Annotated in this window: 61 protein-coding genes (2 of these 61 cut by a window edge); all 61 read left to right on the top strand. The window is 37.4% G+C overall.

Annotated elements, in window-relative coordinates:
• Positions 1–1,640: the 3' portion of a type I DNA topoisomerase gene (topA, locus tag BMZ04_RS00595; protein ID WP_093263277.1), read on the top strand. 436 nt of this gene lie to the left of the window's left edge; only the last 1,640 of its 2,076 coding nucleotides appear in the window; its start codon lies beyond the left edge, outside the window; the stop codon is at positions 1,638–1,640.
• A 19-nt stretch (positions 1,641–1,659) separates the two neighbouring features.
• Positions 1,660–2,970 (top strand): FADH(2)-oxidizing methylenetetrahydrofolate--tRNA-(uracil(54)-C(5))-methyltransferase TrmFO, encoded by a 1,311-nt coding sequence (gene trmFO, locus BMZ04_RS00590; protein ID WP_093263272.1) that lies wholly within the window; start codon positions 1,660–1,662, stop codon positions 2,968–2,970.
• 72 nt (positions 2,971–3,042) lie between these two features.
• Entirely contained in the window at positions 3,043–3,936 is an 894-nt protein-coding gene (gene xerC / locus BMZ04_RS00585) for a tyrosine recombinase XerC (RefSeq protein ID WP_093263266.1), read from the top strand.
• Positions 3,937–3,984: 48 nt separating this feature from the next.
• Positions 3,985–4,533: an ATP-dependent protease subunit HslV gene (gene hslV, locus BMZ04_RS00580; RefSeq protein ID WP_093263261.1), complete on the top strand. Its 549-nt coding sequence runs from the start codon at positions 3,985–3,987 to the stop codon at positions 4,531–4,533.
• Complete coding sequence (gene hslU / locus BMZ04_RS00575; RefSeq protein WP_093263256.1) at positions 4,530–5,924, top strand: ATP-dependent protease ATPase subunit HslU; 1,395 nt, start codon at positions 4,530–4,532, stop codon at positions 5,922–5,924. Before hslV ends, hslU begins: the two co-directional genes overlap by 4 nt.
• A gap of 87 nt (positions 5,925–6,011) precedes the next feature.
• Positions 6,012–6,791 (top strand): GTP-sensing pleiotropic transcriptional regulator CodY, encoded by a 780-nt coding sequence (gene codY / locus BMZ04_RS00570; protein ID WP_093263252.1) that lies wholly within the window; start codon positions 6,012–6,014, stop codon positions 6,789–6,791.
• A gap of 936 nt (positions 6,792–7,727) precedes the next feature.
• Positions 7,728–8,123 carry a flagellar basal body rod protein FlgB gene (gene flgB / locus BMZ04_RS00565; protein WP_093263248.1) on the top strand — a complete coding sequence of 132 codons (396 nt, stop codon included), beginning with the start codon at positions 7,728–7,730 and terminating at the stop codon, positions 8,121–8,123.
• Positions 8,123–8,584, top strand: a complete 462-nt coding sequence (gene flgC, locus BMZ04_RS00560) for a flagellar basal body rod protein FlgC (protein ID WP_093263243.1) — start codon at positions 8,123–8,125, stop codon at positions 8,582–8,584. Before flgB ends, flgC begins: the two co-directional genes overlap by 1 nt.
• A 23-nt stretch (positions 8,585–8,607) precedes the next feature.
• Entirely contained in the window at positions 8,608–8,913 is a 306-nt protein-coding gene (fliE, locus tag BMZ04_RS00555; RefSeq protein WP_093263240.1) for a flagellar hook-basal body complex protein FliE, read from the top strand.
• Between the two features lie 56 nt (positions 8,914–8,969).
• Complete coding sequence (gene fliF / locus BMZ04_RS00550; protein ID WP_093263237.1) at positions 8,970–10,559, top strand: flagellar basal-body MS-ring/collar protein FliF; 1,590 nt, start codon at positions 8,970–8,972, stop codon at positions 10,557–10,559.
• A 188-nt stretch (positions 10,560–10,747) separates the two neighbouring features.
• The gene (gene fliG, locus BMZ04_RS00545) at positions 10,748–11,761 is read left to right on the top strand and encodes a flagellar motor switch protein FliG (RefSeq protein WP_093263233.1); all 1,014 of its coding nucleotides are present in this window, start codon (positions 10,748–10,750) and stop codon (positions 11,759–11,761) included.
• Positions 11,745–12,524, top strand: a complete 780-nt coding sequence (gene fliH, locus BMZ04_RS00540; protein WP_255367741.1) for a flagellar assembly protein FliH — start codon at positions 11,745–11,747, stop codon at positions 12,522–12,524. Before fliG ends, fliH begins: the two co-directional genes overlap by 17 nt.
• A 5-nt stretch (positions 12,525–12,529) precedes the next feature.
• Positions 12,530–13,852 carry a flagellar protein export ATPase FliI gene (gene fliI, locus BMZ04_RS00535; protein WP_093263225.1) on the top strand — a complete coding sequence of 441 codons (1,323 nt, stop codon included), beginning with the start codon at positions 12,530–12,532 and terminating at the stop codon, positions 13,850–13,852.
• Position 13,853: 1 nt separating this feature from the next.
• On the top strand, positions 13,854–14,303 hold the full coding sequence (fliJ, locus tag BMZ04_RS00530; protein WP_093263220.1) for a flagellar export protein FliJ: 450 nt from the start codon (positions 13,854–13,856) through the stop codon (positions 14,301–14,303).
• 8 nt (positions 14,304–14,311) lie between these two features.
• Positions 14,312–14,911 carry a MotE family protein gene (locus BMZ04_RS00525; protein ID WP_093263215.1) on the top strand — a complete coding sequence of 200 codons (600 nt, stop codon included), beginning with the start codon at positions 14,312–14,314 and terminating at the stop codon, positions 14,909–14,911.
• A 29-nt stretch (positions 14,912–14,940) separates the two neighbouring features.
• On the top strand, positions 14,941–16,146 hold the full coding sequence (locus BMZ04_RS00520; protein ID WP_177184265.1) for a flagellar hook-length control protein FliK: 1,206 nt from the start codon (positions 14,941–14,943) through the stop codon (positions 16,144–16,146).
• A 2-nt stretch (positions 16,147–16,148) separates the two neighbouring features.
• Positions 16,149–16,790 carry a flagellar hook assembly protein FlgD gene (gene flgD / locus BMZ04_RS00515; RefSeq protein ID WP_093263207.1) on the top strand — a complete coding sequence of 214 codons (642 nt, stop codon included), beginning with the start codon at positions 16,149–16,151 and terminating at the stop codon, positions 16,788–16,790.
• Between the two features lie 17 nt (positions 16,791–16,807).
• A complete protein-coding gene (locus BMZ04_RS00510) occupies positions 16,808–17,188 on the top strand; it encodes a TIGR02530 family flagellar biosynthesis protein (protein WP_093263202.1) in 381 nt (126 codons plus the stop codon).
• Positions 17,189–17,270: 82 nt separating this feature from the next.
• Complete coding sequence (locus BMZ04_RS00505; protein ID WP_093263199.1) at positions 17,271–18,260, top strand: flagellar hook-basal body complex protein; 990 nt, start codon at positions 17,271–17,273, stop codon at positions 18,258–18,260.
• A gap of 65 nt (positions 18,261–18,325) precedes the next feature.
• Positions 18,326–18,547 carry a flagellar FlbD family protein gene (locus BMZ04_RS00500; RefSeq protein ID WP_093265401.1) on the top strand — a complete coding sequence of 74 codons (222 nt, stop codon included), beginning with the start codon at positions 18,326–18,328 and terminating at the stop codon, positions 18,545–18,547.
• On the top strand, positions 18,537–18,968 hold the full coding sequence (gene fliL / locus BMZ04_RS00495; protein WP_093263194.1) for a flagellar basal body-associated protein FliL: 432 nt from the start codon (positions 18,537–18,539) through the stop codon (positions 18,966–18,968). The genes BMZ04_RS00500 and fliL overlap by 11 nt, the downstream gene beginning before the upstream one ends.
• Positions 18,969–18,998: 30 nt before the next feature.
• Positions 18,999–19,997, top strand: coding sequence for a flagellar motor switch protein FliM (fliM, locus tag BMZ04_RS00490; protein ID WP_093263190.1), 999 nt, complete (start codon positions 18,999–19,001; stop codon positions 19,995–19,997).
• Positions 19,990–21,153 (top strand): flagellar motor switch phosphatase FliY, encoded by a 1,164-nt coding sequence (fliY, locus tag BMZ04_RS00485; protein ID WP_093265399.1) that lies wholly within the window; start codon positions 19,990–19,992, stop codon positions 21,151–21,153. The genes fliM and fliY overlap by 8 nt, the downstream gene beginning before the upstream one ends.
• A 19-nt stretch (positions 21,154–21,172) precedes the next feature.
• Positions 21,173–21,535, top strand: coding sequence for a response regulator (locus tag BMZ04_RS00480; protein WP_093263185.1), 363 nt, complete (start codon positions 21,173–21,175; stop codon positions 21,533–21,535).
• A gap of 7 nt (positions 21,536–21,542) precedes the next feature.
• The gene (locus tag BMZ04_RS00475; protein WP_177184264.1) at positions 21,543–22,223 is read left to right on the top strand and encodes a flagellar biosynthetic protein FliO; all 681 of its coding nucleotides are present in this window, start codon (positions 21,543–21,545) and stop codon (positions 22,221–22,223) included.
• The gene (gene fliP / locus BMZ04_RS00470) at positions 22,216–22,881 is read left to right on the top strand and encodes a flagellar type III secretion system pore protein FliP (protein WP_093263177.1); all 666 of its coding nucleotides are present in this window, start codon (positions 22,216–22,218) and stop codon (positions 22,879–22,881) included. The genes BMZ04_RS00475 and fliP overlap by 8 nt, the downstream gene beginning before the upstream one ends.
• A gap of 12 nt (positions 22,882–22,893) precedes the next feature.
• Complete coding sequence (fliQ, locus tag BMZ04_RS00465) at positions 22,894–23,163, top strand: flagellar biosynthesis protein FliQ (protein WP_093263173.1); 270 nt, start codon at positions 22,894–22,896, stop codon at positions 23,161–23,163.
• A gap of 4 nt (positions 23,164–23,167) precedes the next feature.
• Positions 23,168–23,944, top strand: a complete 777-nt coding sequence (gene fliR, locus BMZ04_RS00460; RefSeq protein WP_093263170.1) for a flagellar biosynthetic protein FliR — start codon at positions 23,168–23,170, stop codon at positions 23,942–23,944.
• A gap of 1 nt (position 23,945) precedes the next feature.
• Positions 23,946–25,031: a flagellar biosynthesis protein FlhB gene (flhB, locus tag BMZ04_RS00455; RefSeq protein ID WP_093263165.1), complete on the top strand. Its 1,086-nt coding sequence runs from the start codon at positions 23,946–23,948 to the stop codon at positions 25,029–25,031.
• A 24-nt stretch (positions 25,032–25,055) separates the two neighbouring features.
• The gene (gene flhA / locus BMZ04_RS00450) at positions 25,056–27,089 is read left to right on the top strand and encodes a flagellar biosynthesis protein FlhA (protein ID WP_093263161.1); all 2,034 of its coding nucleotides are present in this window, start codon (positions 25,056–25,058) and stop codon (positions 27,087–27,089) included.
• On the top strand, positions 27,086–28,189 hold the full coding sequence (gene flhF / locus BMZ04_RS00445) for a flagellar biosynthesis protein FlhF (RefSeq protein WP_093263155.1): 1,104 nt from the start codon (positions 27,086–27,088) through the stop codon (positions 28,187–28,189). The genes flhA and flhF overlap by 4 nt, the downstream gene beginning before the upstream one ends.
• Positions 28,186–29,052 (top strand): MinD/ParA family protein, encoded by an 867-nt coding sequence (locus BMZ04_RS00440; RefSeq protein WP_093263151.1) that lies wholly within the window; start codon positions 28,186–28,188, stop codon positions 29,050–29,052. Before flhF ends, BMZ04_RS00440 begins: the two co-directional genes overlap by 4 nt.
• A 4-nt stretch (positions 29,053–29,056) precedes the next feature.
• The gene (locus BMZ04_RS00435) at positions 29,057–30,163 is read left to right on the top strand and encodes a protein-glutamate methylesterase/protein-glutamine glutaminase (protein WP_093263147.1); all 1,107 of its coding nucleotides are present in this window, start codon (positions 29,057–29,059) and stop codon (positions 30,161–30,163) included.
• A gap of 14 nt (positions 30,164–30,177) precedes the next feature.
• Positions 30,178–32,241, top strand: coding sequence for a chemotaxis protein CheA (locus BMZ04_RS00430; RefSeq protein WP_093263142.1), 2,064 nt, complete (start codon positions 30,178–30,180; stop codon positions 32,239–32,241).
• Positions 32,242–32,407: 166 nt separating this feature from the next.
• On the top strand, positions 32,408–32,863 hold the full coding sequence (locus BMZ04_RS00425; protein ID WP_093263137.1) for a chemotaxis protein CheW: 456 nt from the start codon (positions 32,408–32,410) through the stop codon (positions 32,861–32,863).
• A 3-nt stretch (positions 32,864–32,866) separates the two neighbouring features.
• Positions 32,867–33,496, top strand: coding sequence for a chemotaxis protein CheC (locus BMZ04_RS00420; RefSeq protein WP_093263133.1), 630 nt, complete (start codon positions 32,867–32,869; stop codon positions 33,494–33,496).
• A 1-nt stretch (position 33,497) separates the two neighbouring features.
• Positions 33,498–33,995 carry a chemotaxis protein CheD gene (locus BMZ04_RS00415; protein WP_093263129.1) on the top strand — a complete coding sequence of 166 codons (498 nt, stop codon included), beginning with the start codon at positions 33,498–33,500 and terminating at the stop codon, positions 33,993–33,995.
• Positions 33,995–34,288, top strand: a complete 294-nt coding sequence (locus BMZ04_RS00410) for a hypothetical protein (RefSeq protein ID WP_093263126.1) — start codon at positions 33,995–33,997, stop codon at positions 34,286–34,288. Before BMZ04_RS00415 ends, BMZ04_RS00410 begins: the two co-directional genes overlap by 1 nt.
• 94 nt (positions 34,289–34,382) lie before the next feature.
• Positions 34,383–35,156, top strand: a complete 774-nt coding sequence (locus BMZ04_RS00405) for a FliA/WhiG family RNA polymerase sigma factor (RefSeq protein ID WP_369802608.1) — start codon at positions 34,383–34,385, stop codon at positions 35,154–35,156.
• A 278-nt stretch (positions 35,157–35,434) separates the two neighbouring features.
• Positions 35,435–35,737 carry a hypothetical protein gene (locus BMZ04_RS00400; RefSeq protein WP_093263120.1) on the top strand — a complete coding sequence of 101 codons (303 nt, stop codon included), beginning with the start codon at positions 35,435–35,437 and terminating at the stop codon, positions 35,735–35,737.
• Positions 35,738–35,746: 9 nt separating this feature from the next.
• Complete coding sequence (locus tag BMZ04_RS00395; RefSeq protein WP_093263116.1) at positions 35,747–36,229, top strand: DUF6115 domain-containing protein; 483 nt, start codon at positions 35,747–35,749, stop codon at positions 36,227–36,229.
• A gap of 151 nt (positions 36,230–36,380) precedes the next feature.
• The gene (gene rpsB, locus BMZ04_RS00390) at positions 36,381–37,103 is read left to right on the top strand and encodes a 30S ribosomal protein S2 (RefSeq protein WP_093263113.1); all 723 of its coding nucleotides are present in this window, start codon (positions 36,381–36,383) and stop codon (positions 37,101–37,103) included.
• Positions 37,104–37,193: 90 nt separating this feature from the next.
• A complete protein-coding gene (tsf, locus tag BMZ04_RS00385; protein ID WP_093263109.1) occupies positions 37,194–38,078 on the top strand; it encodes a translation elongation factor Ts in 885 nt (294 codons plus the stop codon).
• Between the two features lie 105 nt (positions 38,079–38,183).
• Entirely contained in the window at positions 38,184–38,909 is a 726-nt protein-coding gene (gene pyrH, locus BMZ04_RS00380; RefSeq protein WP_093263105.1) for a UMP kinase, read from the top strand.
• Positions 38,909–39,466: a ribosome recycling factor gene (frr, locus tag BMZ04_RS00375; RefSeq protein WP_093263103.1), complete on the top strand. Its 558-nt coding sequence runs from the start codon at positions 38,909–38,911 to the stop codon at positions 39,464–39,466. The genes pyrH and frr overlap by 1 nt, the downstream gene beginning before the upstream one ends.
• A 144-nt stretch (positions 39,467–39,610) precedes the next feature.
• The gene (locus BMZ04_RS00370) at positions 39,611–40,405 is read left to right on the top strand and encodes an isoprenyl transferase (RefSeq protein ID WP_093263100.1); all 795 of its coding nucleotides are present in this window, start codon (positions 39,611–39,613) and stop codon (positions 40,403–40,405) included.
• On the top strand, positions 40,402–41,193 hold the full coding sequence (locus BMZ04_RS00365) for a phosphatidate cytidylyltransferase (RefSeq protein ID WP_093263097.1): 792 nt from the start codon (positions 40,402–40,404) through the stop codon (positions 41,191–41,193). The genes BMZ04_RS00370 and BMZ04_RS00365 overlap by 4 nt, the downstream gene beginning before the upstream one ends.
• 14 nt (positions 41,194–41,207) lie before the next feature.
• Entirely contained in the window at positions 41,208–42,356 is a 1,149-nt protein-coding gene (gene dxr, locus BMZ04_RS00360) for a 1-deoxy-D-xylulose-5-phosphate reductoisomerase (RefSeq protein WP_093263094.1), read from the top strand.
• A 37-nt stretch (positions 42,357–42,393) separates the two neighbouring features.
• A complete protein-coding gene (gene rseP / locus BMZ04_RS00355; protein ID WP_093263091.1) occupies positions 42,394–43,653 on the top strand; it encodes an RIP metalloprotease RseP in 1,260 nt (419 codons plus the stop codon).
• Positions 43,654–43,987: 334 nt separating this feature from the next.
• A complete protein-coding gene (locus BMZ04_RS00350) occupies positions 43,988–48,298 on the top strand; it encodes a PolC-type DNA polymerase III (RefSeq protein ID WP_369802607.1) in 4,311 nt (1,436 codons plus the stop codon).
• Positions 48,299–48,955: 657 nt separating this feature from the next.
• On the top strand, positions 48,956–49,435 hold the full coding sequence (gene rimP, locus BMZ04_RS00345) for a ribosome maturation factor RimP (protein WP_093263085.1): 480 nt from the start codon (positions 48,956–48,958) through the stop codon (positions 49,433–49,435).
• A gap of 22 nt (positions 49,436–49,457) precedes the next feature.
• Positions 49,458–50,588 carry a transcription termination factor NusA gene (gene nusA / locus BMZ04_RS00340; RefSeq protein ID WP_093263082.1) on the top strand — a complete coding sequence of 377 codons (1,131 nt, stop codon included), beginning with the start codon at positions 49,458–49,460 and terminating at the stop codon, positions 50,586–50,588.
• Between the two features lie 25 nt (positions 50,589–50,613).
• Positions 50,614–50,892, top strand: coding sequence for an RNase P modulator RnpM (gene rnpM / locus BMZ04_RS00335; RefSeq protein ID WP_093263079.1), 279 nt, complete (start codon positions 50,614–50,616; stop codon positions 50,890–50,892).
• Positions 50,889–51,209, top strand: coding sequence for a YlxQ family RNA-binding protein (locus tag BMZ04_RS00330; RefSeq protein ID WP_093263075.1), 321 nt, complete (start codon positions 50,889–50,891; stop codon positions 51,207–51,209). The genes rnpM and BMZ04_RS00330 overlap by 4 nt, the downstream gene beginning before the upstream one ends.
• Before the next feature lie 4 nt (positions 51,210–51,213).
• A complete protein-coding gene (gene infB / locus BMZ04_RS00325; protein ID WP_093263072.1) occupies positions 51,214–53,574 on the top strand; it encodes a translation initiation factor IF-2 in 2,361 nt (786 codons plus the stop codon).
• Entirely contained in the window at positions 53,571–53,849 is a 279-nt protein-coding gene (locus BMZ04_RS00320) for a DUF503 domain-containing protein (RefSeq protein ID WP_093263069.1), read from the top strand. The genes infB and BMZ04_RS00320 overlap by 4 nt, the downstream gene beginning before the upstream one ends.
• 22 nt (positions 53,850–53,871) lie before the next feature.
• Complete coding sequence (gene rbfA / locus BMZ04_RS00315) at positions 53,872–54,216, top strand: 30S ribosome-binding factor RbfA (RefSeq protein WP_093263066.1); 345 nt, start codon at positions 53,872–53,874, stop codon at positions 54,214–54,216.
• A 584-nt stretch (positions 54,217–54,800) separates the two neighbouring features.
• On the top strand, positions 54,801–55,721 hold the full coding sequence (gene truB, locus BMZ04_RS00310; RefSeq protein ID WP_093265396.1) for a tRNA pseudouridine(55) synthase TruB: 921 nt from the start codon (positions 54,801–54,803) through the stop codon (positions 55,719–55,721).
• A 1-nt stretch (position 55,722) separates the two neighbouring features.
• A complete protein-coding gene (gene ribF / locus BMZ04_RS00305; protein ID WP_093263062.1) occupies positions 55,723–56,670 on the top strand; it encodes a riboflavin biosynthesis protein RibF in 948 nt (315 codons plus the stop codon).
• A 133-nt stretch (positions 56,671–56,803) separates the two neighbouring features.
• On the top strand, positions 56,804–57,073 hold the full coding sequence (rpsO, locus tag BMZ04_RS00300; protein WP_093263058.1) for a 30S ribosomal protein S15: 270 nt from the start codon (positions 56,804–56,806) through the stop codon (positions 57,071–57,073).
• A gap of 285 nt (positions 57,074–57,358) precedes the next feature.
• On the top strand, positions 57,359–57,671 hold the 5' portion of the coding sequence (gene pnp, locus BMZ04_RS00295) for a polyribonucleotide nucleotidyltransferase (RefSeq protein WP_093263054.1). Its footprint extends 1,808 nt past the window's final position; 313 of the gene's 2,121 nt are visible here — the first part of the coding sequence; the start codon lies at positions 57,359–57,361; the stop codon falls past the right edge of the window.

The following is a 57,671-nucleotide window of genomic DNA, read 5'->3' as shown; positions in this document are numbered from 1 at the left end:
TAGGTTACAATATTAGTCCTATACTATGGAAGAAAGTGAAAAAAGGTCTTTCGGCTGGTCGAGTTCAATCTGTTGCACTTCGTTTGATTATTGACCGCGAAAACGAAATTAATAGCTTTGTCCCTGAAGAGTACTGGACGATCGAAGGGCAGTTTGAAAAAGATAAAAAGGCGTTTGATGCACTTTACTTTGGAAACGAAAAAGAAAAATTAAAACTATCAAATGAAAATGAAGTTAAAGCAGTATTAAATGTGATGAAAGGCACTAATTTCGAAGTAACGAACGTAGTGAAAAAAGAGCGCAAAAGAAATCCTGCACCTTCATTTACGACTTCATCTCTTCAACAAGAAGCAGCTCGTAAGCTCAACTTTAGAGCTAGAAAAACGATGATGCTTGCGCAACAATTATACGAAGGAATTGACCTTGGTAAAAAAGAAGGTACTGTCGGCCTCATTACTTACATGAGAACTGACTCTACTAGAATTTCGGATACTGCGAAAGCGGATGCACAAGAATTCATTACACAGGAATATGGTTCAGAGTTCATTGCAACGAAAAAAGCAGAAAAACAATCGAAAAAATCTCAAGATGCCCATGAAGCAGTACGTCCTACAAGTGTTTTAAGAACGCCAAATGAGTTAAAGGCAATTTTGTCTCGTGACCTATTTCGTTTGTACAAACTAATATGGGAACGGTTTATCGCTAGTCAAATGGCACCTGCTATTTTAGATACAGTTGCGGTAGATTTGAAAAATGAGGAAGCCGTTTTTCGTGCAAATGGTTCTCAAATAAAATTCCCTGGTTTCATGAAAGTGTATGTAGAAGGTTCGGACGATCAAACAGATGATAAAGACAAACTGTTACCAGTTTTAGCTGTCGGGGATAAAGTAAGTGCCTTATCCATTGAACCCAAACAGCATTTTACTCAACCGCCTCCAAGATATTCGGAAGCAAGACTCGTAAAAACATTAGAAGAGTTAGGTATAGGTAGACCATCCACTTATGCACCAACGCTTGATACGATTCAAAAAAGAGGATATGTTGCATTAGAAACAAAACGTTTCGTGCCTACCGAGCTTGGAACAATTGTTCATCAACTGGTATTAGAATTCTTCCCAAACATACTAAATATTGAATTTACTGTTCAAATGGAACAAGATTTAGATAGTATAGAAGACGGGCAAGTAAAATGGGTGGAAGTAATTGATGGTTTCTATCAGGACTTTGCTAAACATGTAGAGCATGCAGATGCTGAAATGGAGAAAATCGTCATTAAAGATGAACCTACCGGAGAAGACTGCGAAAATTGTGGCTCCCCAATGGTTTATAAATTAGGACGTTATGGTAAGTTTATGGCTTGTAGTAATTTTCCAGAATGTAGAAATACAAAAGCGATTATTAAGGAAATTGGCGTACCTTGTCCATCTTGTGAGAAGGGGCAAATCGTCGAACGAAAAAGCAAAACAAAACGATTGTTTTACGGCTGCGACCAATATCCAACATGTGAGTTTGTTTCTTGGGACAAGCCAATCAATCGACCATGTCCTAAATGTAATGCTATGCTAGTAGAGAAGAAATTGAAAAAAGGTATACAAATACAATGTGTTTCTTGTGATTATAAAGAAGATCCACAGAGTTAACGGAAAGAAGGATTGCTACATGACTGAAATTGTAAACGTTATTGGTGGTGGACTAGCTGGAAGTGAGGCAGCTTGGCAAATTGCAAAAAGAGGTGTGAAAGTACGTCTTTATGAAATGCGCCCTGTCAAACAAACGCCAGCCCATCATACAGATAAATTTGCGGAGTTAGTATGCTCCAATTCCCTTCGAGCAAATAATTTAACAAACGCAGTAGGTGTTATTAAAGAAGAAATGCGTATGCTAGATTCGCTTATAATTGATTCTGCTGATAATAGTAGCGTACCGGCTGGTGGTGCACTTGCAGTTGATCGACATGACTTTGCTGGAAGAGTGACAGAGGCAATTCGAAATCATCCATTGATTGAAGTTGTCAATGAAGAAGTGACAGAAATCCCAGAAGGTATTACGGTTATTGCAACCGGGCCTTTAACTTCTCCTGCACTTGCAGAGAAAGTAAAAGAAATGACAGGCCAAGAATATTTATACTTCTACGATGCTGCTGCTCCGATTGTTGAAAAAGACAGCATTGATATGGATAAAGTATATTTGAAATCTCGCTATGATAAAGGGGAAGCGGCTTATTTAAACTGTCCGATGACAGAAGAAGAGTTCAATCGCTTTTATGATGCATTAGTGGCAGCGGAAGTAGTGCCTCTAAAAGAATTTGAAAAAGAAATTTATTTTGAAGGCTGTATGCCAGTAGAAGTAATGGCAGAGCGTGGTCGTAAAACACTGTTATTTGGACCAATGAAGCCAGTAGGTCTAGAAGATCCGAAAACAGGCAAACGTCCATATGCGGTTGTCCAACTTAGACAAGATGATGCAGCTGGTACTCTTTATAATATCGTTGGATTCCAAACGCATTTAAAATGGGGACCACAAAAAGAAGTAATCAAGTTAATACCTGGTCTTGAAAATGTAGAAATAGTTCGATATGGTGTGATGCATAGAAATACGTTCATTAATTCGCCATATGTTTTACAACCAACGTATCAGTTAAAAGCAAATAAAAACATTTTCTTTGCTGGTCAAATGACAGGTGTTGAAGGGTATGTAGAGTCAGCTGGTAGTGGGTTATTAGCGGGTATTAATGCGGCGAAGCTTGCCAAAGGGGAAGAATTAGTAGTGTTCCCAAGCGAAACAGCGCTCGGTAGTATGGCACGATATATCACAGAGGCGGACCCGAGAAATTTCCAACCTATGAATATTAACTTTGGTTTATTCCCAGAATTACAACCAAAAGTGAGAGATAAAAAGGCAAGAACAGAACAATTAGCGAACAGAGCGCTCGCGACAATTCGAAATTTTATGAAAAATACAGCGTTATAATTGCTTTAAGCCTCTTAAAAGTTGTATACTTTTAGAGGCTTTTACTATGGAAATGTAACGGAGTTGTTTTGTATGATTGAACCTGATAAATTACATAATTTTATAGCCTATATCCAATTAGAAAAGAATTATTCAAATTTAACCATTCGCGAATATGAACATGATATAAAACAATTTATCCAGTTTCTTGAAATAGAAGGAGTAAATAACTTAGATGATGTAGAGTATGTCCATGCAAGATTGTATGTTACGAACTTATATGAGGAGCAACTTGCGAGAACTACAATTTCTCGGAAAATATCAGCTATAAGATCTTTCTATAAATTTTTGCATAGAGAATACAATATTCGAGATGATGCTTTCCAATCGTTATACCATCCTAAGAAAGAAACGAAGCTGCCGCATTTCTTTTATGAAGAAGAAATGGAGAAATTATTCGATGCAAATAAGGCTACTGATCCATTATCTGTTCGTAATATGGCAATACTTGAATTATTATATGCAACTGGAATTCGAGTAAGTGAACTTACATCAATCGAATTACGTCATGTAGATAGTAGTTACGGAGTCGTACGCGTAATGGGAAAAGGTAGAAAAGAGCGGTATGTGCCTGTAGGAGACTTTGCACTTTCTGCTGTAGAAGAATATGTTCTAAATAGTAGACCCAAACTAATGAAGCATACATCCCATCCCTTTCTATTTGTCAATAATAGGGGAGAGCATTTAACGACAGAGGGAGTAAGGTATATTTTAAATGGAATGATGGAGAAAGCATCCATGCATTCAACGATTTATCCACATATGCTGCGCCATACATTTGCCACTCACCTATTAAACAATGGGGCAGATTTGAGAAGTGTTCAAGAACTCTTAGGCCACTCACATCTATCTTCTACTCAAGTATATACCCACGTAACAAAAGAACATTTACGAAAAACGTATATGAATGCTCACCCGCGAGCATAACATTCAACAACAATAAGGTGAATTTGATATATTGGAGGTAATGGTAAAATGTCTAGTATTCATGCAACAACGATTTTCGCGGTTAGTCATAACGGTTCTCATGCAATGGCAGGAGACGGGCAAGTTACATTAGGTAATCAAGTAGTAATGAAACATACAGCCAAAAAAGTGAGAAGATTATTTAATGGTCAGGTTGTAGCAGGATTTGCTGGTTCTGTAGCGGATGCATTTACGCTATTTGAAATGTTTGAAGGGAAATTATTGGAGTATAATGGAAACCTTCAACGAGCAGCTGTGGAGCTTGCCAAACAATGGCGAGGAGACAAAATGCTTCGTCAACTAGAGGCAATGCTGTTAGTGATGGACAGTAAACATCTATTACTAGTATCTGGTACGGGGGAAGTTATTGAACCAGACGATGGAATTCTTGCAATTGGTTCAGGTGGGAACTATGCACTTGCTGCTGGAAGAGCATTAAAACAGTACGCTGGGGATAATATGACTGCAAAAGAAATTGCAGTTGCGTCTTTAACTACTGCTGCTGATATTTGCGTATTTACGAATCATCAAATTATTGTGGAGGTATTAGGTGAATGAATGAAATAAACTTAACCCCAAAACAGATTACGGAGCATTTAAATAAATATATCGTTGGTCAGGAAACTGCCAAAAAAGCAGTAGCGGTTGCACTCCGAAATCGCTATAGAAGACAATTACTTGGCGAAGAGATGAGAAATGAAGTAATTCCTAAAAACATTTTAATGATTGGACCTACTGGTGTAGGGAAAACAGAAATAGCTAGAAGGATTGCAAAACTTACAAAAGCTCCTTTCGTCAAAGTGGAAGCAACTAAATTTACAGAAGTCGGATATGTCGGTAGAGACGTGGAATCGATGGTTAGAGATTTAGTAGAAGCTGCGATTCGAATTGTTAAAGAAGAAAAGATGGAAGAAGTAAAAGATCAAGCAATCCGTTTGGCAAACGATGCAATAGTAAAGCTCTTAGTTCCTTCGTTAAAGAAAAAGAATTCGAACCAGAATCCATTTGAAGCTCTTTTTGGCGGAAAAGCCGAAGATGAAACTTCTGATATAGAAGATACAGATGTACGTTTAAAACGCTCTCAAATTGCCGAAGATTTAAGAGACGGAAAACTCGAGGATGAAATCGTAACGGTAGAGGTAACGGAAACAGCACCATCTATTTTTGACGCATTGCAAGGCGGCGGAATGGAAAGTATGGGTATGAACATGCAAGATGCGTTTTCTAGTTTAATGCCAAAGAAAAAGAAAAAAAGAAAAATGAAAGTCAAAGATGCGCGGAAAGTTTTAGTTCAAGAAGAAGCGGGTAAGTTAATAGACAATGATGAAATTGCCCAAATTGCAATTGAAAAAACGGAACAATCCGGGATAATCTTTATCGATGAGATGGATAAGATTGCAAGCAGGAATGGAAATAATTCATCTGTGGATGTTTCAAGAGAGGGTGTTCAGCGAGATATTTTACCGATTGTTGAAGGTTCTACTGTTACGACTAAATACGGAGCTGTTAAAACAGATTATATTTTGTTCATCGCAGCAGGTGCTTTCCATATGTCGAAACCATCAGATCTCATTCCCGAATTGCAAGGTCGCTTCCCAATTCGTGTAGAGTTGGAAAAGCTGACAAAAGATGATTTTGTTCGAATTTTAAAAGAGCCTCAACATTCTTTAGTAAAGCAATATGAGGCGTTACTTCAAACAGAGGGAGTAACAATTACATTTTCGGATGAATCAATCGAACGTATTGGTGAAATCGCTTATGAAGTGAACCAAGAAACCGATAATATTGGAGCTAGAAGACTTCATACAATTTTAGAGAAAATATTAGAAGAGCTTTCTTATGAAGCCTCTGACATATCACCAGCCCATATTCAAATTACACCGTCTTATATCGACCAAAAACTTGACAATATTGTGAAAAATAAAGACCTATCGCAGTTTATACTGTAGAATGGAATACTGGGTGTTTTCAAAAGGACAATTGAAAAGCTTTAGAATATAAAAATAAATAATGGAACTACAATGGAGGATACAAAAATGAATTTATTAGACAAAACAAGAAAGATTAACTCGATGCTACAAGCATCTGCTGGGAAACCGGTTAACTTTAAAGAAATGGCAGCAACATTAACTGAAGTAATTGAATGTAATGCATTCATCGTAAGCAGAAAAGGTAAATTACTTGGGTTTGAAGTACATCAAAAAATTGAAAATGAACGCATGATTAAAATGATGGAAGAGCGTCAATTTCCGGAAGAGTATACAAAAAATTTGTTTACTGTAAGTGAGACTTCACCTAACTTAGATGTGCACAGTAAACATTCTGTATTTCCTGAGGAAAACAAAGAGCTATTTAATGAAGGTTTAACAACAATCGTCCCAATTATTGGCGGAGGCGAGCGTTTAGGTACATTGATCTTAGGCCGTTTAAAACAAGAATTCCATGACGATGATTTAATCCTTGCTGAATATGGAGCAACTGTTGTTGGTATGGAAATCCTACGTGAAAAATCGGAAGAAATTGAAGAGGAAGCTCGTAGTAAAGCAGTTGTTCAAATGGCGATTAATTCATTATCTTATAGTGAATTAGAAGCAATTGAGCATATTTTTGAAGAACTAGACGGCAACGAAGGCTTACTTGTTGCTTCTAAAATCGCGGATCGTGTAGGTATTACTCGTTCTGTAATCGTCAACGCACTACGTAAACTTGAAAGTGCTGGAGTAATCGAATCTAGATCATTAGGAATGAAAGGAACTTATATTAAAGTTCTAAACGACAAATTCCTTAATGAATTAGCTCAATTAAAAATGAAATAATAAATAATACAAACTTGCCTCTTCTACTTAATTGTAGGAGAGGTTTTTTGTTGGGCCGAAGTTTTGTAAATTAGCGAAATCACCTGTATTTCTAAAAGTAGTATTCTTAAATATTGCCATTCTTTTTTTAGAAATAGTGAGCCATAAGAGGAGACCGCAGGGTTTTCGCTTCAGGCGGAAGCCTGCTGCGAAAATCACGGGACCTTGCCGCTAAATTATAGTCACATTGAATAGAGCATTATATTTAACAACGTCCAACTAGCAGTGGCTTAGTAAAAAACAATTTTTCCGAAATATAGCATCTCCGCTAGACTTGTTTGTCGTGTTCGGCGGCCTGTTTGTCGCTTTCGAGATATGTTTTGTCGTGTTCGGAAGCTAGTTTGTCGCGTTCACAGCATGTTATGTCTCATTCAACCATTTATTGGATTTTATTTTCAAGAAATACTAAATAAGATACCGCTAAAAAGCGTCCGCCCTGCAGCGGAAATCCCAGCGGTAACTTCCCTATGACGCTTTATTCCTATTTTATGAAGTGAAGTTTCAGAAATGTTTAAAAATATAGATAAAGGGTATTAATAGTAAATTGTTTAATATGAAAAAGGCCATTTATTATAGAAGAAGTGAACGGTAAATAACGGGAACCAACTGGATGGTTAAAAAGACGCATTTGCGTCATACTTCAGAAATTTCTAACATTAAGTTTTTGTGAAAATTGATAGTTTTTGATTGATTTTTGGAGGCAATCTATGCAAAAATTAACAATTGTACAGAATAGACATTAAAAAGTCGAATGTTGGCGAAAAAAAGGAAAAAAGACCTATTAATTCAAATGAAATTGAATAGACACAATGTAACGTTTTCATTACAATTAGATTATTATGATTTTCATAGATTCTTATAAAAAGAAAAAGACAAGAGTAAAATGAGGTGAATTAGTTGGGTATATTTGGCGGGACCATTTCAAATTTGGAAAAAGGATTAGGTTTCTCTGCTGCGAAACAAAAAACAATTGCGCAAAATATAGCGAATGTTGACACACCGAATTACAAAGCAAGAAGTGTTAGTTTTAACGAATTTTTATCAGAAGCAAAAAAAAATACTATATCTGCTAATCGAACTGAACAGAAGCATATGAATTTTAGCATGCAAACTAGTGCTTCTGGAGTATTCGACTATAAAAGTTTTCGATACAGTAATAATGGAAATGGAGTCGACATGGACAAAGAACAAGCAAACCTTGCGACTAATCAGCTTTACTATAATGCACTTGTCGACCGTGTGAGCGGGAAATTAAATACGCTACAAACCGTTATCAAAGGAGGAAGCAGATAATGTCGATTTTTCACGGAATGAACACGACTGCTTCCGCTTTAACAGCACAACGTCTTCGTATGGATGTCATTTCTTCTAATTTGGCGAATGTTGACACGACTCGCGCGAAACTTGTCGATGGTGAGTGGCAAGCATATAGAAGAAAAACAGTCATACTACAACCCCAAGAAGGAAAATTTTCGAATTTCTTAAATGTAGCGATGGGAACAGCAAGTAAAGATAGCTTGGGACATGGGGTAAAAGTAACTAGAATCAACGAAGACACAGAAACCCCATTCAAATTAGTGTATGACCCGACACATATAGACGCCAATGTTGATGGGTATGTAGAAATGCCAAATGTAGACCCGTTAAAAGAAATGGTTGACCTAATATCAGCCACACGCTCTTATGAAGCGAATGTCACTGTTTTTAATGCAAACAAAGCAATGTTGTCGAAAGCATTAGAAATTGGAAAATAAGAAGAAAGAAGGTCTGTACTAATATGGCAATTGATTCTATTTCATTATTCAACCCTTCCCAAATAAATCCTGTCTCTACAACTTCTAAGATAAGTTCCGCAGAAGCACAAGAAAAATTTGGTGATTTTTTGAAAGGCGCAATTGATTCTGTAAATGCAAATCAAAAAGCTTCCGATGTTGCAACAGAAAAGTTAATTCGTGGAGAAAGTATAGAATTGCATGATGTAATGATTGCTTCACAAAAAGCAAGTATTACATTGAACGCAACTTTAGAAATTCGAAACAAAGTGATTGAAGCTTATCAAGAAATCATGCGAATGCCAGTCTAAACTCTCGGTTATCGCTAAATATCGAGCAAAATATTCACCATAACCGGAGGATACAAATGAATGAACGTATAAGAAAAATGACAAATGATATAACCCTATTTTGGAGAAGTCGAACGAAGACCCAAAAGGGGACAATGATAGGCAGTGTCGTAGCGGTTATTTTACTGGCCGCTGTACTTACCTATTTTTTAACGAGAACTGAATTTGTTCCTCTTTACTCTGACGTTTCACCTTCTGAAATAGGACGTATAAAAGAAACATTAGATGCACAAGGAGTTCCGAATGAGATTGCCGCTGGTGGTACATCGATCTCCGTTCCCGCCGATCAAGTGGATGCATTATTGGTACAACTGGCAGCAGAAGGATTTCCCCAATCAGGAATGATTGACTATAGTTTCTTTTCTCAAAATGCTGGTTTTGGTATGACAGACAACGAATTTAACGTATTAAAATTAGCTTCTATGCAAACCGAATTAGCTAATTTGATTAAAGGTGTAAAAGGAATAAAAGACGCGCAAGTCATGATTACATTACCAGAAGAGAGCGTGTTTTTATCACAAAGCAATGATGCTGCGAGTGCTGCCATTATATTAAATACTGAACCAGGATATCAGTTTACGGAATCTCAAATAACGTCTTTATACAACTTAGTTTCTAAATCGATTCCTAACTTATCGACAGAAAATATTACGATTCGAAATCAGTATTTAGAGTATTTTGATATGGCACAGGCAACTAGCGGTGCAGGTGGAACAAGTGTAACTGATCAAATGACGATTAAAAAGACCATTGAACGTGACCTACAAAGACAAGTACAAACGATGTTAGGCACTTTAATGGGGCAAGACAAAGTGGTCGTTTCGGTTACTACGGATATCGATTTTCAACAAGAAAATAGAGAAGAAAATCTAGTACTACCTGTAGATGAAGAAAACATGGCTGGAATCGAGATTAGTGCACAACGTATTTCCGAGACATTCACAGGAAACAACCCTGTTGCAGGAGGTACACCACAAGCAGAAGATGCTACAGATAACTTTACGAACTATGTCGAAGGTTCTAATGCTAATGGTGATTATGAAAGAACCGAAGATATGATCAATAGCGAAGTAAATCGAATTCGAAAAGAAATTGTCGAAAGCCCTTATAAGATTAGAGACATTGGTATTCAAGTAATGGTAGAGCCACCTAATCCAGATGATATTGCATCAATGCCTACTGGCGTCCAAGGTGATATCGAACAAATTCTTGCAACGATTATTCGAACTTCTATAGATAAAGACGAAGTAGCAGAATTAACGGAAGCTCAACTAGAAGAAAAAATTGTTGTGTCCGTTCAACCGTTTAACGGTAAATCAGTAGCTACTACAGAAACTACTGCTACAATTCCATGGTGGGTTTACGTAGTAGGAGCTATTTTACTAGTAGCGATTATTCTACTCATCATTTTCATTATTCGATCTAGAAGAACAGAAGAGGAAGAACAAGTAATTCTAGAAGAGCAGAGAGAAGAATTAAAAATTGATGACATTAATGATGAAAAGGAAACGGAAGCTACCTTAAGACGAAAACAACTAGAAAAAATGGCGAAAGACAAGCCAGAAGATTTCGCGAAATTGTTACGTACTTGGATTGCCGAAGATTAACTTTATTCTACAGAATAAAGTTAAAGCCTCCGGCGGATATCACAGATTTTGAAGGGAGTTATAGGGGGATGTTAGCCTAAATATGTCGCATCCTTGCGGGCAACGGCTAACTGACCTGCATCACGAGGGCCTCGGGTTCAAAATCTGGATGCAATTACGCTGAGGCGTAATTTATTGGGGAGACTGCTATGAATAAAAAAGAAAAAGAACTTAGTGGGAAACAAAAAGCCGCGCTTTTATTGATTTCTCTCGGACCTGAAGTGTCGGCTTCCATTTATAAGCATTTAAATGAAGAAGAAATCGAGCGCTTAACTTTGGAGATTTCTGGTGTAAAAAAAGTGGAACCAGAAATTAAAGAAGATATTATTGAAGAATTTCACAATATCGCTCTTGCGCAAGATTATATCTCGCAAGGCGGTATCGGCTATGCGAAAACGGTTCTGGAGAAAGCACTTGGTGCAGAACATGCGCAAGCGATTATTAATCGTTTAACATCATCACTACAAGTGCGACCTTTTGACTTTGCAAGAAGAGCAGAGCCGACGCAATTATTTAATTTCATTCAAAATGAGCATCCACAAACAATTGCACTGATCTTATCTTATTTAGAGGCACAGCAAGCGGGAGTTATTCTCTCTTCATTGCCGCAAGAGATGCAGGCTGATATTGCAAAACGTATTGCTACGATGGATTCCACATCACCTGAAGTAATAAGTGAAATTGAATCGGTGTTAGAACGAAAACTTTCTTCAACGGTTACTCAAGATTATACCGAAACTGGTGGAGTCGATGCGGTAGTCGAAGTACTGAACGGAGTCGATCGTACAACCGAAAAAACAATTTTGGACGCATTAGAAATTCAAGATCCAGAACTTGCAGAAGAGATCAAAAAACGAATGTTTGTATTCGAAGATATTGTTACATTGGACAATCGTTCGATTCAGCGTGTTATTCGGGATTGTGAAAATGAAGACCTACTCCTTTCGATGAAAGTATCGAGCGAGGAAGTAAAAGATGTTATCTTCCGGAATATGTCTGCACGTATGGCAGAATCCTTTAAAGAAGAAATGGAATTCATGGGACCTGTTCGCTTACGTGATGTGGAAGAAGCGCAGTCTCGTATTGTTACAGTTATTCGTAGATTAGAAGATGCGGGCGAAATCATCATTGCACGTGGTGGAGGAGATGACATTATTGTCTAGGATTTTCCGAAACGTACAAGTAAGAGAAAACAGTGAACAATTAAAACCAATTCAAATAAAAAATCTTCATATACAAGAAGAAATAGACACGGAGCAACCTCTTTCTTTGGATATCATCTTAAAAGAACGAGAAAAAATGATGCAAGAAATAGAGCAAGAGATTGCGCAAAAAAAAGCTGCATTAGCTTATGAAATAGAAGAAAACAATCAATCGATTGAAAACGAACGAAAAGCATGGGATGAACAAAAACTAGCGTTTCAACAACAAGCTTATGACGAAGCCTTTACTCAAGGAGTCGAGGAAGGACGCGAAAAAGCACTATCCGATATGCAAAATGCTATACAAATTGCGAATGAAACAATGCAAATAGCGCATGAAAACGCAGCGAAATATTTACAACAGCAAGAACAAGTTATATTGGAACTTGGTCTACGAACTGCTGAACGAATAATAGGTACCAAACTAGAAGAAAACGATGAATTATTTTTATCCATCGTGAAAAGAGGATTAAAAGAAGCGAGAGAAATGAAAGAAATTAAATTATATGTTTCACCAACTTATTTTGCTTTAGTATCAAGTAATCGTGAAGAACTTGCTTCTTTATTTCCAGTAGATGTACCTTTTATGATTTTTGTAGATGAAGAAATGAATGCTACGGATTGTTTTATCGAAACAAATCATGGAAGAATTGTTGTCAGTATCGATGAACAACTACAGGAGTTAAGACAAAAACTAGTAGACATGCTAGAGAGCTTGGAGTGAATGTGATGAAAGCGGTCGATTTAGTTCAACAAATTTCCAATGTACCTACATTTAAAAAATATGGTCGTGTGAATCGCGTTGTTGGATTAATGATTGAATCACAAGGCCCTGAAAGCTCGATAGGCGATGTTTGTAAAATTCATATAAACTCTTCTAAAAATGGTCATTCCGTTATCTTTGCGGAAGTTGTTGGATTTAAAGAAGAAATTGTAATATTGATGCCTTACACAAATATTCGAGAAATATCTACAGGTTGTTTAGTGGAAGGGACGAACAGTCCTTTAGAGATAAAAGTCGGTCCGGATTTAATAGGTAAAGTACTCGATTCGATGGGCAATCCGATTGATGGGACAATGCTCCCGAAAGGCTTAATGACGGTTGGTACAGAACAAGATCCACCAAATCCGCTTACGCGCCCACCGATTGATGAACGAATTGAAGTGGGAGTAAAAGCGATTGATGGGATGCTAACAATCGGAAAAGGACAAAGGGTTGGTATTTTTGCTGGATCTGGTGTTGGTAAAAGTACATTGCTAGGAATGATTGCGAGAAATACAAATGCAGACTTAAATGTCATTGCGCTTATAGGAGAACGTGGAAGAGAAGTACGGGAATTCATCGAGCGAGATTTAGGAAAAGAAGGTTTAGCAAAAACGATTGTAGTAGCAGCTACATCGGATCAGCCGGCTTTAATGCGTATAAAAGGCGCATTTACTGCTACAGCTATTGCCGAATATTTCCGAGATAAAGGGCTAAATGTCATGCTAATGATGGATTCCGTAACTCGTGTTGCGATGGCACAACGAGAAATTGGACTCGCAGTTGGGGAGCCCCCTGCTACAAGAGGATATACGCCATCTGTCTTCTCTATATTACCGAAACTATTGGAGCGTACTGGTACAAATGAAAACGGGACAATTACCGCGTTTTATACTGTATTAGTAGACGGTGACGATATGAATGAACCGATTGCAGACACTGTCCGAGGTATTTTAGATGGACATATTGTTCTTGATAGATCCCTAGCTAACAAAGGTCAGTATCCAGCCATTAATGTACTGAAAAGTATAAGTAGGTTGATGAATCATATTTCAGATGAAGATCATAAAAAAGCTGCTGAACGATTGCGAGATTTATATTTTACGTATAACAAATCAGAGGATTTGATCAATATCGGTGCCTATAAACGAGGCACTTCCAGAGAAATTGATGAAGCCATACAATATGAGCCTTTAATCACTTCATTCTTAAAACAAGGCTATTTGGACAAAGTTACGCTTGCGTCAAGTGTTGATGAATTAGTGAAATTAGCGGGTGGTGGTTCGTAAAATGGTTGCCTATCAATATAAATTTGCAAAAGTGTTAAATGTTCGGGAACAGGAAAAGTCAGAAACGGAACTTGCGTATAAAGAATCGGTGCATATGTTCGAAAAAGTTGCGACTGAATTATATGAGCTGTTAAAAAAGCAAGAAGACACAGTTGATGCACAAAATAATCGGTTAACTGCAGGATTATCTATTGATCAAATCCATCATTATTCTAATTTTATAGAAGGTTTACAAAAAAGAATTGATGTTGTTCAAAAAGAAGTTATCCAAGCGCGTTCCAAAATGAACTGGTTTGAAGAAAAGCTAGTCGAAAAATCATTGGAAGTACGAAAGTTTGAAAAGATGAAAGAAAAAGACTTCGAACAATTCAACGAAGAACAAAAGCGGCTAGAAACAATACAGTTAGATGAAATTTCATCTATAAAGTTTCAAAACAAAGAGATTAGGTGAGTACAAGCATGGCTAAGCAGAACAAATCGAATAAAAGCATTCCACAAGAGAAAAACAGTGCAAAAGGTATAAGTAAAATGAAAATGTTTTTTTATTGGTTTATCATCCCTTTGTTATTTGCTTTAGCTCTCCTACTAATTATTGCTCAAATATTGAATGTGAATGTTTTTGAAAAAGCAAAAGAGTTAACTGGTGTCGGACAAATGGAAGCAGTAACAGAAGACATAAAAACGGATAATCTAGAACAAAGAGTAGTTTCACTACAAGCAGAAATCCAACAAAAAGAAGCAGAAATAGGCCAATTACAAGTAGAGATCGAAAACTCTGCGAAATCAAATGAAGCGCTTTTAGTAGAACAGAAGCGACTACTAGATGAAATAGAAACACTGCAAAGAGAACAAACAAGTACAAAACAAGAGTATAGCGAAATTGTCTCTACATTTGAAAAAATGTCTGCTAAAGCAGCCGCACCCGTCATTACGAAAATGAGTGATGCAGAAGCTCTACGAATACTAACTAGTTTAAAACCCGATACAGTAGCGAAAATTTATGAAAAAATGACACCAGAAGATGCCGCAAAATATACCGAGCTTATGACGGGGCAATAATATTTTTTTTCATGAAAGGAGGTGAACTAGTGAATATTGCAGCAGTAGTTAATATGGGAAACAATATGGCGATTCAGTCAAAAGAACAGCAAAAGATACCTCTTACCCAAACTAATCAAGTATTTGGAAATGTATTTGGTCAGATACTATCCAATCAGCAAGTGGCACAACAGCCAGTTATACGGATACCAAATGAAACGCAACAAAATTTAGTCCAAGACTTACTTTCTCTATTAGGTGCAGGGTCATTGGAAGAAGCGGAAACTTTATTAGATTCAAAAGAATTAGCAGTTGATCCGAAAGAATTGAAAGAGTTATTTAGTAAGTTGCTAGGAGAAGAAATAGATCCTTCAGAAGAAATGACCGAGTCCAATGTATGGGACTTGCTAGCAGGCATTAATGAACAAGCAAGTAAGCTGACAGATGCTATTGTTCTCTCTCTTAATGGGCAGGGACCAGCTTCACCACTTGAAGCTAAGCAAGCTGTACAGTTATTAAAAGTTGCACAATTAATAGGTAATAAATCAGATTTAACTTTAAAACAAGAGTCAACACTTTTTGACTTGAAACAACTTCTTGAGAACGTTAAAGAAAACGCCGCGAAGACGATGGAAAACGAAACTAAAAAACCAGTTGTTATACAAGCGTTAAAGCCAGTTGTTCAACAAATGATCATAAAACAAGTTTCTACACAAGTTCCAAGTGAAACAATTGTTGAAACGAAAGAAGTAACAACAAATGTCCAAGGTCATTCTTCTACCATTATTCAAACGAAAGTAGAAACAGTTTCCATGACATTACCAACTGAAAAGCCTGGGCAATCAGAAGAATTTTTGAAAGAACTACAAAAAGTCATGAATCGTGTACAGTTTGGTCAAACCGGTGGGGCAAATAGATTAGTTATTAAACTATATCCGGAGCAGCTAGGAACAATTCGAATTGAATTAGTCCAAAAAGATGGAATGTTAACTGCGAAAATGTTGGCATCTACTGCACTTGGAAAAGAGTTGTTAGATTCAAACTCAAGCAATTTAAGGCAAAGCTTACAGAGCCAAAATATTCAACTAGATAAGTTGGAAATAATGCAAGCCCTACAAGATTCAAATAGACAAGAAAGAAATCAATCTTTCCAAGAGTCATTTAGAGAGCAACAGCAACAGCAACAAAAACAAAGTGACGAGACGTTGGAAGAACAATCTTCATTCGAAGAACTTTTAAAGGAAATGGAGGTATAGAAATGGCTGATATGAATCCAATTACAAGCGGTATGTACTTACAGAACCAAAAAAAGGTAGAAAAACAAACGGGAAATAGTGCATTAGGAAAAGATGCTTTTTTAAAAATTCTAATGACGCAACTTCAAAATCAAGATCCGACAAAACCAATGGATGATTCACAATTCATCGCACAAATGGCACAGTTCTCTTCTTTAGAACAAATGACTAATTTAACAAAAGCATTTGAAGATTTTGCAGAAGTGCAAGAACAAAGCCAAATGATAGAGTATAGTAGCTTCGTAGGAAAAGAAGTGAAATGGCATGAGTTAACAGAAGAAGTAGTCGAAGACGGCAAGCCAATTACAAATGAAGGTACCGGACAAATAAGTGCGATTAGATTTGTAAATGGCAAAGTAGAATTTACACTTGCCGATGGTAAAGTAATTTCACCAGGAAATATTTCCGAAGTATTATCAAGTGGCACAAGTGCAAACAGCTTAGTGGAAGCAAGTATGATGATTGGTAAAACAGTAAGTTATGCGAATGGTGAAACAGAAGGAACGGGGCAAGTTGTCTCAGTAACGAAAAAAGATGGCTCGATTGTTTATAATTTAAGTGATAATACGACAATAAAAGCTGATCAAATCAATTCAATCAGCTAATAGAACGGAGATATGCAATGGACAACATTAAGATGAATCGCGTTCCGCTGCAACCAACAATCCGTCAACCCTTTACGTCTAAACAAGTCACAACATCAAAACAATCGTTTTTACAGCATTTACATGATGCAACCGTAAAAACAGAGTTGAAAGTCAGTAAACATGCTAATCAACGATTAATTGATAGAAATATTCACATCTCAGAAGCAGAGTGGCAACTGATTAATGACAAAGTAGCAGAAGCACGCTCAAAAGGTGTAAAAGACTCTTTAGTATTGATGGATCAAGCAGCATTAATCGTCAGTGCAAAAAATGCGACAGTGATTACTGCAATGGATCGCACGGAAGCGAAAGATCAATTATTTACAAATATCGATGGCACGATTGTGCTGAACTAATAAATAGCAGGACCTTTAAAAGGATGCTATGTGCAGCGGACTGATTGAAGCTAGCACGCAAATTGAAGGGAGAAAAAATTTAATGATTCGCTCAATGTACTCAGGTATTTCAGGCTTAAAAAACTTTCAAACAAAACTAGATGTTATAGGTAACAATATCTCAAACGTAAACACTTACGGGTTTAAAAAAGGTCGTACGATTTTTAAAGATTTGATCTCACAAACAACATCAGCTGCATCGGCTGCCACCTTAACGCGTGGAGGGGTAAACGCAAAACAAGTTGGTTTAGGTTCACAATTATCCGCAATTGACACGATTCATTCAGGGGGTTCATTACAATCTACTGGAAATACATTAGACTTAGCGATTTCTGGGGATGGTTTTTTTCAAGTTGCTGATGGTAATAACGATATAGATCCAGCTACAGGGTCAGGTACATTTACAAATCCATCTTATACAAGAGCCGGAAACTTTTACATGGACAATAATGGGTACTTAGTTGACTCAAGTGGTAAGTTTTTAGTAGGTGCAGGAGTAAGTGGATGGGATGCTGACCCAACAACGGTTACAACTGCCTATCCCGCAGCTAATGAAGTTACTGCAGATACTACTGCTACTGGAAATCTTTCTACAACACCTGGAACAATGGCTGATAAGTTGCCAGTAACTACTACAGGGACAGCTACAATTGATTACACTCCAATTCGTATTCCAACAAATGCACAAAGCATGGCTGTTGGACAAGACGGTTCGATTACATTTGTAGATTCAGAAGGAACGTTGAGATGGGCGGGTCAATTAGTCTTAACTAAGTTCCCGAATCCAGGTGGTTTAAATAAAACTGGTTCTAACTATTACCAAGCTACTTCAAATTCCGGTGATCCTATGAATCAAGTTGCTTTAAAAGAAGGTGTTGGGTCAGTAAACTCCGGTTTCCTAGAAATGTCAAACGTCGATTTATCAGAAGAATTCACAGACATGATCGTAGCGCAACGTGGGTTCCAAGCAAACACTCGTATTATTACAACTTCTGACTCCATTTTAGAAGAGCTTATAAACTTAAAACGTTAATCAATTAAACTACTAAATTTGTAAGGGAGGGTTGGGCCGCTCCTTTGTGGCCCGGCCCTTTATATATGATTAACTTAACAAGATTAAACGGCAAAGAGTTTTCGTTGAATGCTCTATACATAGAGACGGTGGAATCTTTTCCGGATACAACGATAACACTTACAAACGGTCATAAATATGTTGCGTTGGAATCCCGAGAAGAAGTACACGCTCAAATTTCTCGATTTTACAAGGGAATACATATATTAGCGAACCCCCATATAAGAGGTGAAGAACATGAAGAGTAAAAATAAACTGCTAACGATCATGCTCATTATTTTAGTATCCATTACTTTAGTAGGTGTCATCGCTTTGTTAATTATTTTTCAACTAAACAAAGGTGATGAAGAAACAGGACCGACCATTGATGAAATAGTTGAATCATCGGTCGATATTTCAGAAATTACGACGAACCTTGCAACGAATAAATTCATTCGTATTTCGTTAAAAGTGCAAACGGATAATCCAAAAGCTGCAGAAGAACTTACAAAACGGGATTTCCAAGTAAAAAACATTGTCATAACAGAGCTATCTGAAATGACTCCAGAAGATTTAGAAGGTAAGCAAGGAAAAGCAAATTTCCAATCGTCCTTAAAAACGAAAATTAATGAGTTAATGGATGAAGGTGAAGTGCAGCAAGTTTATATAACTTCTTATATAATTCAGTAAAGTAATATTTTTTGAATGGAGGTGGGCGGATTGGCAGGAGATATATTATCTCAATCGGAAATAGATGCGTTGTTAAGTGCTCTTTCAACAGGCGAAATGACAGCAGATGAGATGAAAAGTGAGCAGGAAGCTAAAAAAGTTAGAGTATATGACTTTAAGCGAGCGCTTCGTTTCTCAAAAGATCAAATACGAAGTTTAACACGAATTCATGAAAATTTTGCTCGTTTATTAACAACATTTTTTTCTGCCCAATTAAGATCGTACGTACAAATTTCCGTTGTATCGGTGGATCAAATACCGTTTGAAGAATTTATTCGTTCGGTGCCACATATGACGCTTATCAATGTGTTTGAAGTTCCCCCACTAGAAGGAAATATTTTAATGGAGATTAATCCAAATATCGCATACACGATGTTGGATCTATTAATGGGTGGTCGAGGCGAAACACATACAAAGAATTATAACTTAACGGAGATTGAAACGAAAATAATGACGAACTTATTTGAACGTTCGTTTGATAATCTCAGAGAGGCTTGGGCTAATATTGCGGATATTGATCCAATACTTACGGAGCTAGAAGTCAATCCACAATTTTTACAGATGATTTCTCCAAACGAAACAGTTGTTGTTATTTCGTTTAATACGATTATTGGGGAAACAAGTGGAATGATTAATATTTGTATACCACATGTCGTTTTGGAACCAATTGTCCCTAACTTATCGGTGCGATATTGGATGCAAACGAATAAAAAAGAGGTTTCACCTGAGCAGTTGAAAGTACTTGAAAAACGGGTGAAATCAGCAGAGATTCCAATAGTTGCGGAAATAGGTTCTACCGATATTTCCATAGAAGACTTGTTGTACTTACAACTAGGGGATGTTATCCAGTTGAATACTAAAATAGACGATCCTTTAACGGTTAAGGTTGGGAATATTCCAAAATTCAAAGCACAACCCGGAAAACTAAAAAAACGAATGGCTGTACAAGTCATGGAAACATTGAAAGGAGGAGAGGATGATGATGAGTGATGATATGCTCTCCCAAGAAGAAATTGAGGCCCTCCTAAGAGGAACTACATTGGAAGAAGAAAAAAGAAATCAAGATACTAAAGAGATCATTAATATAGAAGATTATTTGGATGATTTTGCACAAGATACACTTGGAGAGATTGGAAATATCTCTTTTGGTAGTTCCGCTACGGCATTGTCAGCTCTTTTAGGTCAAAAAGTAGAAATAACGACTCCACATCTTAGCATGATTAATCGTTCCAAATTACAAGAGGAATTTCCACATCCATATGTAGCGGTACAGGTACACTATACAGCTGGACTCACGGGGATGAATCTTCTTGTGATTAAACAATCAGATGCGACGATTATTGCAGATTTAATGCTTGGTGGAGACGGGATTGATCCAAAACCAGAGCTGAGTGAAATCCAGTTAAGTGCAGTGCAAGAAGCGATGAATCAAATGATGGGCTCAGCTGCAACATCCATGTCGACTGTATTTAATAAAAAAGTAGATATTTCTCCGCCTTCTATTGATTTGATGAATTTATTAGCAGGTGAAGGTAAGGATGCCATACCAAACGATGAAATGTTGATAAAAGTATCGTTCCGCTTAAAAATTGGCGAATTAATCGATTCGAATATTATGCAATTACTACCATTAGAATTCGGCTTAAATTTAGTTAAATCGCTAATGGGGGAAGAAGTGGAGCAAGAAGCTGCTGCAACCATTATGGAAGAAAGAGTAGACACTACTCCAACACAAAATCATGTGGCACCAGCGGAGCTCGTACACGAACCAATTCAAGAACAAGCGCCAATGCAATTTACTCAACCGCGCAAAGTCGCGCCACAAGTTGAAGTGCAACAAGCACAATTCGCTAGTTTTGAAGCACCGAGTCTATCACAAAATGAATCGAGAAATTTGAATTTACTACTTGATATACCGTTACAAGTAACAGTAGAATTAGGTCGTACAAAAAGAACTGTGAAAGACATATTGGAACTAACAAGCGGTTCTATTATTGAACTGGATAAATTAGCTGGGGAACCAGTTGATATATTAGTGAATAATAGACATATTGCTAAAGGGGAAGTCGTTGTAATCGATGAAAACTTCGGTGTTCGTATTACCGATATTCTAAGCCAAGCAGATCGTATTAACAATTTAAAATAAGTACTGGAGGAGACATATAATGTCGAAAAGAATTTTAATAGTGGACGATGCAGCATTTATGCGCATGATGATAAAAGATATTTTATCAAAAAACGGATTTGAAGTAGTAGGAGAAGCTGCAGACGGGGTACAAGCTATCGAGAAATATGCAGAGCTGAAACCAGATTTAGTAACAATGGATATTACGATGCCGGAAATGGATGGAATTGCTGCATTAAAAGAAATAAAAGCAAAAGATCCAAATGCAGTTATTATTATGTGTTCCGCTATGGGGCAACAAGCAATGGTCATTGACGCTATTCAAGCTGGCGCAAAAGATTTTATCGTAAAACCTTTTCAAGCCGACAGAGTAATTGAAGCAATTTCCAAAGCAATCGGGTAATACAATGATGAGGAAATTTACCCTCGTTTTTTGTGTCATCTCCACATTATTTTTACTGTTTGAACAAGACGCATATGCGGCTATAGATCCGAATGGAAGCATTGAAGAATATTATAACAAAGCCAAGACCAATAGTTCAGAAGAACAACCTGCTTCCAATGTGGAACAAGAACAAACAGAAGAGATCGCTACGGATCCAGTATCTGTTACCGCTTGGGATTATGTGAAAATGATCTTCGCTTTACTATTTGTTGTGTTATTACTTTATGGTCTATTACGATTTGTGAATAGTAGAAATAAGACGTTTCAACACAATCAGCTAATACAAAATTTAGGTGGAGTTGGCGTTAGTCAAGGTAAATCTGTTCAGTTATTACAAGTTGGCAATTCTCTATTTTTAGTTGGAATTGGAGAAGATATTACTTTATTAAAAGAAATAGAGGATCCAGAAGAAATAGAGAAGCTAACGAAAATATATGAAGAAAAACAAGATATCGGTAAAACAGTTCCATACATATCAGAACTAGTTCATCGTTTAAAAGAAAATGTATCTTCTAAGTCGAAAAATAATGAGCAAAAAAATCCATCATTTAACGAAACGTTCCAAAAAAAGTTACGAGAAATTAAAAAAGACCGTAGTGATGTATTAAAGGATTGGAAGACAAAGGAGCGCGAAAAAAATGAATGATTTTGTCCAGTTCTTTTCGGACAGTGATCCGTCAAATGTCTCTACTTCAATCAAGTTAATGCTATTGCTTACGGTTTTATCTTTGGCACCAAGCATTTTAATATTAATGACAAGTTTTGCTCGAATCGTTATTATTCTTTCCTTTGTTCGGACGGCACTTGCCACACAGCAAATGCCTCCGAATCAGGTCATTGTTGGTCTGGCGTTATTTTTGACTTTCTTCATCATGGCGCCTACTTTCCAGCAAGTGAATGAAGAAGCCTTAACTCCACTTTTCAATGAAGAGATAACATTGGAGCAAGCGTATGAAAATGCGAGTGGCCCATTTAAAGAGTTTATGAGCAAGCATACGAGGCAAAAAGATTTAGAATTATTTTTACGTTATACAGAAGCAGAACGGCCGGAATCGATTGAAGATATTCCATTAACCGTGATGGTTCCTGCATTTGCCCTAAGCGAGATAAAAACCGCTTTTCAAATTGGGTTTATGATTTTTATTCCATTTTTAGTAATTGATATGATCGTTGCCAGTGTATTAATGTCAATGGGGATGATGATGTTACCACCTGTTATGATCTCATTGCCGTTTAAAATATTATTGTTTGTATTAGTGGATGGATGGTATTTAGTCATGAAATCCATATTACAAAGTTTTTAGGAGCTGATTGTCATGAATAATGAAATGGTTATTTCGATTGCGGAAAGAGCAATTTGGGTCATTCTTCTTGCATCAGGTCCTCTTCTTTTGGTCGCTTTAATAACTGGTCTTGCAGTAAGTATTTTTCAGGCAACGACACAAATACAAGAACAAACACTTGCATTTGTACCTAAAATTGTGGCTGTGTTAGTTGCCATTGTTTTTTTCGGGCCTTGGATGTTATCGCAAGTGACATCTTATGCTGCAGATATATTTGAAAATTTAATAAGATACATTGGTTGAGCATATGGAACAAATCATACCTAGCTTAACTGTACTATTACTAATCATTGCAAGAGTTTCCGCCTTTTTCGTCATTTTGCCTCTTTTTTCGCATCGTACAGTACCTGCATCGCACCGGATTGCTTTTGCGGTTATTCTTTCGTGGATGATGTATTATACGATGGATGTGGAACCATTTGAAGTGAATGGGGATTATATATTATTAATTATAAAAGAAGTAATGGTGGGACTGTTTATTGGATTACTCGCTTTTATCATTATGTCCGCCGTCCAAATTGCCGGCGGGTTTATCGACTTTCAGATGGGCTTTGCGATTGCGAATGTTATTGATCCGCAAACTGGCGCACAAAGTCCGTTAATCGGTCAATTTCTAAATACACTAGCACTCCTGTTGTTACTTGCCTTAAATGGTCATCATTTACTGTTAGATGGTGTTTTCTATAGTTATCAATTTATCCCAATGGAGCTTCCATGGCCTGCATTTGGACAAGAAAATTATGTGGAGTTTATTATGAAAACCTTTGCGGGGATATTTGCGGTAGCCTTTCAAATGTCTATACCAATCGTGGCAACACTATTTTTAGTAGATATTGCATTAGGTATTACGGCAAGAACCGTTCCACAGTTAAATATCTTCGTGGTCGGATTTCCGATTAAAATAGGAGTTAGTTTCTTAGTACTCCTTGTTATGATGGGTGTTTTAATGGCAGTTGTTCAAGAAATGTTTGAAATGATGGTCGTCAGTATGCGCGATTTAATGATCATTTTAGGAGGTGGCTAATATGTTTAAACTCCAATTAGATTTACAGTTTTTTGCAGGAGAAAAAACAGAAAAAGCGACCCCTAAAAAAAGGCAAGATTCGCGTAAAAAAGGACAAGTATTAAAAAGCCAAGATGTAACAAGTGCCATTGTGTTACTTTCCGTGTTTTTGTTTTTGTTTTTCTTTGCAGGATTTTTGCGAGCAGAAATCTTCTCTTTTTTTGATGTGACGTTTACGAAATATATGTTAATTGAAACGTTGACAATAGATACGTCGATTGAAATATACAAAGACTTATTAATGGAAATGGCAATCATTTTACTACCAATTATGCTAGTAGCTGTAGTAGCAGCGGTCGCTGCAAACTTTTTTCAATTTGGATTGCTCTTTACAACGGAGCCGCTCAAATTTGATTTGAAAAAGATAGATCCTATTAAAGGATTGAAACGTATTTTTTCGCTTAAAGCAATTATTGAGTTATTGAAATCGATATTGAAGATTTCATTTATCGGATCTGTAACAACGCTTATCTTATGGATGAATCTAGAACAAGTGCTATCATTGTCCTTTAAAACAGCTTGGGATACATTATCGACCGTTGGATGGTTAACGGGCATGATGGGGATAGCGGCATCTGTTGTGTTGTTATTTATATCGATATTAGATTTCTTTTATCAGCGATTTGACTATGAAAAAAACTTAAAAATGTCGAAGCAAGACATTAAAGATGAACATAAAAACTCGGAGGGAGATCCGATTATTAAATCTCGTATAAGACAAAGGCAAAGGGAAATGGCGATGCGTCGCATGATGCAAGAAGTTCCGACGGCTGATGTAGTTATTACAAACCCAACCCATTTTGCCATTGCGCTAAAGTACGATGATGAATCGATGGATGCCCCTATAGTTGTAGCTAAAGGAGCCGATCTTGTGGCTCAAAAGATCAAGCTTATTGCTAAAGAAAATGATGTCGTGATGGTTGAAAATAGACCACTTGCTAGAGCAATGTTTGACCAAGTGGAAATCGGCCAACGAATTCCGGATGAATTTTTCAAAGCAGTGGCAGAAGTGCTGGCTTATGTATATCGAATTAAACAAAAAATTTAAAGGCAAAGATTGAGGTGGAAGTATATGCAAATCCGCGATATATCCGTTTTAGCAGCTGTAATTTCAATTGTGGCTATGCTAGTAATACCTCTTCCTCATTGGTTATTAAGTTTTCTGATAATAGTTAATATTACCATAGCTTTATTGATTTTAATGACTGCTATGAATATGCAAGAGGCTTTACAGTTTTCCGTTTTCCCTACCGTCGTATTACTTGTAACTTTGTTTAGACTCGCACTGAACGTCTCGACTACGAGAGCAATTTTAGCTGAAGGTGATGCTGGTAAAGTAGTTGAAACTTTCGGTACGTTCGTAACAGGTGGGAATCTTTTAGTTGGTTTAGTAGTATTTGCTATTTTAGTTATTATCAATTTCATTGTTATTACTAAAGGGGCAGAACGTGTATCTGAAGTTGCCGCTCGTTTTACCTTGGATGCTATGCCTGGTAAACAAATGAGTATCGATGCGGATTTAAATGCTGGGATGATTTCAGAAAAAGAGGCTAGAGAAAGACGTGAAAAAGTTAGTGGAGAAGCTGACTTTTATGGAGCTATGGATGGTGCTACGAAATTCGTAAAAGGGGATGCAATAGCAGGTATTATTATTGTAATTATTAACCTTGTATTTGGGATTATCATTGGTGTTGTTCAATTTGGTCTTCCTTTAGCTGAAGCGGCGGTTCTTTTCTCTACATTAACTGTTGGGGATGGTCTTGTTTCACAAATTCCTGCATTATTAATCTCTACAGCAACTGGTATCGTTGTTACAAGGGCCGCATCTAAAGGTAATTTAGGTGGAGACATAACGAGCCAATTATTTAATCAGCCAAAACTCCTGTATGTTGCCGCGGCTACAATAGCTTTACTTGGTATTATTACTCCGATTGGAATATTACTCACATTCCCAGTTTCGATTGCACTTGCAATAGGAGCATATATGATATCGAAAAGTAGTAAAGAAAGTCCAGATGAAATCGAAGAATATGAAGAGGAAGTTGCAACGGATACGATGAAAAGCCCTGAAAATGTTATCAATCTATTAAATGTGGATCCGATTGAATTTGAATTCGGTTATGGACTAATCCCTTTAGTAGATACTGCACAGGGCGGTGATTTACTCGATCGTGTGGTTATGATTCGTAGACAGTTAGCACTTGAACTTGGGGTAGTCATTCCAGTTGTTCGTATTCGGGATAATATCCAACTACAACCGAATGAATATCGTATTAAAATTAAAGGAAATGAGATGGCAAGAGGAGAACTATTACTTGATCACTATTTAGCTATGAGTCCCGGAGATGATGATTCGATTGAAGGAATTGATACAATTGAACCTTCTTTTGGATTACCTGCAAAATGGATAACGGAGTCAATAAAAGAAGAAGCCGAAATACTTGGTTATACAGTCGTGGATCCACCGAGTGTTGTATCCACTCATATGACGGAAATTATTCGAAACAATGCGCATGAATTACTGGGTCGTCAAGAAACAAAACAGTTAATTGATCATATTAGAGAAACCTATCCAATCCTTGTGGATGAACTAACGCCAACACCTTTAACTGTCGGAGAAATTCAAAAAGTGTTAGGTAATTTATTGCGTGAGCATGTGTCCATCCGTAATTTGCCAATCATTTTTGAAACCCTTGCCGATTATTCAAAAATGACGTCTGATGTCGATATATTAACCGAATATACGAGACAATCGTTAGCAAAACAAATAACAACGCAATATGCAGGGAATAATCATGTTTTAAAAGTGTTAACCGTTTCTGGAAGAGTAGAAAAGTTAGTAGCGGATAGTATCCAGCAAACTGAGCATGGGAACTATCTATCTATAGATCCAAACGATTCACAAACAATTCTAGAATCCATGGCAAAAGAAATAGAACGAGCATCTTTAATGGAGCAATCGCCAATTGTTTTATGTTCTCCTGCGGTACGCATGTACATACGACAAATGACAGAACGGTATTTTCCTCAAATTCCGATTCTTTCTTACAACGAACTAGAGTCATCTATTGAGGTACAAAGTGTTGGGGTGGTGAATGTAGAGTGAAAATGAAAAAATTTACGGCTAGTACTATGCCAGAGGCGATGAAACTAATTCGAAAAGAATTGGGAGAAGAGGCGGTCATATTAAATTCTAAAGCTGTCTATTCGAAGGGCTTTTTAGGTCTGTTTAAAAAGAAATCAATTGAAGTATTAGCGGGAATGGATTCGATTGATAGTCCAGCACCAATGATAGAAAAACCAATTATTCAACAAGTACAAGAAGATACTAATTCGGTTGCGATCAAAAGAGAATTAGAAGACTTAAAACAAATGGTAAAGTCGATCGGACGTCAAAAACCGAATAGGACCTATCCGGATGAACTGGAAGCTCTTATTCATCATTTGAAGGAGCAAGAATTAGCAGAGGAGCTTATCACATCGATTAGTGATGAGCTTTTCGTGCATATGAAAAAAAACGAGGGCCGTATTTCAATAGAAGTGCAGCAAAAGTTGGCGAAAGATTACTTGAAATCTCAGCTTGAGGCTTTCCCATTTGGTGGTATTTCGTATAAAAAGAAATATATTAACGTACTGGGGCCGACTGGAGTTGGAAAAACGACGACTATTGCTAAAATGGCTGCTCGTGCTGTATTAGAAAAAAAGAAAAAAGTTGGATTTATTACGACGGATACATACCGAATTGCAGCAATTGAACAATTAAAAACGTATGCCGGATTATTACAAGCACCAATTGAAATTGTCTACAACGAACAAGATTTGCAACAAGCGATGCATAAATTTGAAGCATTAGATGTTGTATTTATCGATACAGCAGGACGAAATTATAAAGAAGCAAAATTCGTGGAAGACCTACAAGAACTAATTGACTTAAAAGAAAACACCGAAACATTTCTTGTATTATCATCTACGTCTAAACAGAAGGATATGGAAGTAATCATTGAACAATTCAAGGATTTTCCAATTGAAAAATTTATTTTTACAAAAGTAGATGAGACAAATTCTATTGGCTCAATTATTAATTTAATGGTTAAATATAAGAAGGGACTTGCTTACTATACGGATGGTCAAGAAGTCCCGGAAGATATTATGGAAGCTAGTCTAGATGAATTACTCGAGATATTTTTTAAAGGGGATTCGTTATGAGAGATCAAGCTGAAGAGTTACGGATGCGAATGCTTCGAAGTCAACAAAAGCTAGGTCGATCTATTGCCGTTGTCAGTGGAAAAGGTGGAGTTGGAAAAAGTAATTTTTCCATGAATTTTACAACAACTTTAAGTGCAATAGGTAAAAAAGTAGTACTAATTGATATGGACATCGGTATGGGGAATATTCATATATTGCTCGGAAAAACTGTACCTACCAATTTGAAAGATTACTTAGTCGGAGAAAAAACGATTGAAGAAGTCATGTTCGAAGGACCAAATAACCTACAATACATTTCTGGAGGTTCAGGCCTTTCGGGTGTGATGGAGTGGAACGACAAAATGTTCAATCGCCTAATCGAAGCGTTTGAATATTTACAAAAAAATTATGATTACATCGTATTTGATATGGGTGCTGGTGCAACAAGTCAAACATTAGATTTACTAGTCTCCGTTGACGATATTATTGTTATTACTACCGCAGAACCGACTTCCATCACAGATGCATATTCTATGATGAAGTTTATCTATTTCAAAGATCCGGATAAGAACTTCTTTTTACTTTGCAATCGAGCATTCTCGGAAGAAGAAGGGTCTGATACGACGTCTAGGTTAAAACTTGCGATGTCTAAGTTCTTATCAAAAGAAATTGTCGTACTTGGATCTTTACCAGAAGACCCAGTCGTACGTATGTCCGTGAAAGAACAAGTTCCTTTTTCTATCTTATATCCAAATGCCGATATTACCAAAAAGTTAAAACAAATGGTAAGTAGCTTTACTTCTATTGAAGTAGAAGAAAATGATATTCCAAACCAAAATACATTCATATCTCGGTTGAAAAATCTATTTTCGAGGAGGTCATGAGCTAGTGGTTCTTTTGCCAAAAAAGAAATTATTAATTGTTGATGACTCTGCGTTTATGCGTAAGTTGATAGGTGATTTTTTCAAAGAAAGTAATGTAATAGAAGTGGTTGGGATTGCACGGAACGGGAAAGATGCCATTCAAAAAATAAAAGCATTAAAACCTGATGTTGTTACGCTAGACGTGGAGATGCCTGAAATGAATGGGTTAGACGCGTTGAAACAAATCATGACAGAAACTCCTGTTGCGGTAGTGATGTTGTCTAGTACGACACAAAAAGGTACAGAAATTACGCTTCAAGCAATGGCGTATGGTGCAGTGGACTTTGTCGCTAAGCCAAGCGGGACGATTTCATTAGATTTACATAAGATTAAAGAAGAACTAGTAGAGAAAGTCGAAAATGCGGCTCAAGTAACCATTAGTAAACTAAATAAAGAAACTACGAAGCTTTTAAAAACAAAGCCTACATTACTAGATAGAAAAACAATAGCAAACAACTTAATGAGTACAAAAAGAGTGTCCAAATGGAGTAAAGCAACTAAAAAAATGGTATTGATCGGCACGTCTACAGGTGGTCCGAGAGCATTGCAAGAGGTGATCACCAAGCTTCCGAAAAACATACCAGCTCCTGTGCTCATTGTACAACATATGCCTGCCGGATTTACTAAATCTTTAGCTGAAAGACTCAATCAATTAGCTGAAATTGAAGTGAAAGAAGCGGAAAATGGAGATATTATTCGCAATGGTCATGCTTATATTGCTCCTGGTGGATACCATATGAAGATACAAAAAATAGGAAGTACATATAGCATTATTTTAGATAACGAAGAAGCGCCTAGAGCGGGACATAGACCGGCTGTAGATGTGCTATTCGAAGAAAGTAGTCACTATAATGATTTCGATAAAATTGCCGTAATTATGACAGGGATGGGATCAGATGGTTCCAAAGGACTTATGCAACTGAAGAAAAATGGCAATGTAGTAGCTATCGCTGAATCGGCGGAATCATGCATTGTATATGGCATGCCAAAGGCAGCAGTGGAAACGAATCTAGTAAACGAAATAGTAGACCTAGAAAATATCGCAAAAGCTATCATACAATATTTACCTTAAAGGAGTGTTAATAAATGGATACAAGTCAATATTTAGAAATGTTTATCGAAGAGAGTAAAGAACATTTACAAGCTTGTAATGAACACTTATTAGAATTGGAAAAAAATCCAGAAGATATTGCCATTGTAAATGAAGTCTTTCGTTCTGCGCATACGTTAAAAGGTATGTCCGCTACGATGGGTTATGAAGATATTGCAAATTTAACGCATAAAATGGAAAATGTCCTAGACGAAATAAGAAATAATCGTTTGCATGTAACAGCTGATTTACTTGATGTTGTTTTTACAGCAGTAGACCAGTTAGAAGAAATGGTTTTAGATATTGCTGCAGGTGGAAATGGAAAATTAGATGTAGCCGATACAGTACAAAAACTGCATGCAATTGAAATAGGGGAAGAAGCACCAGTTGCAGCAACTACTGTAGAAGAAGTTGTATCTTTAGATTCTTCCAAGGGACAGAATTGGTTAAACTATGATGATTACGAGTTAACTGTCATTCAACAATCCTTGGAGCAAGATTATCATACATATGAAATTTCCGTAAAATTACGGGAAGATTGTTTGTTGAAAGCAGCACGTGTATATATGGTTTTTGAACTACTAGAGAAAATGGGAGATGTAATTAAGTCCTCGCCGTCAGTTGAAAAATTGGAAGCGGAAGATTTTGATGAAGTTTTCTATATTGCTTTAGTAACTACCGAGCCAAAAGATGATGTGCAAAAGAAATTAATGAAAGTGTCCGAGGTTACGGAAGTTGTAGTCCAATCTGTAACATTAGAGCAACTAAAAACACGCCAACAGGATGAATTAAGTAAAGTAGAGAAAACGGAGCAAGTAGTAGTACAAGCACTTGAAGAAACGAGTCAAACGGCTGAATTGAAGCCAGAGAAAAAAGAAAAGTCGTCTACAACAAAAGGGAATACTTCTTCTAGTAGTAAAACAATTCGGGTAAACATTGAACGGTTAGATGTTCTCATGAATCTATTTGAAGAGCTTGTGATTGATCGTGGTCGATTACAGTCGATTTCAGAAGATCTTCGAAACGCTGAATTAGATGAGACGGTTGAACGGATGTCTCGAATTACGGGAGATCTTCAAAATATCATTTTAAATATGCGCATGGTACCTGTGGAAACAGTATTTAACCGATTCCCACGAATGGTAAGACAATTAGCGAGAGACTTAAATAAGAAGATCAGTTTAGAAGTTATTGGTGCAGAAACCGAATTAGATCGTACAGTTATTGATGAAATTGGGGACCCACTTGTTCACCTTATACGTAATTCACTCGATCATGGTATAGAAAGCCCAGAAGTTAGAAAATCAAAAGGTAAACCTGAAGAAGGTACGGTTGTCCTCCGAGCGTACCATAGTGGGAATCATGTCTTTATTGAAATAGAAGACGATGGAGCGGGTATTAATCGGGAAAAAGTGTTGAAGAAAGCTATTTCTAGGGGCATTGTTAGTGAAGAAATTGCTATAACATTAACAGATAAACAAGTTGCAGAACTAATTTTATCTTCTGGTTTTTCTACAGCGGATGTCATTTCAGACGTATCTGGACGAGGCGTTGGTTTAGATGTTGTTAAAACAACGATCGAATCGCTTGGTGGAACAATGGATATTACTTCAACAGAAGGAAAAGGGTCCTTATTTTCGATCCAATTACCATTAACATTGTCTATTATTTCCGTTATGTTAGTTGAACTTGGAGAAGAAATTTACGCAATTCCACTTTCCTCAATTATTGAAACAGCGATTATTCGTTCATCAGATATATTAAATGCACACAATCAAAAGGTCATTGATTTCCGAGGAAAAGTAGTGCCTTTAGTATTTTTGGAAGATGTGTTTGAAGTACCAAGAGAAGATACAAAAGATGAATTCCATTCAGTTGTCATAGTTCGAAAGGGTGACAAATTAGCTGGACTCGTTGTGGATTCGTTTATCGGACAGCAAGAGATTGTTTTGAAATCGCTAGGAGCATACTTGACGAGTGTGTTTGCTATTTCAGGAGCAACTATTTTAGGAAATGGTAAAGTAGCATTAATCGTGGATTGTAATGCATTGATAATATAAGAGTTTATCTTCATTCAGGTGTAGACTCCCACTTCTATAAGTGGTGAGAGGAATGCTATTTTGTTTACTGTTGAGCGGGTGTTGAAACGCCCGCTGAACAAAGAGAAAGCCTCCGGCGGATGTCACAGAGGCGTAATTGATTCTTTTAGGAAGGATGCGAAACTATATGACAGAAGCTATAGACGTTCAAAATTTAAAAGTAGTTGTTTTTCAATTGGCAGATAAGGAATATGTTATTCCGGTCACGCATGTGCAAGGAATTGAAAAATTGACGCATATTACGAGAGTGCCTAAAACACCTTCTTATGTAAAAGGGGTAATAAATTTAAGAGGGGTAGTTACACCAATCATTGACCTAAGAAAGCGTCTCGGACTTTTAGAAAGTGAATTGAATGAATCTTCCCGAATCATCATAATTACGTTAGAAGATATGAACGTAGGTGTAATTGTAGATTCTGCAAATGACGTGTTAGACATTCCAACAGATTCAATAGAACCACAACCAGAAGTAGTCGGCGGATTAGAAGAAGATTATATCGCTGGTGTGGCAAAATTGGGAAGTCGTTTATTAATATTGTTGCATATGCATCTCGTATTAAATCCGATAAAGTCAGGTGTTTAATACATGTATAAAAAAAATATTACATCGATTCATTTAGATGTTTTAAAAGAAATAGGAAATATTGGCGCTGCGCATGCAGCGACCGCACTTTCGACCCTTTTAAACAAAAAAATAGAGATGACCGTTCCTAAAGTAGAAATGGTTTCTTTCGATGATATGATGGATTTAGCAGGGGGTCCTGAAAACGTTGTTGCTGGTATATTTCTTCGAATTGATGGAGATGTAACGGGGAATATGTTTTTTGTATTACCTGTAGAGCAAGCTAACCGCTTCATTCAGTCGCTAGTACAAGATAGTAGTCTGGATTTTCAAACCGGAGAAGTTTCTGAGCTAGCGGCATCTGCCATGCAAGAATTAGGTAATATTCTTTCGGGATCCTATCTATCTGCACTGTCTGATTTTACGAGTCTTAAAATTTATCCATCAGTACCTGCATTAAGTGTAGATATGGTTGGGGCTATTGTTAGTTTTGGTTTAGTAGAAGTTTCTCATGTTAGCGATTATGTTATCGTGATTGATACCGCAATTAATGAGGATAATACAACAACCGGGGAAAGTGTGAAAGGGCATTTCTTCTTGCTGCCTGACCCGGATTCATTTGAAGCTATTTTCAGATCTTTAGGAGTGCAATAGGATGGTTGGACAGGGTCAAGTAGTTAAAGTTGGGATTGCGGATATGAATACAGTGAAAATGCCGGATACGATACGTACTTCTGGTCTCGGCTCATGTGTTGGCGTCGTTTTATACGATGAAAGGTCGCAAATCGCTGGGTTAGTTCATGTTATGCTACCAGATTCTAGTTTAGGTAGAACTGAAACGATTAATGTTGCTAAATTTGCTGATACTGGTATACCTGCTATGATCGAGCAGCTTAAATTAGAAGGGGTACAACCTTTTAGATTACGAGCAAAAATAGCAGGAGGTGCGCAAATGTTCCAATTTACTTCAGGTAAAGATACTATGCGAATTGGACCGCGAAATGTGGAAGCGGTAAAGGAATATTTAAAAAAATATTCGATACCAATTATTTCAGAAGATACAGGTGGTAGTAGCGGAAGAACAATTGAATTTAACCCCGCTAATAATCTATTAAATATTCGAACGGTAAACCAAGGAGTGAGAGATATTTAATGGTTGGCACAATTCTTTCTAATTTTTGGGTAGCCCTTATTGCATTTAGTGCTTACTTTTTCTCATCGTATCCTTTTTTGAATGGTAAGCGTATATTGTGGGATGCAAGTATGTTAGCTTTGTTATTTTTCTTCTTAACATTTATCGCTAGGGCAATCATTGCCTTTGTCATGGTAAATCCGGTGGCTACGGAAGAAGAAATGGCATTCGCTACGCAGAAAGAAATAGATGCAGTGGAGCCTTCTTCTGAAGAACTCGCGAAAATTGTCAAATCTATGTTAAGTGAACAATGAAAGCAGGGGATGTCGATGTTTTCGACTCCTCTTTTTGTGTAGAAATTTGCTATAATATACATATTCATGAGATATATTGGAGAGGAGGGTAATGGTGGCAAAAGAAAATTCGACAGAGGAACAACTCCTTTGGAAGAGATGGATAGAATATAAAGATTCAGAGGCCGGAGATTTACTCATACGAAAGTATACGCCCCTAGTTACCTATCATGTTCAGCGTATTGGCGCAAGCATCCCTAAAAATATATCAAGAGACGAACTGAAAAGCCTAGGTATGATGGGCTTATTTGATGCGCTAAATAAATTCGACTATTCGAGAGAGTTAAAGTTTGATACGTATGCTTCTTTTCGGGTTCGTGGTGCAATTATAGATGGTTTAAGAAAAGAAGATTGGCTTCCAAGATCTTCACGTGAAAAGGCGAAAAGATTAGAAGCTAAAATTGAAGAGCTTGAACAACGATTATTAAGGCATGCATCTGCAGAAGAAATAGCAGATTTTGTCGAAATGCCGGTAGACGATGTTTATCAAACGGTTCAAGAACATTTTTTTTCTAACGTACTATCTATTGATGAACAATTGCAAGAAAACGACGAGGTAGATTCAAAGTCATTTGTGATAAGAGATGATGCTCAAAAAACGCCGGAGCAGCAGATGGTGAAAGAAGAATTACTTCGTGATCTTGCTGGACAAATTCAGCAATTAAACGAAAATGAACAATTAGTTTTGAGTTTGTTTTATACAGAAGAGTTAACATTAACTGTAATTGGCGAAATGCTTGGATTATCAACCTCCAGAATTTCACAAATCCACTCAAAAGCACTGTTCAAGCTAAGAAAGCTTCTTGCAAGTGAAATGATGAATGCATAGAAAAAAGAGTGTTATGTTATCCGTATTATTGCATGTCTGTTGGTTATCCATATTATTCAATGAGTGATAATCGCTTACATTTTTATGTTTCCGCTCAATAAGTAGGAATAATGAGTCTTAAGGAAGTTACCGCCGGGATTTCCGCCCTGTAGCGGAAATCCTAGTGGAATCACGTTAATACGCATTTTATTTAAGCATTTTAGATTGCTTCTAAATTTACAGCTTAAACCAATTGGTATTTTGGTATGTTATCTTAATTCGTTGAGGGAGGCAGTTCGATGAGTTTAAAAGGTGTGGAGCTTCAAATTGCTATTCCGAAAACATTTGACGCAGGAAAAGTCGCAGAGCAACTGCAACAGCAAAGCGCGGTAAACCAAGCGAATGCACAAGCAGCTTCCGAAAGACAACTAGAAAAGAATAGAGAAACAGTCTTAGAATCGAACCAGACAACAGAAGCGAATCTAGAAAACAAAGAAAAAGAACAAGCAGAACAAGAACGCAAAAAGAGAGAAAAAAAAGAACGAGAAATGAAAGAGGCAAAACATCCTTTTAAAGGGAATTTTGTAGATTTTAGTGGATAGGAGCCGGCTATGACGTCTATTATTCTAGTCATATTATTTTTACTTCAAATAATCAGTTTTTACTTCATTGCTTTACTAAATGCAAAACTAACTAAATTTAACAATATGGAGTATAAACAAGAGCAAATCTTGGCTGAAATTGAAGACTCCTTCAGTGCATATATTGCCGAAATCAAAGATGAAAATAATCGTCTTTTACAAGAATTAAATAATACAGATCGTGTTGTAACAGCAACTACGGAAAATGTAGAAGAGAAAGAAAGTACAATAGAAACAACTCCAATTTTTGAAGTTCCTAAAACGTATATATCCAAACAACTTGCAGCAAATAGTTATATAAAAACAGTAGCGGTGACAGAAAAAAAAGAACCAGTTACAATAAAAGAAAAAGTTTTCTTCTATGATTCTGAGGGAAAAAGCATCGATGAAATTGCTAAAATGCTGCAAATCGGCAAAACAGAAGTAGAGCTTTTCTTAAAGTTTAAACATTAAAATAGTTGAAAGTATGAAAAATGTATGGTATATTACAATACGGTATGAATACACACGCAGTTCGGATGGATTTAGCAGGTGCTCTTTTATAAAGAGTAGCTAAAGAAAAATGATGACTGCGGAAGACTAAACCAAACCAGGAGGAATAATCATGTCAGTAATCTCAATGAAACAATTACTAGAGGCTGGTGTACACTTTGGACACCAAACTCGCCGTTGGAACCCAAAAATGAAAAAATACATTTTTGTTGAGCGTAACGGAATCTACATCATCGATCTTCAAAAAACGGTGAAAAAATTAGAAGAAGCTTATGATTTCATGCGTCAAGTAGGTCAAGACGGTGGAAAAGTTCTATTCGTTGGAACTAAAAAACAAGCGCAAGAAGCTATTAAAGAAGAAGCTGAACGTTCAGGTAACTACTATATCAACCAACGTTGGTTAGGTGGTACTTTAACAAACTTCGGTACTATTCAAAAACGTGTAGCTCGTCTAAAAGCGATTGAAAAAATGGAAGAAGACGGTACATTCGATGTACTTCCTAAAAAAGAAGTAGTTCAACTTAAAAAAGAACACGAACGTCTTGTTAAATTCTTAGGCGGTATCCGTGATATGAAAGCTATTCCAGATGTAATGTTCGTAGTTGACCCACGTAAAGAGCGTATTGCTGTTGCGGAGGCACGTAAACTGAACATTCCATTAGTAGGAATCGTTGATACAAACTGTGATCCAGATGAAATCGACTATGTAATTCCAGCAAATGACGACGCAATTCGTGCAGTTAAATTATTAACAGCTAAAATGGCGGATGCATTACTTGAAGCAAGACAAGGTGAAGACGAAGAAGTAACTCCAGCTGAAGTTGCTGCTGAGTAAGACACATGTAGTTAACAGGTGATAAGCGGCCAAACCTCTTATCACCTTTTTTTGAGAAGATGAATTTATTCGTACTAGGAGGAATTTAAAATGGCAGTTACAGCACAAATGGTAAAAGAATTGCGTGAAAAAACTGGCGCAGGTATGATGGATTGTAAAAAAGCTTTAGTACAAACAGACGGTAATTTAGAAGCAGCAATCGACTTTTTACGTGAAAAAGGTCTTTCTTCTGCAGCTAAAAAAGCTGATCGTATCGCTGCTGAAGGTACTACATTTATCCAAATTGAAGGAAACAAAGCTGTACTTTTAGAAATGAATGCAGAAACAGATTTCGTTGCGAAAAACGAAGCTTTCCAACAATTAGTTCAACAAGTTGCTACACATTTATTAGCAACTGAACCAGCTTCAGTAGAAGAAGCTTTAGCTTCTACATTAGAAGAAGGCGTAACAGTAGAAAACGCTATTTCTAACGCAGTTGCAAAAATCGGAGAAAAAATTACACTTCGCCGTTTTGTACTAGAAACTAAAACAGATGCAGATGCATTCGGTCCTTACCTTCACATGGGTGGACGCATTGGTGTTTTAACTGTTCTTGAAGGTTCAACTGACGAGCAAGCAGCTAAAGACGTTGCAATGCACGTTGCAGCACTTAACCCTGCACACATCTCTCGTGACGCAGTATCTGCTGATGAAGTAGAGCGCGAGCGTAAAGTATTAACAGAACAAGCATTAAACGAAGGTAAACCTGAAAATATCGTTGCTAAAATGGTAGAAGGTCGCCTTGGTAAATATTTCGAAGAAGTTTGTTTATTAGATCAATCTTTCGTTAAAAATCCAGATCAAAAAGTAGGCGTATTTGTTGACTCAACTGGTGGTAAACTAGTTTCATTCACTCGCTATGCTGTTGGTGAAGGTATCGAAAAACGTGAAGACAACTTCGCTGAAGAAGTAATGAACCAAGTAAAAGGTAACTAATTTGAATGCAGAAAATACGACAAGTATTTTCGCTAAATAGACAATACTTTTAGGGAACACGCAATTAGTGTTCCCTATTTTTCGACAAAGAGATGGAGGATACCTATGAGCACACCACAATACAAAAGAATCGTTTTAAAATTAAGTGGCGAAGCATTAGCTGGAGAGCAAGGTTTCGGACTATCACCTGAAATTATCAAGTCTGTAGCAGAGCAAGTAAAAGAAGTAGTGGAATTAGGCGTCGAGGTCGCTGTTGTAGTAGGCGGAGGTAACATTTGGCGTGGAAAAGTAGGAAGCGAAATGGGCATGGATCGTGCAACTGCAGATTATATGGGTATGCTTGCTACGGTTATGAATTCACTTGCACTACAAGATTCACTTGAAAAATGCGGGATTGAGACTCGTGTTCAAACTTCCATCGAAATGCGTCAAGTTGCAGAGCCATACATACGACGACGAGCAATTCGTCATTTAGAAAAGAAACGAGTAGTTATTTTTGCAGCTGGAACAGGAAATCCTTACTTCTCAACTGATACAACTGCTGCTTTACGTGCAGCAGAAATAGAAGCGGATGTTATATTAATGGCTAAAAATAATGTAGATGGTGTATATTCTGCAGATCCTAAGACAGATACTACTGCTATTAAATACGATGAGCTATCATTCCTTGAAGTAATCCAACAAGGCTTACAAGTGATGGATTCTACTGCATCTACATTATGTATGGATAATGATATTGCACTTATAGTATTCTCAGTAATGGAAAATGGAAATATTAAAAGGGCTGTACTTGGGGAAACGATTGGTACAGTCGTTAGGAGGAATTCATAATGCCGAAACAAGTAATTGAGCAAACGAAAGATAAAATGGCAAAAACGATTCAAGTGTACACGAGAGAACTTGCGTCTATCCGAGCTGGTCGTGCAAATGCATCTTTGCTTGACAAAATTTCAATCGATTATTATGGTGCTCCAACACCGATTAATCAAATGGCAGGTATTTCGACTCCAGAGGCTCGATTAATCACTATTCAGCCTTACGACAAGTCAATTCTTGGGGAGATTGAAAAGGCAATTTTAAAGTCGGATATAGGTATTACACCTACAAATGACGGGTCGTTAATTCGTTTAGCAGTTCCTGCACTTACGGAAGAACGTCGTAAAGAATTAGTAAAACAAGTGAAAAAAGAAGCAGAAGAAGCAAAAGTGAATATTCGTAACGTTCGCCGTGATGGAAACGATGATCTTAAAAAATTGGAAAAATCGGGTGGCATTACAGAAGATGATTTAAGAAACTACACAGAAGAAATCCAAAAACTGACGGATTCAAATATCGATAAAATCGATTCAATTACGAAAGATAAAGAAAAAGAAATTCTAGAAGTATAACCTATTTCATTAGTGCATCCAAATAATCGTTTGAACTTTTTGTTTGGAAAAGGCGTCCTTTTAGTGGGACGCCTTTTTATATTGCGATATTTTTGATATGATAGGTCATATATGTTCCTAGTTAGTAAGGTGGGGGTTTTTTGTATGTTAAATAAACTTATCCGTAAAAATGAAAAATCGATAAGTATTCCTTTAAAGAAACGAAAAGAAAATGCCCAACAAGAACAATTGCCGGGCCATATTGCGATTATTATGGACGGGAATGGTAGATGGGCTAATAAGCGAGCGCTACCCCGCATAGCTGGCCATCACGAAGGCATGAAGACTGTAAAGAAAATAACTAGGTTTGCGAATGAAGTTGGTATAAAAGTGTTAACTTTATACGCTTTTTCTACGGAAAATTGGAAAAGGCCTAAAATGGAAGTTGAATTTTTAATGCGCTTGCCAGAGGAATTTTTAGGTACGTATTTACCAGAGTTAATTGAGCAAAATGTACAGGTACAAATGATGGGAAATATTGAATCATTGCCTGAGCATACGAAAAGAGCTGTAAGAAAAGCAATGGATCAAACTGCCGCTAATGACGGGTTAATATTAAACTTTGCCTTAAATTATGGGAGCAGGGATGAAATTGTTCAAGCAGTCAGTAAAATTGCCCTCGATGTACAAGAGGGAAATGTAACATTAGAAGAAATTTCAGAGGAATTATTAAGCAATCACTTAATGACAAAGAATTTAAGTGATCCAGATCTACTTATTCGAACGAGTGGAGAAGTGCGTTTAAGTAATTTTATGCTTTGGCAGCTTGCTTATACGGAATTTTGGTTTACAGACACTTTATGGCCAGATTTTGATGAGACGTGTTTAATGGATGCAATTGAAAATTATCAAAAAAGAAACAGGAGATATGGTGGATTGAAGGAGGGAGAAGGAAATTGAAGGTACGTATCATTACGGCTGTTATTGCGGCAGCACTTTTTCTTCCTATTGTTTTGTTAGGTGGACCTATTTTTACTGCACTTATATATATTATGGCTGCAATAGGCATGTTTGAGTTATTCCGAATGAAAGACTTACCGATATTTTCGTTTGCTGGGGCTATATCATTGCTCCTTTTATTTGTGCTTTTACTGCCACCATCGATTGCGGATGCAGTGTTTGCTGTAACGGGTCATTCAAAAATCGAATGGGTTTTTGTCGTTGTTTTTCTGCTCTTAATTTATACAGTGCTCGTGAAAAATCGATTTACATTTGACGATGCAGCATTTATGTTATTAGGTACTTTATACGTAGGTATTGGATTTCACTATTTTATCGAAACAAGAGATGCAGGGTTAACCTATTTAATATTTGCACTGATTGTTGTTTGGTCAACAGATTCTGGTGCTTATTTTACAGGTAGAAAAATTGGAAAACGTAAATTATGGCCAGAAATCTCGCCAAATAAAACGGTGGAAGGGTTTATTGGCGGCATCATATGGGCATTAATAGCAGCGTTTATCATACACTTTATAAGCCCGCTTACGAATTCTTACCTCGTTTTAATCGGAATTACGATTGCTGCCTCTATTTTTGGACAGCTGGGTGATTTGGTAGAGTCTGCGATTAAAAGACATTATAATGTAAAAGATTCTGGTAAAATTTTACCTGGTCATGGTGGAATATTAGATCGCTTTGACAGCCTTCTTTTCGTCCTACCATTACTACACTTTTTACATTTCATCTAAGGAGACATAATTTCATGCGGAAAAGAATAAGTTTATTAGGGGCTACCGGTTCAATAGGAATTCAAACTTTAGATATTATGAGAGAGCATCCGGAGCAATTTCAGTTGGTTGCGTTTTCAGTAGGAAAAAATATAGAAGAGACAAGAAAAATATTGCGTGAATTTCCTGTGCCATTAGTTTCTGTTTTATTTGAAGAAGATGCACATCAACTACAAAGTGAATTCCCGCACGTAGAATTCGTATACGGAGATGCTGGATTAGTACAAGTTGCTGCTCATACAAATGCGGATGTATTAGTAAATGCGGTACTTGGAAGTGTAGGCTTGAATCCGACGCTCGAAGCGATTAAAAAAGGAATTACGATTGCCATCGCGAATAAAGAAACACTTGTGACAGCCGGTCATCTAGTTATGCAAGCTGCAGGGAAACATAATGTACCAATTTTACCTGTAGATAGTGAACATTCTGCTCTTTTTCAAGCGATGAACGGTGAAAAAAGATCAGAGATTTCTAAGTTAATCATTACGGCATCTGGTGGAAGTTTCCGCGATCGTACAAGAGATGAGCTGCGAAATGTAACGGTAAAAGACGCTTTAAATCATCCCAATTGGTCGATGGGTTCTAAGATTACAATAGACTCAGCTACGATGATGAATAAAGGGTTGGAAGTTATTGAAGCGCGTGTTCTGTTTGATATATCGTACGATGATATAGAAGTGTTGTTACATAGAGAGAGTATTATTCACTCCATGGTTGAATTTGAAGATACGAGTGTGATCGCTCAACTAGGAACTCCAGATATGAGAGTTCCGATTCAATACGCCCTGTCTTATCCGGACAGACTATCGCGTCCTCATGCGAAGCGATTAAATTTAGCGGAAATAGGCAAACTTCATTTTGAAGAAATGGATTATTCGCGTTATTATGCTTTGAAACTTGCGATTGATGCAGGTAGAGCAGGTGGCACGATGACGACTGTTTTAAATGCGGCAAATGAAGCAGCGGTAGCTTTGTTTTTACAAGAAAAAATTGGCTTTTTAACAATTGATGAACTAATCGAGCGAGCAATGGATGCACATGTGAACATTTCAAGTCCAGATTTAGAAACAATCTTACATGTAGACGCTGAAACAAGAAAAACCGTGCAAAACATGATAAAATAGTGCGAGACAAACTGGAACACGATGAAGGTGGGATATAATGGAAACAGCCATTGCGTTTATAATAATTTTTGGTAGTATTGTATTTTTCCATGAGCTAGGGCATTTTATTTTTGCTAAAAAAGCGGGAATAATGGTGCGAGAGTTTGCAATTGGAATGGGTCCGAAAATTTTTGCTATGACGAAAGGTGAAACACTTTATACACTACGTCTATTACCAATAGGTGGGTATGTGCGGATGGCAGGGGAAGATTTAGACTCTGTCGAACTTCAACCCGGGTTTAGACTTGGTATACGAGTGAACGATGCGAATGAAATCGAACAAATCGTCCTCAATCAAAAAAAGCAATTTCCGGATATGCTTTTTTTAGAGGTAGAGAAATCGGATTTGATGAAGGAAATGTTCATCGAAGGATATGACGAAGAGGAACGATTAGTCAGGTATAAAGTAGCTAGAAATGCTACGATCAATGAGAATGGCAAAGAAACGTTCATTGCTCCATATGATCGACAATTTGGATCAAAAACAGTAGGACAAAGATCAATGGCTATTTTTGCAGGACCACTTTTTAACTTTATATTAGCGTTTTTCATTTTCTTATTGCTTGGTTTATTTCAAGGGATTCCAACATACGAACCTGTTATTTCAACCGTAGTAGCAGATACTCCTGCAGCGCAGGCAGGGATGAAAGACGGAGATTTAGTAACAGCAATTAATGGAACTCCTATCTCAACATGGGATGAGCTCTCAGAAAAAGTAAAAGTGAGTCCAAACGAAAATATGAATTTCACGGTTGAGCGAAATGGCGAAACATTAGACTTGACAATGACGCCGAATGAAGTTGTGGTAGGCAAAGAAAAAGTTGGGCAAATTGGTGTAAAATATAGTAGTCCATTAGAAAAGAATGCATTAAAAGCTATACCATATGGTGCGGAGCAAACATATGAAACGACCAAGCGAATATTTATTTTATTAGGCACATTAATTGCAGGCAACTTCTCAATCGATGATTTATCAGGACCAGTTGGTATATATAAAGCGACAGAAGAGGTTGCTCAATATGGTGTGTATAATTTAATGTACTGGGCAGCGTTACTAAGTATTAACTTAGGAATTATGAATTTATTGCCACTTCCAGCACTCGATGGTGGTCGATTATTATTTTTCTTATTTGAAGCAATTCGAGGAAAACCAATAGATAAGCAAAAAGAAGGAATGGTTCACTTTGTTGGAATCATGCTCCTAATGGTATTAATGGTCGTCGTAACCTGGAACGATATACAACGGTTTTTCTTCTAAAGAGGAACTTGAAGAAGGGAAAGTTCTTACAAATGAACTTTCCTTTCTTTTTCTGTTAAAGGACATCAAAATATTGTTTGATTATACAGGTATGATAAAATTCCAATTTAGAGCTTTTTAATCGTTAATGTGTAATGTGACAAGGGGTTACATTTCATTTGTTGTTTGGAGAAGCGTTCGCTCGACTCCTGCGGGAAAGCGGAGTAATCGAGACCCCGCAGGAGTGTAAGCGACGAGGAGGCTCGATTCTTCGCCCGCGGAAAGCGAGCGGTAAGCTTCGGAAAACAACTAACGGACGCCATTGATATAGGTTATAAAGGAGGGAATCGCTATTATGCAAGATGGTAAAATGAGAATGCACTTATTGCTGCAACAACTCGAGTTAACAGAGGATTCTTTCGTCAAGCATTTTGAACATGCATCGATAACTAGATTTACAGTGCATAAAAAAATAAGAAAGTGGCAATTCCAAATTCAACTTCCAACTATTTTGCCAATTGATATATATACTATTTTACAAACTCGCTTGCAAGAAAAATTTGCGGGCATAGCGAGCGTTACATTAACAATTACGAGTGAAAATGCAAGCATATCCGAACAGCTAGTAAAACAATATTGGTCAAGTGTTCTAAAAGAATTAAGTGACATGTCACCACCATTAAAAGACTGTTTGCAAAAGCAAGAGCCAGTGTGGAATGGCCAAATGATTCAACTAACATGTGGAAATGAGTTAGAGTTACGTACATTCAAAAAGAAATATATAGAGATGATAAGTTCCATTTACGAAAGTTTTGGATTCCCAAAAGTAGCGATTGATTTTAAAGTAGTCGAAAACACGGAAGCAGTAGCAGAAGCGCAGATGGCATTTTTAGAACAGCGACGATTAGAAGAAGAAGCACTCGGGAAAAAAGCTTTGTTAGATTTACAAAACCGCGAACAAAATCGTCAAGAGGCTGGAGACGTAGCAGATGGACCTTTCCAACTGGGTGTACCACTCAAGAAGGAAGAACCGATATTAGAAATACGTACAATCCAAGATGAAGAGAGAAGAGTAACGATTGAAGGTTTTGTATTTCACGTTGAAGTGAAAGAACTGCGAAGTGGGCGCTCTCTACTCACTGCAAAAGTAACTGATTATACGGATTCGATACTTGTTAAAATGTTTTCCAGAGACAAAGAAGATGCTCAAATGATGGAACGCCTTCAAAAAGGTATGTGGATAAAAGTAAGAGGATCTGTACAAAATGATACATTCGTTCGAGATTTGATCATTATGGCACAAGATATGTCAGAGATAAATCCTGTCATTCGACACGATACGGCAACTGAAAAACGAGTGGAATTACATATGCACTCCCCGATGAGTGTAATGGATGCAGTGTCCTCTGTTTCTTCCGTTGTATCCCAAGCGGCAAAATGGGGACATAAAGCTATTGCTATTACCGACCATGCAAACGTTCAATCGTTTCCTGAAGCGTATGCAGCTGGTAAAAAGAATGGTATAAAAATTTTATATGGACTAGAAGCTAATCTAGTGCACGACGGCGTTCCTATTGCTTATGAAGAACAACATACACGACTCGAAGATGCCACTTATATTGTTTTTGACGTGGAGACGACTGGTTTGTCCGCAACATACGATAAAATTATTGAATTAGCCGCGGTCAAAATGAAAAATGGTAATATTATTGATAAATTTGAACGTTTTGCAAATCCGCATCATCCCTTATCTGCTACAACTATTGAGCTAACCGGAATAACAGATGAAATGGTACAAAATGCACCAGAAATTGAAGATGTTATTAAAGACTTTTATGAATTCATTGGCGACGGTATTATCGTTGCTCATAACGCATCATTTGATATGGGCTTTTTATATGAAGGCTACCGCCGATGTGGTATCAATTATTTCACTCATCCTGTTATTGATACACTGGAGCTAGCAAGATTTTTACATCCGGAGCTTAAAACCCATCGACTAGGTTCTCTTACGAAGAAGTTCAACATCGAGTTAACACAAGCCCACCGAGCAATATTTGACTGTGAAGCGACGGGATATTTACTGCTTCATTTATTGAAAGAAGCGGAAGAAAAAGATATTGAATATCATGATGATTTCAATAAGCATATTGGACAAGGGGATTCCTATAAAAGAGCAAGACCAAGCCATTGCACCATTTTAGCAGTGAATGATGAAGGGCTTAAAAACCTATTTAAATTAGTGTCTCTTTCACATACAACAACATTTTATCGTGTACCTAGAATTAAGCGATCCGTATTACAAAAGCATCGAGCAGGTTTAATCATTGGTTCGGCTTGTGATAAAGGAGAAGTTTTTGAAGGGCTAATGCAAAAACCTCTTGAGCAAGTCGAGGAAATTGCTAAGTTCTATGACTATTTAGAAATACATCCAAAAGAAGTATATAGTCATTTACTAGAGCTTGAACTAGTGCGAGATGAATGGAATTTAGAAGATATCATTCGCAAGATGATCAAGCTAGGGAAAAAGCTTAACCTTCCAGTAGTAGCAACAGGTAATGTCCATTACTTGCATGAAAATGATGCGATTTTCCGAAAGATATTAATAAACTCTCAGGGCGGGGCCAATCCGCTGAACCGTCATGAGTTACCTAAAGTGCATTTCCGTACGACAAACGAGATGCTTGATGCATTTTCATTCCTAGGTGAAGAGTTAGCTAAAGAAATTGTCATAACGAACCCAAATAAAATTGCGGATTCAATTGAAGACATTAAACCGATTAAAGATGATTTATATACGCCAAAAATTGAAGGAGCAGACGATGAAGTTAGGTCGTTAACCTATTCAAAAGCAAAAGAGATTTATGGCGAGGAACTGCCAGAAATTGTTGAGGCTCGTATAGAAAAAGAGTTAACATCTATTATTGGGCATGGTTTTGCGGTTATTTATTTAATATCACATAAACTAGTGAAAAAATCGCTCGATGATGGTTACTTAGTTGGCTCGCGTGGATCGGTTGGATCTTCATTGGTAGCAACGCTAACTGAAATTACCGAAGTAAATCCATTACCACCACATTATGTTTGTCCAACTTGTAAGCATTCGGAGTTTTTCCAAGATGGTTCCGTCGGTTCAGGGTTTGACTTGCCAAACAAGTCATGCGAAAAATGCGACACTCCTTACGTAAAAGACGGACAGGACATCCCGTTCGAAACATTCCTAGGATTTAAAGGCGATAAAGTTCCGGATATCGACTTAAACTTCAGCGGTGAGTATCAACCGGTAGCTCATAACTATACGAAAGAGCTTTTTGGAGAAGAATATGTATTCCGTGCAGGTACAATTGGAACAGTTGCTGAAAAAACAGCATATGGATATGTCCGAGGGTATATGAATGATAATAATTTAACGATGCGAGGAGCAGAAATCGACCGGTTAGTGCAAGGCTGTACAGGAGTAAAACGAACTACTGGTCAGCATCCCGGGGGAATTATTGTAGTTCCGGACTATATGGATATTTATGATTTCTCGCCAATTCAATTCCCAGCAGATGCGCAAGATTCCGAATGGAAAACAACACATTTTGACTTCCATTCTATACATGATAACTTATTGAAACTCGATATCCTTGGGCACGATGATCCAACGGTTATTCGGATGCTCCAAGATCTATCTGGAATTGATCCGAAAACTATACCTACCGATGACCCGGAAGTCATGAAAATTTTTAGTGGTACCGAATCGTTAGGAGTTACAGAAGAGCAAATAGATTGTAAAACAGGAACACTTGGTATTCCGGAATTTGGTACTCGATTTGTTCGCCAAATGTTAGAAGAGACGAAACCGTCGACATTTTCCGAACTTGTTCAAATATCTGGTCTTTCCCATGGAACCGATGTATGGCTTGGAAATGCACAAGAGCTTATCCAAGATGGGACCTGTCAATTATCGGATGTAATTGGTTGTCGGGATGACATTATGGTTTATCTAATCTATCAAGGTTTGGATCCTTCTTTAGCGTTTAAAATAATGGAATCCGTCCGAAAAGGGAAAGGGTTAACGCCAGAATTTGAATCAGAAATGAAAGCAAAAGGCGTAGCTAATTGGTATATTGAATCCTGTAAAAAGATAAAGTACATGTTCCCGAAAGCCCATGCTGCGGCTTACGTATTAATGGCGGTTCGTATCGCATATTTTAAAGTACATTTTCCGATACTATATTATGCAGCATACTTTACCGTTCGAGCTTCTGATTTTGACTTAATATCCATGGTGAATGGTTCTCAAACAATGCGGGCAAAATTAGATGAAATCAATGCAAAAGGACTCGATGCCGCTCCGAAAGAGAAAAGTTTATTAACTGTACTTGAAATTGCACTGGAAATGAATGAGCGCGGAATTAGAATGCAAAAAGTAGATTTATACAAATCTAAAGCAACAGAGTTTACAATTGAAGGAAGCACACTTATCCCACCTTTTAATGCGATTCCTGGTCTTGGAACAAACGTTGCGATACAAATTACAAAAGCAAGACTAGATGGGGAATTTTTATCGAAAGAGGACTTACAGCAAAGAGGTCGAGTTTCGAAAACGATTATTGAATATATGGATACAATGGGCTGTTTAGAAGGGCTTCCAGAAGCCAATCAGTTATCGCTGTTTTGAGTTCGAAACAAAAGCTTATCTTTACAAACTTTGTCTAGCTTCAGCGCCAAGCTCTTCGTAGTCAAATGTGAAAAAGCTACTCTTGTGGAAGCTCGTCGCAAACAAAATCGATTGAGCTTTTCTTAAAAGAAAATATACAAAATTGGTGTGCTATAAACCCAGTTTTCCTGGTATTTATAGAGTAGGTTCTATTAAATGATCCCGCTGATTTGCGCTCCAGGCGGACGCTTTGGAGCGGGGTGAGCGATGAGCCATCACCCTAAAAGTATGAACTGTTATCCGTAGAGTGTTTACAAAGGAAGGCTAAGAGCGCCACCTCATGTGGCACCGCCTTCCGCTCCAATAAAGTAACAATAAAGAAAAGAGTACTAAAAGAGAGGGAAGTATATCCTTTTTAAGTGCATCAAGTCACTGGTACTTTAATGATAGGCTCTTTTCATTATCATCGATCATAACCTTATTCGTATTCTTCAATGAACGATACAAATCAGGTTTTGTACTTCTAAGGCACTGGCGCTGTTCTTAGTAATTTGCACGGAGGCTATAAGTATGGTAATATAAAACTACCAATGTTTCATAGTACTGTGACGAAAGAGTGGGATTTCCCGCTCTTTTCTGTTGTTATATAGAAAAATCATTGTGGTGTAGGAGGCTTATATGAGTAATATTACAAGCGAAATAGAAAATCTTGTAACGCCTATTTTACAAGAGTTGAACTTAGAGCTTATTGACATTGAATATGTAAAAGAAGGCCGCGATTGGTTTTTACGTATCTATATTGATACACCGGCTGGTGGTATAGATATTGAACAATGTGCTCAAGTTAGTGAAAAACTAAGTGAAAAATTAGACGTTGTCGACCCGATTAAGGAAAACTATTTTTTAGAAGTTTCATCACCAGGAGCAGAGCGTCCGCTTAAAAAAGATTCTGATTTTATCGCAGCAGTGGGGAAATATGTTTTCATTAAAACGTATGAACCTATAAACGGTGCAAAAGAATTTGAAGGGACTTTACTTTCCTTTTCAGTAGAAGAAGGCGCATTAATAGAAGTTCGTGTGAAAACTAGAAGAGTAAAAATTCAAATTGATAAAGAGAAAATTGCGCTTGCTCGTTTAGCAATCGATTTCTCTGCATAATGTATATTGAGGAGTGATAGCGATGAGTAGTGATTTATTAGATGCGTTAACGGCGCTCGAAAAACAAAAAGGCATAGCGAGAGATGTGCTGATTGAGGCAATCGAGGCAGCGTTAGTAACTGCATATAAACGTAATTTTAACCAAGCGCAAAATGTGCGTGTCGATATTAATTTAGCAGTGGGAACTATGCTTGTTTATTCTCGTAAAGATGTAGTGGAAGAAGTAACAGACGACCGCCTACAAATTTCGTTAGATGACGCACATGCTATTAATCCCCATTATGCCATTGGGGATGTCGTGGAAGAAGAAGTAACTCCACGTAATTTCGGACGTATTGCTGCACAAACGGCTAAACAAGTCGTGACACAACGCGTAAGAGAAGCAGAACGTGGGCTAATTTATGAAGAGTATGTAGATCGTGAAGACGATATCGTCAATGGTATTGTGGAGCGTTTAGATGCACGTAATATCTATGTTGGCTTAGGGAAAGTAGAAGCAGTTCTACCGGCGAATGAACAAATTCAAACAGAAACTTATCGCCCGCATGATCGTATTAAAGTGTATATTACGAAAGTGGAACGAACTTCTAGAGGACCTCAAGTGTTTGTTTCAAGAACACACCCGGGCTTCCTTCGCCGTTTGTTTGAAATGGAAGTTCCTGAGATCTTTGAAGGTATTGTCGAGATAAAATCGATTGCTCGTGAAGCAGGAGACCGCTCGAAAATATCCGTTTATGCGCATAACGATGAAATCGATCCAGTAGGTTCTTGTGTTGGAGCAAAAGGAGCTCGCGTTCAAACAATTGTAAATGAGTTAAGCGGAGAAAAAATTGACATTGTAGAATGGTCAGAAGATCCAGTGGTTTTCGTTGCAAATGCACTTAGTCCTTCCAAAGTATTGGACGTACAAGTAAACGAAGAAGAGAAATCTACTACAGTAGTCGTTCCAGATTACCAACTTTCTCTTGCAATTGGAAAAAGAGGCCAAAATGCTAGACTTGCGGCTAAATTAACAGGCTGGAAAATTGATATTAAAAGTGAAACAGATGCAAGAGAATTAGGAATTTATCCGAACGAAAACTCTCCAAAAGTAATTTTAGAGAGCTTGGATGATGAATTGGATGATTTCGATTTTTACAAAGACGAAGAGTAAGAATAAGCAAGGATGGTGAGCTTGTATGGCTATTCAAAAGAAAATACCATTACGTAAATGTGTTGCTACTGGTGAAATGTTCCCGAAAAAGGAAATGATTCGCATCGTTCGTTCAAAAGAAGGCGAAGTTACGGTCGATTTAACTGGAAAAAAATCAGGTCGTGGCGCATACGTATCTAAAACGATCGAAGCGGTAAACCAAGCGAAGAAGAAAAATTCGCTAGCCAATCATTTAGAAGCTTCAATTCCAAATGAAATATATGATGAATTGATTGTTATCATCGAAAGAGAAAAACTAAAATGACGATAGAACAGCAAATTACTCAACTACTTGGACTTGCAACACGGGCAAGAAAAACGATATCTGGTGAAGAGTTAGTCGTCAAAGAAATAAGAAGCAAAAAAGCAAAACTTGTCATTTTAGCATCTGATGCTTCTGACAATACAGCAAAAAAACTGAATGATAAATGTGCATCTTTTAACGTTGAGCTGCATGTCTTTGGAGACCGGCACGATCTCGGACATGCGACGGGAAAAGAGGCCAGAGTGGCAATAGCCATTATGGATGACGGTTTCGCTAAAAAACTGTCCGGCCTTCTCAACGAATATAACCGGGGGTGAGCTAATGACTAAAATCAGAGTTCATGAATACGCGAAACAAATAGATAAATCGAGTAAAGAAGTTATAGAGCAACTAGGAAAGCTTAATATTCAAGTGACGAATCATATGTCTACGCTTGAAGGAGATGCTGTAACGAAACTAGATAGCGTCTATAAAAAGACAACAACTCAACCTAATAAACCTGTTCAGTCACAAAACCAATCAAGACCAACGAACCAAGGCCAATCAAGACCGGCAAACCAAAACCAATCAAGACCAGCAAACCAAACACAATCAAGACCAGCAAATCAAAACCAATCAAGACCTGCTAGCCAAGGCCAATCAAGACCGGCAAGCCAAAACCAATCATCAAGACCAACAAACCAAAGCCAATCAAGACCTGCTAGCCAAAACCAATCAAGACCAGCTGCTCAAAGTACTGGTCAAAGTAATACCCAAGGAACGAACAATCAATCAAAAGATAAAAAAACTTTTACTAATAACAATCGTCCAGGCGGAAATAACCGTCCAGGCGGCCAAAATAGACCCGGTCAAAAATTCCAAAAAAGAAGAAAAGGTCCAACAGTTCCTGTTCAACCTCCAGTACCGAGAAAAGAAAGAGAACTTCCTGAAAAAATTACATTTACTGAGTCATTAACAGTAATGGAGTTAGGGAAAAAACTTGGTCGTGAACCAGCAGAAATTATTAAAAAACTGTTCTTACTTGGCGTAATGGCAACAATAAACCAAGAATTGGATAAGGATGCAATTGAGTTAATTTGTGCAGACTACGGAGTAGAAGTAGAAGAAGAAATTAAAATCGATATTACCGATTTAGAAGTACATTTCGAAACTTCCGAAGAAGATACAGCTAACTTAACAGAACGTCCACCAGTTGTAACAATCATGGGACATGTTGACCACGGTAAAACAACTTTGTTAGACTCTATCCGTCATACGAAAGTAACGGCTGGTGAAGCAGGTGGTATTACACAACATATTGGTGCTTACCAAGTTGTGGAAAACGGCAAAAAAGTTACATTCCTTGATACACCAGGACATGCTGCGTTTACAACAATGCGTGCTCGTGGAGCGAAAATAACGGATATTACCATTCTTGTAGTAGCAGCAGATGATGGAGTAATGCCACAAACAGTTGAAGCGATTAACCATGCAAAAGCTGCGGAAGTTCCAATTATCGTTGCAGTAAACAAAATGGATAAACCAGCAGCAAACCCAGACCGAGTGATGCAAGAACTTACAGAACACGGTTTAGTTCCAGAAGCTTGGGGCGGGGAAACGATTTTCGTTCCAATCTCTGCATTAAAAGGTGAAGGAATTGATAGTCTACTGGAAATGGTATTGTTAGTATCAGAAGTTGGAGAACTAACTGCTAATCCAAAACGTCTTGCAAGAGGTTCTGTTATTGAAGCTCAACTTGATAAAGGTAGAGGATCAGTTGCAACTCTATTAGTACAAGATGGAACACTTAAAGTTGGAGATCCAATTGTAGTAGGTCACGCATACGGGCGTGTTCGTGCAATGGTGAATGATCTTGGCCGTCGAGTAAAAGAAGCAGGCCCATCTACACCAGTAGAAATTACTGGTCTAAATGAAGTGCCACAAGCAGGGGATCGCTTCGTTGTATTTGAAGATGAAAAAACTGCTCGTCAAGTTGGGGAAACTCGTGCTTCTCATGCGCAAGTTAACCAACGATCTGAAAAAACTCGTGTGACTTTAGACAATTTATTTGATCAAATGTCTCAAGGGGAAATGAAAGAGCTTAACTTAATCGTTAAAGCAGACGTTCAGGGTACTGTAGAGGCAATGGCTGCTTCATTGATGAAAATTGAAGTAGAAGGTGTAAATGTTCGAATCATTCATACCGGTGCTGGAGCAATTACCGAGTCTGATATTAGCCTTGCAGCAGCTTCTAACGCTATTGTAATCGGGTTTAACGTTCGTCCAGATACTAATGCTAAACGCGCAGCGGACGAAGAAGGCGTAGATATTCGCTTACACCGAGTTATTTATAAAGTAATCGAAGAGATTGAATTTGCGATGAAAGGATTACTTGATCCTGAATTCCAAGAGAAAATTATTGGTCAAGCGGAAGTTCGTGAAACATTCAAAGTTTCAAAAGTTGGAACAATCGCTGGTTCATACGTTACTGAAGGTAAAATTACAAGAGATAGTGGTGTTCGTATTATACGTGACTCTATCGTAATTTTCGAAGGTGAATTAGATACATTAAAACGTTTCAAAGATGACGCAAAAGAAGTGGCAAAAGGATACGAATGTGGTATTACGATTAAAAACTTCAATGATTTAAAAGAAGGCGACATTATCGAAGCGTATATTATGGAAGAGATTAAACGAAAATGATCGTATATGCAGAGTGTGATTTCCTCATTCCTACTGCACATTCCTTAAAAGAAAAACGAGCAGTTCTTCAACGAACGCTCTCTCGCACGAAACAAAAGTTCAATGTTTCTATTTCGGAAATTGATCATCAAGATGTATGGCAGCGGACGACTATTGGGATCGTATCCGTTGCTTCACAAAAGGATGCAGCTGAACGAGAGCTTACAAACGCAATTTCTCATTTAGAATCTTTTCCGGAATGGGAATGCATTGATATAAGAAAAGAACATTTATGATAGAAAATGAGGTGTAGCCATCATGTCGATGCGCGCTAACCGAGTTGCGGAACAAATGAAAAAAGAGTTAGGCGAAATTATAGGCCGAAAATTAAAAGATCCTCGTATCGGGTTTGTTACAGTGACGGATGTTGCAGTAACAGGTGATTTACAGCAAGCGACAATTTATATAACTGTCCTTGATGGGAATCGTGCAGATACGTTAAAAGCTTTAGAAAAAGCAAAAGGATTTATCCGTTCGGAAATCGGACAACGTATTAGATTACGTATAACGCCTGAACTGTTATTTGAATTTGACGAGTCTGCAGCTTATGGTAATCGAATAGATGATTTACTAAGACAGATTAACAAGTCATCTGAAGAGTAAAAACAAACAAAGAAGTCTGCTTAACACAACAAGCAGGCTTCTTTGTTCTTTAGTGAGCAAATTAGATACAACTGGGATTTTCGCTGCAGTGCGGACGCTTTCCGCAGGGTGAGCGATGAGCTATCACCGACGCTACGCGTACGTTGTGATGTCTCATCTGTCTCAACAGAGGAACGAAGGCTAAGTACCGCCACATCGTGTGGCCGCTGGAGTCGCCGCCCTTTCGCTACAATCCATGAGAATTCGCCAGCTAACCAGTATCGTCTCTCTAACTTAGCGCACATAAGTGTGAATGACCGATTAATTAATTGTGTAGTAACTTACAATTGACTAATTAAGTCGATACCTGTTTAGAAAGTGGCAACTTCTGCCGTAGCACGAGCTGGCTCATGCGAGGTGCGGCAAGCTACTTGTTGTTACCTGCTATTGCTATAGTCAGGCAGAAAATTTAATAGGGAAATTGTTAATCGCCCATTAACCTAAATGCATTTTATTAGTTGAATAATCAACAGTGGTGTTGCGTTGAGCGGTAAGCTTTGGAAAAGTACGAAATGGATATTATTATTGATCTAGAGGTGAACTATATGTACGAAGGTATACTTCCATTATGGAAAGAAAAAGGAATGACTTCCCACGACTGCGTATTCAAACTACGCAAACTATTAAAAATGAAACGAATCGGGCATACAGGAACATTAGATCCGAATGTAGAAGGCGTGCTACCCATTTGTTTAGGGCAGGCAACAAAAGTATCGGAATATATAATGAACGAAGGCAAGACATATATCGCAACTGTATCTATAGGCTCATCCACTACAACGGAAGATGCAGATGGAGAAGTGATCGAACAAAACAACGAAGAAAAACACTTTTCACGTGCACAAATTTTAGAAGTGCTTAAACAACTAACGGGAGAAATTACCCAAACTCCACCAATGTATTCAGCTGTAAAAGTAAATGGAAAAAAACTGTATGAATATGCAAGAGAAGGAAAAGAAGTAGAACGTCCGAGTAGACAAGTAACCATTTATAAACTGAGCTTACTGGACGAAAAAGAAGAATTCTCAGGAGAAAATGTAACGTTCACGATTGAAATAGGATGTAGCAAAGGGACATATATACGAACACTTGCAGTACAAATTGGGGAGTTACTTGGTTACCCTGCACATATGTCTTCTTTAGTACGTACATCTTCGGGGAATTTTACGAAAGAACAATGCTTGACACTTCATGAAGTACAACAAGCAGTCGAAAATAATCTACTAGATAACTCTATATTACAGTTAAAAGAGGCTTTGGGACATTGGCCTTCGATTGAAATTACAGAAGAAACTAAAAAGAGTATTACAAACGGTCAAGTAGTAGAATCCCATCCATTATTAGAAACGAATGATAAAATAATATACTCTTTAAATTCTAATCCGATTGCTATTTATATTAAACATCCGACAAAAGATGGTATGATGAAACCAGAGAAAATGTTTTCAGCAGAAAAAGGAGATTAATATGGAAGTATATCACTTATCTTATCCGAATCATTTATATGGAAACGAAATAAATGATTCATATGCTTTAGCTATTGGCTTTTTTGATGGGGTACATACTGGTCATCAAGCGGTTATCCAGGAAGCTTTAAACAAAGGACAAGAGCTGAATATTAAAACGGCAGTCATGACTTTCGATCCTCATCCTTCCTTAGTTCTGGGAGGTAGGAAAGAACAAATATTTTATATTACACCAATTGAACAAAAAATAGAAATATTGAAAGAGCTGCAAGTAGATGCTGTTTTTGTTGTGCGTTTTACATCTGACTTTGCGAAACTTACTCCTACCGAGTTCATTAAATCGTTTATCAAACAAAACAATGTGAAGCATGTTACTGCAGGTTTTGATTTTACATTTGGTGCATTTGGGAAAGGAACGATGGAAGATATGGAACAACTTTCAGATGGCAAATATACCGTTACTGTTGTCGGCAAGCAAGAACTTTCTGGAGAGAAAATTAGCTCTACTAGAATAAGAGAAGAGTTAAAAGCAGGGAATATGGAAAAAGTAAAAGAATTACTAGGTCGGCCTTTTATGTTATCGGGTGTGGTTATTCATGGAGATAAACGAGGGAGAACAATCGACTTCCCAACTGCAAATATCCAACTTGCTGAAGGACAATACACACCCGCAACGGGAGTGTACGCCGTGAAAATTTGTGTGCAAGAAAAATGGTATGATGGAGTGTGTAATGTTGGGTTTAAGCCGACGTTTAATAATCCCGATGAAAAAAAGCTATCGATTGAAGTACATATTTTTGATTTTAATCAATCTATTTACGGTGAAGAAGTGATTGTACATTGGTATATGCGAATTAGATCAGAGCAAAAGTTCAATGGAATAGATGAATTAAAGGCGCAAATTGCAAAGGATAAATTAGTAGCAATCGATTATTTCAAACAAGCATAATTTGTTGCTTCATATAAAATAATATGTTATTCTGTAAAAGTACAAAATTGTACTTAACCTTTCCTTGGCTTTTTCGATTCTCCAACGATTGCTCAGGAACAGGGGATACTATGAATTTTAGGAGGAAACAAACATGGCAATTACAAAAGAACGTAAAAATGAATTGATCGCTGAGTTCAGAACTCACGAAAGCGATACAGGATCTGCAGATATTCAAATCGCAGTTCTTACTGAAGAAATTAATTCTTTAAACGAACATTTACGTACACACAAGAAAGATCATCACTCACGTCGTGGTCTATTCAAAATGGTTGGACGTCGCCGTAACTTGTTGAAATACTTACGTGAAAACGAAGTACAACGTTACCGTGAGCTAATCGCAAAACTTGGTTTACGTCGATAAGATACTACCTAAGAAAGCGGGATTTATCCCGCTTTTTCTTTTGTCTATGAAACTATAAACGATGATGTATAGATAGCCTTATATCAGGGAATCCCTGTCTAGACTCCAGTGCAAAACTCGTAAATGAATAATTTTGCCCTTTGGAGTAGACAAAGGCACTCTCGCTTTTCTTATTGCGTAAAATACTTCGCATAGTTTTGGTTTTTTTGATACACTACTTATGATACATATAACTTTTATATACGCTATTTAAGCAGTTTTGAAGTTGAGAGGAGTTTTGATTAAATGAGTGAAAAGAAAGTATTTACGTACGAATGGGCAGGCCGTCCGTTACAAGTAGAAATTGGACAACTTGCAAAGCAAGCAAATGGAGCAGTACTAGTTAGATACGGGGATACAAGTGTACTATCTGTTGCAACTGCTTCCAAACAACCAAAAAATTTAGATTTCTTCCCACTAACAGTGAACTACGAAGAAAAATTATACGCTGTTGGTAAAATTCCTGGAGGATTTATTAAACGGGAAGGACGTCCATCTGAAAGAGCCATTTTAACTAGTCGTCTAATCGACCGCCCAATTCGTCCATTATTTCCAGATG

It is taken from the genome of Psychrobacillus sp. OK032, assembly GCF_900111345.1.
In the GTDB taxonomy this organism is placed as follows: domain Bacteria; phylum Bacillota; class Bacilli; order Bacillales_A; family Planococcaceae; genus Psychrobacillus.
The sequence above is the reverse complement of the archived record's forward strand: the minus strand, read 5'-3'. Positions and strand labels throughout refer to the sequence as shown.

Coding starts and splice junctions, on each gene's coding strand:
- rpsO (WP_093263058.1), top strand. CDS start 56,804: ATGGCAATTACAAAAGAACGTAAAAATGAATTGATCGCTGAGTTCAGA.
- pyrH (WP_093263105.1), top strand. CDS start 38,184: ATGAGCACACCACAATACAAAAGAATCGTTTTAAAATTAAGTGGCGAA.
- BMZ04_RS00480 (WP_093263185.1), top strand. CDS start 21,173: ATGTCGAAAAGAATTTTAATAGTGGACGATGCAGCATTTATGCGCATG.
- BMZ04_RS00410 (WP_093263126.1), top strand. CDS start 33,995: ATGGTTGGCACAATTCTTTCTAATTTTTGGGTAGCCCTTATTGCATTT.
- flhA (WP_093263161.1), top strand. CDS start 25,056: ATGCAAATCCGCGATATATCCGTTTTAGCAGCTGTAATTTCAATTGTG.
- nusA (WP_093263082.1), top strand. CDS start 49,458: ATGAGTAGTGATTTATTAGATGCGTTAACGGCGCTCGAAAAACAAAAA.
- codY (WP_093263252.1), top strand. CDS start 6,012: ATGAATTTATTAGACAAAACAAGAAAGATTAACTCGATGCTACAAGCA.
- BMZ04_RS00505 (WP_093263199.1), top strand. CDS start 17,271: ATGATTCGCTCAATGTACTCAGGTATTTCAGGCTTAAAAAACTTTCAA.
- BMZ04_RS00395 (WP_093263116.1), top strand. CDS start 35,747: ATGACGTCTATTATTCTAGTCATATTATTTTTACTTCAAATAATCAGT.
- trmFO (WP_093263272.1), top strand. CDS start 1,660: ATGACTGAAATTGTAAACGTTATTGGTGGTGGACTAGCTGGAAGTGAG.
- BMZ04_RS00420 (WP_093263133.1), top strand. CDS start 32,867: ATGTATAAAAAAAATATTACATCGATTCATTTAGATGTTTTAAAAGAA.
- flgD (WP_093263207.1), top strand. CDS start 16,149: ATGGCTGATATGAATCCAATTACAAGCGGTATGTACTTACAGAACCAA.
- fliP (WP_093263177.1), top strand. CDS start 22,216: ATGAATGATTTTGTCCAGTTCTTTTCGGACAGTGATCCGTCAAATGTC.
- BMZ04_RS00475 (WP_177184264.1), top strand. CDS start 21,543: ATGAGGAAATTTACCCTCGTTTTTTGTGTCATCTCCACATTATTTTTA.
- rseP (WP_093263091.1), top strand. CDS start 42,394: ATGGAAACAGCCATTGCGTTTATAATAATTTTTGGTAGTATTGTATTT.
- BMZ04_RS00425 (WP_093263137.1), top strand. CDS start 32,408: ATGACAGAAGCTATAGACGTTCAAAATTTAAAAGTAGTTGTTTTTCAA.
- rimP (WP_093263085.1), top strand. CDS start 48,956: ATGAGTAATATTACAAGCGAAATAGAAAATCTTGTAACGCCTATTTTA.
- BMZ04_RS00370 (WP_093263100.1), top strand. CDS start 39,611: ATGTTAAATAAACTTATCCGTAAAAATGAAAAATCGATAAGTATTCCT.
- BMZ04_RS00350 (WP_369802607.1), top strand. CDS start 43,988: ATGCAAGATGGTAAAATGAGAATGCACTTATTGCTGCAACAACTCGAG.
- BMZ04_RS00320 (WP_093263069.1), top strand. CDS start 53,571: ATGATCGTATATGCAGAGTGTGATTTCCTCATTCCTACTGCACATTCC.
- rbfA (WP_093263066.1), top strand. CDS start 53,872: ATGTCGATGCGCGCTAACCGAGTTGCGGAACAAATGAAAAAAGAGTTA.
- truB (WP_093265396.1), top strand. CDS start 54,801: ATGTACGAAGGTATACTTCCATTATGGAAAGAAAAAGGAATGACTTCC.
- BMZ04_RS00330 (WP_093263075.1), top strand. CDS start 50,889: ATGACGATAGAACAGCAAATTACTCAACTACTTGGACTTGCAACACGG.
- fliR (WP_093263170.1), top strand. CDS start 23,168: ATGGAACAAATCATACCTAGCTTAACTGTACTATTACTAATCATTGCA.
- flgC (WP_093263243.1), top strand. CDS start 8,123: ATGTCGATTTTTCACGGAATGAACACGACTGCTTCCGCTTTAACAGCA.
- tsf (WP_093263109.1), top strand. CDS start 37,194: ATGGCAGTTACAGCACAAATGGTAAAAGAATTGCGTGAAAAAACTGGC.
- BMZ04_RS00510 (WP_093263202.1), top strand. CDS start 16,808: ATGGACAACATTAAGATGAATCGCGTTCCGCTGCAACCAACAATCCGT.
- BMZ04_RS00500 (WP_093265401.1), top strand. CDS start 18,326: ATGATTAACTTAACAAGATTAAACGGCAAAGAGTTTTCGTTGAATGCT.
- ribF (WP_093263062.1), top strand. CDS start 55,723: ATGGAAGTATATCACTTATCTTATCCGAATCATTTATATGGAAACGAA.
- BMZ04_RS00415 (WP_093263129.1), top strand. CDS start 33,498: ATGGTTGGACAGGGTCAAGTAGTTAAAGTTGGGATTGCGGATATGAAT.
- BMZ04_RS00440 (WP_093263151.1), top strand. CDS start 28,186: ATGAGAGATCAAGCTGAAGAGTTACGGATGCGAATGCTTCGAAGTCAA.
- fliI (WP_093263225.1), top strand. CDS start 12,530: ATGAAAGCGGTCGATTTAGTTCAACAAATTTCCAATGTACCTACATTT.
- fliY (WP_093265399.1), top strand. CDS start 19,990: ATGAGTGATGATATGCTCTCCCAAGAAGAAATTGAGGCCCTCCTAAGA.
- infB (WP_093263072.1), top strand. CDS start 51,214: ATGACTAAAATCAGAGTTCATGAATACGCGAAACAAATAGATAAATCG.
- fliE (WP_093263240.1), top strand. CDS start 8,608: ATGGCAATTGATTCTATTTCATTATTCAACCCTTCCCAAATAAATCCT.
- fliJ (WP_093263220.1), top strand. CDS start 13,854: ATGGTTGCCTATCAATATAAATTTGCAAAAGTGTTAAATGTTCGGGAA.
- fliH (WP_255367741.1), top strand. CDS start 11,745: ATGACATTATTGTCTAGGATTTTCCGAAACGTACAAGTAAGAGAAAAC.
- rnpM (WP_093263079.1), top strand. CDS start 50,614: ATGGCTATTCAAAAGAAAATACCATTACGTAAATGTGTTGCTACTGGT.
- xerC (WP_093263266.1), top strand. CDS start 3,043: ATGATTGAACCTGATAAATTACATAATTTTATAGCCTATATCCAATTA.
- fliL (WP_093263194.1), top strand. CDS start 18,537: ATGAAGAGTAAAAATAAACTGCTAACGATCATGCTCATTATTTTAGTA.
- frr (WP_093263103.1), top strand. CDS start 38,909: ATGCCGAAACAAGTAATTGAGCAAACGAAAGATAAAATGGCAAAAACG.
- fliF (WP_093263237.1), top strand. CDS start 8,970: ATGAATGAACGTATAAGAAAAATGACAAATGATATAACCCTATTTTGG.
- flhB (WP_093263165.1), top strand. CDS start 23,946: ATGTTTAAACTCCAATTAGATTTACAGTTTTTTGCAGGAGAAAAAACA.
- BMZ04_RS00400 (WP_093263120.1), top strand. CDS start 35,435: ATGAGTTTAAAAGGTGTGGAGCTTCAAATTGCTATTCCGAAAACATTT.
- fliQ (WP_093263173.1), top strand. CDS start 22,894: ATGAATAATGAAATGGTTATTTCGATTGCGGAAAGAGCAATTTGGGTC.
- fliG (WP_093263233.1), top strand. CDS start 10,748: ATGAATAAAAAAGAAAAAGAACTTAGTGGGAAACAAAAAGCCGCGCTT.
- dxr (WP_093263094.1), top strand. CDS start 41,208: ATGCGGAAAAGAATAAGTTTATTAGGGGCTACCGGTTCAATAGGAATT.
- hslV (WP_093263261.1), top strand. CDS start 3,985: ATGTCTAGTATTCATGCAACAACGATTTTCGCGGTTAGTCATAACGGT.
- BMZ04_RS00525 (WP_093263215.1), top strand. CDS start 14,312: ATGGCTAAGCAGAACAAATCGAATAAAAGCATTCCACAAGAGAAAAAC.
- hslU (WP_093263256.1), top strand. CDS start 4,530: ATGAATGAAATAAACTTAACCCCAAAACAGATTACGGAGCATTTAAAT.
- BMZ04_RS00430 (WP_093263142.1), top strand. CDS start 30,178: ATGGATACAAGTCAATATTTAGAAATGTTTATCGAAGAGAGTAAAGAA.
- rpsB (WP_093263113.1), top strand. CDS start 36,381: ATGTCAGTAATCTCAATGAAACAATTACTAGAGGCTGGTGTACACTTT.